The sequence below is a fragment of the Nocardia cyriacigeorgica genome (assembly GCF_010858045.1).
In the GTDB taxonomy this organism is placed as follows: Bacteria; Actinomycetota; Actinomycetes; order Mycobacteriales; family Mycobacteriaceae; genus Nocardia; species Nocardia cyriacigeorgica_E.
In genome coordinates this window covers 57,672-115,342 of the sequence record NZ_JAAGVC010000002.1, presented here as the reverse complement: position 1 = coordinate 115,342, position 57,671 = coordinate 57,672, and the positions used below count along the sequence as shown (strand labels likewise).

Sequence of the window (57,671 nt, the reverse complement as noted above, 5' to 3'; positions counted from 1 at the left end):
AGTTCGCCAAGTCCGGTGCCTGGTGTGTGGCGGCCGACTTCTCCCAGGGCATGCTGAAGGCGGGCCGGTTCCGCAATGTGCCCATGGTCGCGGGCGATGCGATGGCGCTGCCGTTCGCCGACAATTCCTTCGATGCCGTCACCATCTCCTATGGCCTGCGCAATGTGGCCGATCCGGATCTGGCGCTGCGGGAAATGCTGCGGGTGACCAAACCCGGCGGACGACTCGTGGTGTGCGAGTTCTCCACGCCGACGGTGCCCGGCTTCCGTTCGGTCTACTGGCTGTACCTGACCAAGATCATGCCGATGATCGCCAAGGCTGCCAGCAGCAACCCCGAGGCCTACGCCTACCTCTCCGAGTCCATTCCGGACTGGTCGAATCAGCGTCAGCTCGCGCTGCGGATCGCCGACGCGGGCTGGTCGGGGGTGAAATGGCGCAACCTGAGCTTGGGCGCCGTCGCGCTGCACCGGGCCTACAAGCTGGGGTGATATACCTCGCACCCCGGTGAACGCGCAGCTCACAGCGGTGCATACGCCTCGGTGAGCGGAAACGTCATCTGCCGATAACATCGGGCAAACCAGCTGAAACCGAGCGCCGCAATGATCGGTGGCATGTCCGATGCGGCGACCGACCGGCAGCCGGGCACGACCAGGACGGCGTGCTCGTACTGCGGTGTGGGCTGCGGCATCACCGTCGACACCGCCCGCGACGCGACCGGCGCCACCGTCATCGCCAAGGTCAGCGGCGACAAACTGCATCCGTCGAACGCGGGCAGGCTGTGCACCAAGGGCGCCACCCACGCCGAGCTCATGCGCACCGACGGCCGCATGCGCACCGCCTACCGCCGCGACGGCCGTGACGAGGCGCCGACGCCGATCGACGTCGACGCCGCCGTCACCGAGGCCGCCAACCGGCTGCGCGCCATCCTCGACGAACACGGCCCCGACGCCATCGCCCTGTATGTCTCCGGGCAGATGTCGCTGGAAGCGCAGTATCTCGCCACAAAACTCGCCAAGGGATATCTGCGCACGGTGCATATCGAGGCCAACTCCCGGCTGTGCATGGCCAGTGCGGGCACCGGATACAAACAATCGCTCGGCGCGGACGGGCCGCCCGGCTCCTACGACGACATCGATCACGCCGACCTGCTCTTCGTCATCGGCGCGAACATGGCCGATTGCCATCCCATCCTGTTCCTGCGGATGGCCGACCGGTTGAAGGCGGGCGCCAAGCTGATCGTGGTGGATCCGCGGCGCACCGATACCGCCGCCCGCGCCGATCTGTTCTTGCAGATCGCGCCCGGCACCGATCTGGCCCTGCTGAACGGCTTGCTGCACCTGCTGGTCGAGGCGGGCGATATCGACGCCGAATTCATCGCCGAGCACACCGAGGGCTGGGCGGCGATGCCGGAATTCCTCGCCGACTACACCCCCGACCGGGTTGCCGAGATCACCGGCCTTGCCGTCGAGGATCTGCGCACCGCGGCCCGCTGGATCGGCGAAGCCGGCGAGTGGATGAGCCTGTGGACGATGGGCCTCAACCAGTCCACGCACGGCACCTGGAACACCAACGCCCTGATCAACCTGCATCTGGCCACCGGAGCGATCTGCCGTCCGGGCAGCGGGCCGTTCTCGCTGACCGGCCAGCCCAACGCCATGGGCGGGCGGGAAATGGGATATATGGGTCCCGGGCTGCCCGGCCAGCGCAGCGTGCTCGACCCCGCCGACCGCACCTTCGTGGAGACGGTGTGGGGCCTGGAACCCGGCACCATACGCGCGGAATCCGGGCCCGGGACCATCGACATGTTCCGCGGACTGTCCGCGGGCACCATCAAGGCGGCCTGGATCATCTGCACCAATCCGGTGGCGACGGTGGCCAATCGGAAGGCCGTCATCGCGGGCCTGGAAGCGGCCGAGCTGGTGATCGCCCAGGATGCCTACCTCGACACCGCCACCAACGCCTACGCCGATCTGCTGCTGCCCGCAACGCTGTGGGCGGAGGCCGACGCGGTGATGGTGAACTCCGAACGCAACGTCACGCTGTTGCAGAGCTCGGTGCAGCCGGCGGGCGATGCGCGCCCGGATTGGCAGCTGATCGCCCAGATGGCGACCGCCATGGGTTTCGACGGCTTCGATTTCGCTTCCAGCGCGGAGGTTTTCGACGAGATTCGGCAGTTCGCGAACCCGGCGACCGGCTACGACCTGCGCGGGATGAGCTATGAGCGGTTGCGGGAAGGGCCCATGCAGTGGCCGTGCCCCGAACCCGAGCGGCGTCGCAATCCGATCCGCTACGTCAACGATGGCGTGAGCCAAACGGAGTTCGTCGACGCCGGCGGGCATCGCCCGCGGCTGGCGTTCCCCACCGCGAGCCGTCGCGCGGTGTTCTGGCCGCGCCCGCATCTGCTGCCCGAGGAGATGCCCGATGACGACTACCCGTTCCTGCTCAATACCGGCCGCCTGCAACATCAGTGGCATTCGATGACCAAGACCGGCCGCATCGACAAGCTCAACAAACTCAACGGCGAACCGTTCGTCGAAATCCACCCCGACGACGCCCGCGCCCTCGAGCTGGCCCCCGGCGATCAAGTCGAGATCACCTCGCGCCGCGGCCGGGCCGTGCTGCCCGCCCGGATCAGCGACCGGGTGCGCCAGGGCGATTGCTTCGCGCCCTTCCACTGGAATGACGAACAGGGGGAGTACCTGACCATCAACGCCGTCACCAACGATGCCGTGGACGCGGATTCGCTGCAACCGGAGTTCAAGGCCTGCGCGGTCGCGTTGCGACGCGTTGCTCCGGTGGCTCGTCCGGTCCAACAGACGCCTATCGCGCAACCGCAGACCGGAACCCATCCGCTGGCGGCGATGCTCGGCCTGGACGCGACCGCCACGCCGACGCTGAGCGAGACCGAGCGGATCTACCTCGGCGGCTATCTGGCCGCGCTGCACTCGCTGCCGGTCACCGGCCAGCCGGTGCTGCCCGCATCGGCGCCGTTGTCGCCACAGAGCAGGCTGTGGGTGGACGGACTGCTGGCGGGTATGTATTCCCGTGGGGGAGCCGATATCACGGCCGTCTCCGAGTCCGCCGACGAACAGCGCGTAGTGACCGTGCTGTGGGCATCGCAGACCGGCAATGCCGAGGAGTTCGCCGCGACGGCCGCGCAACGCCTCACCGAATCCGGGCTCAGTCCACGGCTGCTCGAGATGGATTCCTGTGAACTCGGCGCTCTCACCGGTGACGTGCTGGTGATCAGCAGCACCTTCGGCGATGGCGGCCCGCCCGATAACGGCAGCGACTTCTGGCAGCGGCTCGACGACAGCGCCACCCGGTTCACCGGCACGCGCTACGCCGTCTTCGCACTGGGCGATTCCTCCTACGATGATTTCTGCGGGCACGGCCGCACACTGGATGAGAAGTTCGCCGAACGCGGTGCGACCAGGCTGCTTCCGCGCGTCGACTGCGAACCCGATTTCGCCGAACCCGGACAGGCCTGGCTGGACGAGGTCATCGCGGTGCTCACCGGAAGCGGCGGCCAGGTTTCCGGGCCTGCCCCCGATTCGATCGGTTTCCCGCCGCCCGGCGGGTCCGCCGGCACCGCCACGGCTGTGCTCGACCGCACCATGACGGCGCCCGCCCCGCAGCCGGTGCGTCGTGCCCCGGCGCCGTTCAGCCGCAACGCCCCGCTGCGCGCGCCGCTGGTCCGCAACGAGGTGCTGTCCAGTGCCGATTCCTCGAAGGAGGTGCGCAGGTTCGGATTCGATCTGCGCGGCCTCGACGCGAGCTACGAGGTCGGGGATTCGCTCGGAGTCTGGCCGACCAACTGTCCGTCGCTGGTGCGGGAATGGCTGGACGCGACCGGGCTGGACGGGCAGCGCACCGTCGAGGTGGACGCCACCGAGATGCCGCTGGCCGAGGCGCTGCGCACCCGCTACGACATCACCAAGATCTCCCACGATCTGCTGGAATTCGTCGCCGACCGCAACCCGGATCAGCGCCTGGCCAAGCTGCTGCGCCGGGACAACCGCAACGAGTTGGCCGGCTATCTGTGGGATCGGCAAGCCGTGGATGTGCTGCGCGATTTCCCGGTGCGCGCCGACCTGGTCGAATGGCTGGGCGCGCTGAAAAAGTTGCAGCCACGTCAGTATTCGATTTCGTCGAGCCCGCTGGTGAGCCCGGATCAGGTGGAGCTGACGGTCGGCGTGGTGCGCTACGGCGATCCGGCCGCCGCGGGTTCGGCGGCCCGGCGCGGCGGGGTCTGCTCGACCTTCCTCGCCGACCGCGCCGACACCACCGAGGTGCCGATCTTCCTGCAACGCGCCCCGCATTTCCGTCCGCCGCTGGACCCGAGCGTGCCGATGATCATGGTCGGCCCCGGCACCGGTATCGCGCCGTTCCGCGGCTTCTTGCACGAGCGCCGCGCCCTCGGCGCCACCGGCCGCAACTGGCTGTTCTTCGGCGATCAGCACGCCGCGCAGAACTTCTACTACCGCACCGAACTCGAGGACATGTTCCGGTCCGGGCACCTGTCCCGCCTCGACCTCGCCTTCTCCCGTGACCAGCGGGAACGGATCTACGTGCAGCACCGCATGATCGAGCACGGCGCCGAACTGTGGTCCTGGCTGCGCGACGGTGCCCACCTCTACGTCTGCGGTGACGCCGCCCGCATGGCCAAGGACGTCGACGACACCCTGCTCACGCTCGCCCAGATCCACGGCAAGCTCGACGAAGACGGGGCGCTGGCATTCAAGAAGCAGCTCGTCGCGGAGAAGCGGTACGTGCGCGACGTGTACTGAGCGGCCGAGCAGCACGTGAGCGGGGAACTCGACGTCCACGTGCCGCTCGGTCGACGCGCTGCTTCCGGCGGCGGTGGAGACCTGTGCTGTTCACCGCCCCCCGGTTCACTGAGGTCGTCGGGCCCGCCGGGGACAGTTCGGCCGCCGGCGACGGCCGGCTGCTCAGCGCTGGTGACGCATAGTTCCATCCCGGTGTTGTCAACAACCATCCGCACCACTGCGTTATCGGCGGCCATCTGTTGCCCGCCGCTTCCGTTGCCGCTTTCGCCGTGAATGCCTCGGCGCAGGATTCGCCGGCGATCCGTCGCGGCAACCGATTTCACACCGCCGGCGGGTTGAGCCGGGTGAAGTCGGCCAGCCGGTAGTACGGGTAGTACGGGTACGGCGGGGTGACGGCACTTGCCTTGTCCAGGCGGGCGATCTGGTCGGCCGTGAGCTGCCAGCCGATGGCGCCGAGGTTCTGGCGCAGCTGCTCCTCATTGCGGGCGCCGACGATGACGGTGGATACCGTCGGGCGGGTGAGCAGCCAGTTCAACGCGATCTGCGGGACGGTTTTGCCGGTGTCGGCGGCGATCTCGTCGAGCACATCGACCACGTCGTAGAGCAGTTCGTCGTTCACCGGCGGGCCCGCTTCGGCGGTCTGATGCAACCGGCTGCCTTCCGGAAGTGGTTGCCCGCGCCGGATCTTGCCGGTCAGCCTGCCCCAGCCGAGCGGGCTCCACACCACCGCGCCGACGCCTTCCTCCCGGCCCAGCGGCATCAGCTCCCATTCGTAGTCGCGGCCGACCAGCGAGTAGTAGACCTGGTGCGCGACATAGCGGGTCAGGCCGTGCCGATCGGCGACGGCCAGCGATTTCATCAGCTGCCAGCCGGCGAAGTTCGAGGCGCCGAGGTAACGGATCTTGCCGGCGCGCACCAGATCATCGAGGGCATGCAGCACCTCCTCGATCGGGGTGTTGGCGTCGAAGGCGTGCAGCTGGAACAGGTCGATGTGGTCGACGCCGAGCCGGCGCAGCGAGGCCTCCACGGCGCCGATCAGCCGGGAGCGGCCCGAGCCGGCGTCGAAGGGGCCGGGCCCGGTGGGCAGGCTCGCCTTGGTGGACAGCAGCAGCTGATCGCGTCGTCCCCGGATGGCCGCGCCGAGGACCTCCTCGGAGGCGCCGTCGGAATAGACATCCGCCGTATCGAACATGGTGACGCCCGCCTCCAGGCTGATGTCGACCATCCGCCGCGCCTGCTCGACGTCGGTATCGCCCCACGCGCTGAACAGTTCGCCGCGTCCACCGAAGGTCCCCGCGCCGAAGCTCAATGCGGGAACGAGTAGCCCCGAGGCACCCAACCGCCGGTACTCCATGATGACTCCTAAAGGGTCTATAGTTCCGTTAACAACTCAGAACGTACACGCTCTCGGCGATAAATGAAACTGGAGTCCCGTTATGGCAGAAGAATCGCAGGTCCCGGGGTCGGTCCGGCCCGGTGGTCGCACGGCCCGGGTGCGCGCGGCCGTGCTGGATGCGGCCGGTGATCTGCTGGCCGAAAACGGCTTCGCGCGGCTCGATCTGGCCGAGGTCGCTGCCCGCGCCGAGGTCGGCAAGACCACCGTCTATCGCCGCTGGCGTACCCCCACCGGGCTCATCGCCGATCTGCTGGTCGACATGGCCGAAACGTCCGTCTCGCGTGCCGACACCGGTTCCCTGCTCGGTGATCTGACCGCCAACGCCCGCCTGGTCGCGAAGACCCTCACCGATCCTCGCCAAGGCCGGCTCTTCCAGGCCGTCATCGCCGCCGCCACCTGCGACGACACCACCGCCGCCGCCCTGCGCCGCTTCTACGACATCCGCCTCACCGAATGGGCCCCCTGCGTCACCGCCGCCATCGACCGAGGCGAAGCTCCTCCCGGCACCGACCCGCGCGCCGTCCTCGCCGCGGTATCGGGCCCCCTGTACTACCGCCTTCTCGCCAGCGGCGACCCGATCGACGATTTCGCCGCCCGCAGCGCCGCGCAATCGGCCGCCGACGCGGCCGCGCGGGGGACGTTCGTTCGTGAGTCCTCCACCGGCTAGTGCTGCGCTCATCCAGGATGAGCCCGTTCACGGCAGGGAGGACCCGCGTGGCGTCGGCGAACCGTGCTGCGCGCAGCAGCAGGCAACCATGGATCGAGCAGACTAGAACAAGCCGCGCAGGGCGAGGAAGCGCAGACCGCCGACCGCCGCCATCACCGCGAGCACCAGCGACGCCCTGGTGATCTCGTCCAGGCCGGGTGCCAGGAATTCGATGCCCGCCAGCGCGGCCGTGCTGGTGAGCAGGCCGAGCAGCGCCAGCCCGCCGCCCTGCCATTGCGCGGTGAACCAGCCGATCCGGCCGGCTGCCCGGAAAGTGAGTCTGCGGTGTAGTTCGTTGGCGATCATCGTGCTCACGATCGAACCGGCGGCATTGGCGGCCAACGGGCCGAGGCCGGCGCAACCGAGGAAAAGCAGCAGGTAGGAGATATTGCTGGCGCCGCCGACCGCGGCGAAACGGATCAGCTGCGCGAGGGGGTGCGCACCGAACAGGAACTGCCGTGCGCGGGTGGCCCATTCCGCCGGCATCGTCGAGACGAAGACGGGAGCGGTGGCGGCGAATGCGGTGGTGTTCACGGCAATGACGGTCGCCGACCCGGCTGACGGCGGGCTGACGCCGAACTGACATACCACTGGCACGACACGAGAAGGCGCTGTCAGAACACGCGTCAGGTCGCTATCAGCGCACGTATCAGGACGGTGTCAGGCCGGTATCAGCCGCACCGGCGACGGTAGTTGCCATGAACAGCACAGCAATTGCGGCCTCCGGGCTGCGGAAGTCCTACGGGGACAAAACAGTCCTCGACGGCGTCGACCTCACCGTCGACGCGGGCACGATCTTCGCCCTGCTCGGCCCCAACGGAGCCGGCAAAACCACGACCGTCAACGTTCTGACCACGCTCTTGAAAGCCGACTCCGGCACCGCCCGCGTGGCGGGCCACGATGTCGATGCCGAGACCAAGGCGGTCCGCGCGTCCATCGGCGTCACCGGCCAGTTCGCCGCGGTGGACGATCTGCTGACCGGCGAGGAGAACCTGCGGTTGATGGCCGATCTGCACCGCCTGCGCGGCAAGGACGGCAAGCGGGTGATCGCCGAGCTGCTGGAACGATTCGATCTGGACGGATCGGCGCGCAAGCCCGCAGGCAGCTACTCCGGTGGTATGCGCAGGAAGCTGGACCTGGCGATGACGCTGGTCACCAAGCCGGAGATCGTCTTCCTCGACGAGCCGACCACCGGGCTCGACCCGCGCAGCAGGCGCACCATGTGGGAGATCGTGCGTGAGCTCACCGCAGGCGGCGTGACGATCTTCCTCACCACCCAGTACCTCGAGGAAGCCGACCAGCTGGCCGACCGCATCGCGGTACTCGACCAGGGCCATATCGTGGCCGAGGGCACCGCCGAGGAACTCAAGCGCCGCGTCCCCGGCAGCCACATCCGGCTGCGCTTCACCAGCAGCACCGAACTGGCCGCGGCCGCGCGCATCCTGTCCGGCGCCACCGCCGACGAGGACGCGCTCACGCTGAGCGTGCCCGGCGACGGCAGCTCGGCCGCGCTGCGTGAGCTGCTGGACCGGCTCGCCGCCCACTCCATGGAGGCCGCGCAGGTTTCCATCCACACCCCCGATCTCGACGACGTTTTCCTTGCCCTGACCGGGCACGCCACCACGGAGGCCGAAGCACGATGAGCACCGCGACCGCAACCAGCAGCCTGTCCGCCGCCCTGTTCGATTCGTCGGTGATGTTGCGCCGCAACTTCACCCACATCACCCGCTCACCCGTCACCGTGTTCAACGCGGCGCTGATGCCCGTGGTGATGATGCTGATCTTCGTCTACGTCTTCGGCGACGCCTTCGACGTCGGCGGGGATTACATCGATTACGCCGTGCCGGGCATGCTCATGCTTGCCATCAGCTACGGGCTGTCCGGCACCGCCGTCGCGGTGAGTTCGGACATGACCAAGGGCGTGATCAACCGGTTCAAGGTCATGGATGTGTCCAGGGGCGCCGTGCTCACCGGCCATGTCGCCGCGAGCATGGTCACCAATATCGTCGCCATCGCCGCCGTCATCGGCGTCGGTTTCGCGCTCGGCTTCCGCTCCCCGGCCGATGCCGTGCAGTGGCTCGGCGCCCTCGGTGTCCTGCTGGCCACCGCGTTCGCCGCCGCCTGGCTCACCGTCGCGCTCGGCATGTCGGCGAAAACCCCTGAGGCCGCGGGCATGTCGGTGGTCCCGCTGATCATGCTGCCCTTCCTCAGCAGCGCGATCGTCCCCGCCGACAAAATGGGCCCCGGCGTGCGCCAGTTCGCCGAATACCAGCCCTTCACCCCGATCATCGAATCCGTCCGCGGCTTCCTCGCCGGCACCCCCTCCACCGCCGACACCCTCACCGCCCTCGCCTGGTGCGCAGGCTTCGCCATCATCGGCTACGTGTGGTCCCGAGCGACTTTCAGCAAGCGAGCGTGAACCCCACACGCTCTTCCCGTCCCCCTCCGCATCGCCTCGGTGAACTCGTCGCCGAGGCGATGCGCCGTTGGTGGGGTACGGCAAGCAGGCCGTAGCCGCGATCACCAGCAACGGGAGCCCACTCGCGACCCCGTACCCGGCGGCTATCCAACCGATCACTGCTGTCGTCCGATCGACCAGCGCGCGAAAGACAGACGAGGACAAACTGATTCGACGTCGGCTTCACGGCTGTCGGCCATCGTGGCTGCGGCCATCGACGGAACGCGCAGCCCATAACCGCACATAGGCTGTCGGCCCATCACACAACCTATCCGGCTCCGCCGCGCCGACAACCTATGTGATGTGTGGACATGAAGACCACTCGCGACCGCGTACCCGGCGGCTATCCAGCCGCTCACCCCTGCGCACCGATGATGGACCAGCGAGCGAAAGACAGTCGCGGATTTACCGATTCCACGTCGCCGTAGTGCATGACAGCGTTGAGCGTAATCGGATCCAGGTGGTCGGGCGCCGGAATGATCAACGCATCGGCTTCGGCCTCGCGCACCTGATCCACTAACGGAAGAACCGAACCTTCGCGAGGCCATTCGAGTAGGTAGCCGAGGCGGCGCGCGAGCTGCCGTATCCGAGCGGCATCCCATTCCGGAGCTCGGGTGAGTTCTGCGTCGATCCATCCCAGCGCGGTCGGTTGTTGCCGCATTGTGCCCCCATCTGTCGTGTCGTGGTGTGCACCCGCCGCCGGGGATTCGGGGTATGCACCCGACGGCGAGGCCAAGTGAACTATGACACATGACACTCAAAGTGTCATAGGACACTTTGAAGACGGGAGAATTTGCGATCCAGCCACGGTGAACTAGAGGACTATCGGATATTCCGCCCGGAACGCCCAACGTTCTGGTGGATACACCGCTTCGTCGAACTGGATCGGGTGACCATCGGGGTCGTAGGCCGTCAGCCAATAGGCGAGCACGGGCGTGTGCTCGGGCAGCATGAGTACCTGGCGTTCATGCAGACTCGCCTGTCGCGCGCAGACTTGGTCGCGAGCGTATGCCGATCGAATATCCAGTACGTCGGCGAGGTATCGAACAGTTCCTCCACGTAATCGCTCGGCGTCCAGCAGGCGCGGAGCTGATTCAGCCAGCGAGGCGTCGAACCACGAGGTCGACAGCTCGATCGGTCCGCTGCTGCCGTCGATCAACCGTTGCCGCTGGATCACTGGCGAACCTGAGGGAAGACCGAGTGCGTCCGCCACATGTGGAGGCGAATCGACGATCCCGACAAACGGGAACTTCACCGACTCGGAGTCCGAATACATGGTGCCCAGCGCAGCCGCCCGCTCGAATCTTTCCCGTGCCCGGGGCGCAGCTTGGGGAGACCGGACGTAGGTGCCGCTTCCGCGTCGTGATTCGACGAGTCCCTGCTGCCGTAGTGAATCGAGGGCCTTACTTGCGGTCGGCCGCGCGACCTGCCACTGGGCCGCGAGTTCACGTACTGACGGCACCTCTCCGCCGGGAGGGAGGTCACCGCGCACAATCTGATCGCGGAGATAGCCCGCGATCTGCAAGTACTTCGGCAGGACCTCTTCGATTTCGGGCATTCTTCCTCCGGGTGTCCTACGCCACCGGACAGTGTACGATCAACCGATCTATGCCCCGTAGAGCACTCGCGATCGCCGCCGGTGGAGGCGGTGATGTCGTCACCGCCTCGATAATTGCGGCGAAGCTTCGTCGTCGGTTCGATGTGGTGGCTCTCATGAGCTACTCGTGGGACCGCCTGATCGTAGATCCGGTTCCCGGGCCGCGTGGTCGTGGCGATTTCGATGGTCTGATCCGGCATCACGAACTTGTCGCCGAAGTGACCGCGTCGACACGTCTGCGCGGCGCCGGCCGGTCGACATTGCCTCCGCTGATTCCTTACTTAGCGCAGCCATTGTTGCTGATGGATCCGGCAGGTGGTGCGGTCGGCCTTGCGAATCAGCTACGCACTGCCGCACAAGTTTTCGACGCGGATGCTCTCGTTGTTGTCGATGTCGGCGGCGACATCCTCGCCGAAGGACACGAGGCCGGGTTGCGCAGCCCGTTGGCCGATTCGCTCACTTTGGCCGCAGCCGCAGCGGCGGGCGTTCAGTTGTACTTGCTTGTCGCCGGGATCGGGCTCGATGGTGAGCTGACCGTCGCCGAGTTGCGCGCACTATTGGGCCGCCATGGAAGCACCGTTGCGGGGGAACTCGGTGCAGATGACGCGTCGGCGGTGGCGGAGGTCTGGAACTGGCATCCGTCCGAGGCCAACGGACTACTGTGCGTCGCCGCCGAGGGGTGGCGCGGCACAGTGGAGACACAACGCGGTGCGTTCGTCCGCGTCGATGACGAGTCGACCGCGGTGTACGAGGTCGACGCCGCCGGAGTTGCTGCCCACTCTATGGCAGCCGAATTGACCGACACGGTCTCACTAGAGCAAGTCGAGCAGCGCGTTCGAAAACGTCTCGGCTACAGCGATATCGACATCGAACGCGATCGGCTGGCCGCCGGTTTCGGGGTGGATCCGCCGACCACGGTCACAGTTGACGAGATCGACCGCTATGCACATTCCGCGTCCCTGCGTGGTGCCGACGCGCTGACAATCCGTCGAGTCATCGAATTGACCGGGGCGGTGGGAGCCGATGGCGGATACGCGGTGCGCGAGCTACTCGGCCGGGAACGGCCTCGCAACTGGCGGCCACCCCTGTATCTGGTGTGACTCGTGGAGGGCGCTCGCGAGGGTCGGTCGGGGAATCGGTGACCGGTGGTGCCTGCGAGCCCTTTACCGTGCCAGCGCAATCGAAGCCGGGCCTCGACGAAACCCGCTCCGCGCGTCAGCTTCGTGACCTTCACGAACCAAGTGTCCGCGCGACCAACTCGCCCCGATCCACCACAGACCCCTCCTCCATCGCCACTGCAAACCCCTTCTCCCCGAGGTGGATCCGCGCCTCCTCCTCGATGGCAGCCGCGTCCGGATGAGAACGGTCGGGCAGCCCGCGGGCGGCGGTGCTTGCCGCGAGCAGGCGGGCGGCTTGCTCGAAATCTCCGGAGCGCAAGGCCAGATCTGCGATACCGACAAGGATTTGGGCGATCAGGGCGGCGTGCCCGGAGAGGGTGGCGGCTTGGTAGGCGGTGGTGTGGTGGGTGCGGGCCTCGGTGAGGTCTTCGGTGAGGTAGCCGCGCAGGGAGTGCAGGGTGGCGGAGACGTTGGGTTGGTCGGCGTCGGGGCCGAGGACGGTGCGGGCGAGGTCGATCTGCTGGTGGGCGAGGGCGGTGTCGCGGGTCCAGCGGGCGAGTTCGGCACGGGCCATGGCGACTTCGGCGAGGGAGGTCGGCCAGCCGGTCTGGTCGGCGCGGCGCTGCGCTTCGGCCAGGGCGGCCGCGCTCGCGTCGGGGTCGTCGAGCAGCCAGTACAGCTGCGCTTTCCTGGCGTGGATCGGCACCAGATCCTCGATCGCGCCGACTTCTGTGATGACGGCGGCGGCCTCGTCGTACAGTTCGCACGCCGCCCGGAATTCGCCGCGTAGGGCGGTCCGAGCGGCCAGCTCGGTCAGCGCGAACGACATGCCCCAGCGTTCGCCGATGGCGCGGAACTCGGTGAGCGCCTGTTCGAGGTATTCGTCGGCCGCGGTGCCCTCGTGTCCGAGCACGGTGCGCAGTTTGCCCAGTTGCAGCCGGGCCAGTGCCCGCACCCAGGGGTCGTCGTCGGTGAGCAGGGCCTCGAAGGCGGGCAGGAACGCGTCGGGGCCGGTGAGCATGCGGTCGAGCGCGGTGGTGAACCGCAGCGCCGGATGGCCGCCCTCGACACCACGGCCGGCCGCGCACGCCTTGCGGATCCATTCCGCGATGTGCTGTTCGTCATTGCGGCCCGCGCTGACGAAGTGCACGACGAGCCCGTAGACCATCGCCTGCGTCTCTGCATCGACGGTGCCGCCCGATTCGGCTGCCGCGACGACGTATTCGGTGCCCTCGGCCTTGTGCCCGCCCAGCCACCAGTACCAGCCGGCGGCCGCCGCGAGCCGCGTTGCTCCGTCGGCGTCGCCTGCGCCGAGTGCACCACGCATGGCCGCGGCGATGTTGTCGTGTTCGGCTTCGAGCACGGCCAGCCATTTCAGCTGTTCCGCGCGGCGCAGGTGGGGTTCGGCGGTGGCGGCGAGGTCGGTGAAGTACTTCAGGTGAGCACGTCGGGCGGTTTCGGCGTCGCCGGATTCGGCGAGCCGATCGGCGGCGTACTGCTTGATGGTTTCGAGCATCCGGAAGCGCGGATTATCGTCCGAGGTGACCAGCAGCAACGATTTCTCGGTCAGCGCGGTCAGCAGCTCGAGCACCTCCCACTGTTCGACCGTGCTGCCGTCGGCGCAAACATGTTCGGCCGCTTCCAGATTCGCGCCACCCGCGAACATCGCGAGCCTGCGCAGCACCGTCCGTTCGGCCTCGCTGAGCAGTTCCCAGCTCCAGTCGACCACCGCGCGCAGGGTCCGGTGCTGGGCGATCGCGGTGCGGCTGCCGCCGGTGAGCAGCCGGAACCGGTCGTCGAGGCGGTGCGCGAGCTGATCGAGGGACATGGTGCGCAAGCGCGCCGCCGCCAATTCGATCGCCAGCGGAATGCCGTCGAGGGCACGGCAGATCCGGGCCATGGTCGCCAGGGTCGCGGGGTCGCTGCCGAGATCCTTGCGCACCGCACCTGCCCGGTCCCGCAGCAGCGCCACGGCGGGGGATTTCGCGATGGTGTCGGGGTCCGCGTCGGCGCCCGGCAAGAGCAGGGGTTCCACCTGCCACAGCGCCTCACCGGTGATGCCGAGGGGTTCGCGGCTGGTCGCCAGAATGCGCAGCCGCCGGCACTCGCCGAGCAGGCGATGAGCAAAGCCGGCCGCGGCCTCGATCACATGCTCGCAGTTGTCCAGGATCAGCAGGGTTTCCCGGTCGCGGATCGCCGCGATGAGCCGATCCATCGGTTCGGTATCGGCCGTGCTGCCCAGCAGCGCGTCACGCAGCCCGAAGGCCGACAGCGCCGCCTGCGCCAGATCGCCGCTGCCATCGGCGCCCGCCAGTTCCACCAGCCAGGCGCCGTCGGGCAGATCACCGAGCATGGAGTGGGCGGTTTCGGAGGCCAAGCGGGTCTTGCCGGAACCACCGGGGCCGGTCAGCGTGGTGAGCCGGTGCGCGGCGATGAGTTCGCGCACCGCGGCGATATCGCTGCGCTTACCGATGTAGCTGGTGAGTTCGGCGCGCAGGTTCGTGCTGCGCTGCTGCGGACGTGCGCCCACCTCGCCGCGCAGCAGGGCGACGTGCAGCGTGGACAGCTCCGGTGACGGGTCGACGCCGAGTTCATCGGCGAGCGCCTCCCTGGTGCGCTGGAACACCGTCAGCGCTTCGGCCCCGCGCCCCGCCGCGGCGAGCGCCCGCATGAGCGCACCGGCCAGCCGTTCCCGCGCCGGATGCTGGGCGATCAGATCGGTCAGCTCGGTGACCAGCTCGGCCCCGCGACCCAACCGGATCTCCGCTTCGTACAGATCCTCCATCGCCGACAGCCGCAAGTTGTCGTATCGGGTGACGACCGCGGCGACGTCATCGCTGTCGCCCAGATCCTGCATCGCCGGCCCGCGCCACAGTTCCAGGGCCTCCCGCAGCAGCCGGGCCTGAGACGCGTCATCGCCGCCGCGCGCCTGATCGAGCAGTTGATCGAAGCGCACCGCGTCGACGGCTCCCGGCTCGATGGCCAGCCGGTACCCGCCCGCCTGCACATCGAGCGCGCCCTCGGGCAACACCCGGCGCAAACGGGAGACCAACGCCTGCAAGGCATTAGCGGCATCCGCTGGCGGCTGCTCGCCCCAGATCCAGTCGACCAGCTTGGTCTTGGCGACCGCGCGGCCGGGCTCGAGCGCCAGCGCCACCAGCAACGCGCGCAACCGTGCACCCGGTATCGCTATCAATCCACCGTCAGCTGTCCGGATCTCCAGCGGGCCGAGCATCGTGATCTGCACCGGCTCATTCTGCCCGGGCCGTCAACGGTGCGCCCGGCGTCGCCCCCCGGGGGCGGGTGGTCCGGGCGGTAGGCCATGCATGGTGCCGGCGGGTTGCCGGTTGCCGGCCGGTCGACCGGCCTGCGTGGTTGGCGCTGCGTGTGGCGCCGACGGATGGTGTCCGGTCGTCAGCCAGCTGTGCGGTCTCGCTGGTGGGCCGTGCCCGGCGCCGCGCGAGATCGTGTCCGTGCGGCCCGACGTGTGCCGGCCGGGTGGTGTGCAACGGGATCGTGGATCGTTCCGAGCGGTTCGCGCGAGGTGTTCATCCGGTCGAATGCCGTGGTCAGCGGGGTAGAACCGCGTGCTCAATGAGGCCGCCCGGCATATCAGGCGGGGCATCAGCTCGGTGTCAGGTCCGTATCAGCCGCCCCCGCGACAGTAGTCACATCAACGCAACAGCGACCGCGGCGAGCAGGCAGCGGGAGCACGATCTCGAGGAGAACCCCATGTACACCTTCCAGACCCCGCAGCCGATCGCCGTCACCGTCGACGTCCTGGCCGCCGATGTCACCGTCATCGCCGCCGAACGCACCGACAGCGTCGTGCTGGTCCGGCCGGCCGACGCCGACAAGAAGGCCGATGTGCGCGCCGCCGAGCAGACCGTCGTCGAATTCGAGGCGGGCACCCTGAGCGTGATCACCCCGAAGAACTGGCGCAGCCACACCCCGTTCGGCGGCAACCCGCGCATCGAGGTGACCATCGAGGTGCCCGTCGGCTCGGAGCTGACGGCCACCAGCGGCGTCGGCCGCGTGCTCGGCGCCGGCGAGCTCGGGCACTGCGATCTCACCGTGTCGCTCGGCGACATCATCGTGGAGCGCCCGCAGGGTTCGGTGACCGCCAAGACCGCCAAGGGCGATATCCGCATCGGCGCCGCCACCCGCGGCGATATCCGGTTGGAGACCTCGGTCGGCGAGCTGGAGATCGGCATCAACCCCACTAGCGTCGCGCAGCTGGACACGGCCGCCACCGTAGGTGCGGTGCGCAACACCATCGCGCCCGTCGTCGCCGAGCCGGTGGACACCGTGCAGGTGTTCGCGCGCACCACCCAGGGCGACATCGTCATCCGGCACGCCGTCGCCGCCTGAGCCGGGCGTGACCGTGCCGGAACTCCAGGTAGATCGCGAACGCTGCATCGGCGCGGGCATGTGCGTGCTGACCGCGCCCGCGGTGTTCGACCAGCACCCCGACGACGGCCGGGTACTGCCGCCGGCTTCCGCTCCCGACGTGGAGTGGGAGCCGGCGGTCGCCGAGGCCGCACTGCTGTGCCCCTCAGGGGCCATCACTCTCATCGACCGCGATTAGATCCGATTCTTCTCTCCGACAAGGACATCCGATGACCGACACCGTCTCCGTCCCGCACGGTCTGCCGCAGCAGCGCGACGCGGGCCCGTTCGATCCACCGAGCGCGATCACCCGGTTGCGTGCGGCCCGCCCGGTCAGCCCGCTGCTCTTCCCGGACGGCCACGAGGGCTGGCTGGTCACCGGTTACGAGGCAGTCCGCGCGCTGCTGGCCGACACCCGGTTCAGCTCCCGCCAGGACCTGGACATCATGCACATCCCGTACGAGACGCCGGGCATGCCGTTTCCCACCGAGCCGTCGCCGCAGATCCCCGGCCTGTTCATCTCCATGGATCCGCCGGACCACACTCGGTTGCGGCGCAAGCTCATCGGCGCGTTCACCGTCCGCAGGATGCGCGCGCTGGAAGAACGCATCGCCGAGATCGTCGAGGAGCGTCTCGACGCCATGGCTGCGCTCACCCCGCCGGTCGATCTGGTCGCCGAATTCGCGCTGCCGGTGCCGTCGCTGGTGATCTGCGAAATGCTCGGCGTGCCCTACGAGGACCGCGCGAACTTCCAGGCCAACTCCGCGCAGTTCCTGGTCAAGGACCAGACGGTGGAGGAGAAGATGGCGGCCTTCGGTGCGATGCACACGTACCTGGCGCAACTGGTCGCCCGCAAACGGGCCGAGCCCGGTGAGGACATCCTGTCCGACCTCGCCCGCGACGAGGATCTCGGCATTGATGAGCTCACCGGTATCGCCTTCCTGCTGCTGCTCGCCGGTCACGAGACCACCGCGAACATGCTGTCGCTCGGCACCTTCGCGCTACTGGAACACCCAGACCAACTGGCGCTGCTGCACGCCGAACCGGAGCTGATCCCCGACGCTGTCGAGGAACTGCTGCGCTATCTGTCGGTCGCCGACATCTTCTATCGCTACGCCACCGAGGACATCGAGCTGTGTGGTGAAACGATTCCGGCCGGCTCCACCGTCGTCGTCTCGCTGCTGGCCGCCAACCGCGACCCGCTGCGATTCGAGGAACCCGACCGGTTCGACATCCACCGCAAGGCGCGCGGTCACGTGAGCCTCGGGCACGGGATGCACCAGTGCCTCGGCCAGCAGCTGGCCCGGATCGAGATGGCCGCGGGCTTCGCCGGCCTGCTGCGTCGCTTCCCGACCCTGTCGCTGGCCGTGCCCGCCGACCAGGTGCCGCTCCGAACCGATATGAACATCTATGGCGTGCACGAACTTCCGGTCACCTGGGAGGTCGGGTAGCGACGTTCCATGAATCGGCTCGTCGCACCGGCATCCGGGTTCCGCGCCCGGATGCCGGTCTTCGTCGTTCTTCTCGAAGAGGTGCAGGCGGACGGCATTGGCCGCGGTGTCGAGCGATCGATCTAGGCCGAACGCGGTATCCGGTACTCGGTGCCGATCACGTCCGCGTAATGGCCCATCAACTCTTCGCAGATCGCCGGCCAGGTGCGGTGCAGCACCGATTTCCGGGCCGCACCGGCGAAGCGGGCGCGCAGCACCGGATCACGCAGGGCCGCGACGGCGCTCGGCAACAGTTCGCTGAACCGATCCACCGGCAGCAGATACCCGTTGCGGCAGTGCGCGATGAGGTCGCGCGGGCCGCCGGCATCGGGTCCGATCACCGGAACCCCCGAGGCCAGCGCCTCCTGCACTCCCTGACAGAAGGTTTCGTGTTCGCCGGCGTGCACCATCACATCCAGGCTCGCGTAGGCCTGGGCCAGTTCGGCACCGCCGAGTTCCCCGGTGAACACCGCGCCCGGCATCAACCGGGTCAGCCGGGAGCGTTCGGGGCCGTCGCCGACGATCACCAGCTGGATATCCGGATCGTGCGCGAGCGCGGCCAGCCGCTCGACATGCTTCTCCGGCGCGAGCCGTCCGACGAAGCCGACGATCAGCTTCTCCGGGCCGGCCCATGACTCTCGTAGCGCCGCTCGCCGCGCCGACGGCGTGAACCGCCCGATATCCACCCCGCGACCCCACCGATGCACCCGCGGAATGCCGTGCCGAGCCAGATCCGCCGCCGCGGCCGACGACGGCGCGAGCGTACGGGCCGCGCTCTCGTGAATCCGCCGCGTCCATGCCCATGCCGCGCGACTGGCCAGCCCGAGCCCATAACTCTTCGCGAATCCCGCGACGTCGGTCTGATACACCGCCACCGCGGGCAGATCCAGCCGCAGCGCCGCCCCGAGTCCACCGGCGCCGAGCAGGAACGGCGAGGCCAGGTGCACCACATCGGCGTCGAAATCGGCGATGGCGCGCACCATGCCCGGTTGCGGCAGGCCGACGGGCAGGGAACTGATCTTCGGCACCATCACCGCGGGCACCCGGTACACCGGGAACCGCCCGTGGAAGCGCGGCGCGGGCGGCTGCCCACGCAGCGTGTCCGGCGCGATGATCAGCGCGTCGTGCCCGTGCTGGTCCAGATGATCGAGAACCCGGAGCACGGAGTTGACGACACCGTTCATATTCGGCAGGAAAGACTCCGACACGATGGCTACGCGCACGTCTCCAGTGTGATCGGTGGCGCCGTCAGCCCAGTCACGCCGACATGACACCCACGCGAAGTTCCGGCGAACACCTCTCAGACCTTCGCGGTCGCCACCTCGACCGGCCTGCGTTCGGTTCGCCGCAGAATCCACAGCGTGGGCAGCGCGAGCGCCCACGTCACCGCGATCACCGACAGCGCGGGCGGTATCGCGACCCGTACGTCGCGTCCGGCGACCCGCACCAGGTCGGGATCGGCCCGGTTGTATTCGACGTTGATGTGCTCGCCCTTGGTGAGGTTGGTGGGGTAGAGCACCCCGACCTTCGGATTGTGCGTCACACCATCGGGCGTCACATACTTCACCGCCGAGCGCAGCCGGCCAGCCGAGATCACTTCACCGGTGGTGCGGCCCATATCCGAACTGATCAGATAGTCGTTGCGCCAGGCCGCCAGCACCAGCAGACCTATCAGCACACTGACCACGATGGCGGCGGTGAGCACCGCGATCCGCGCCCGCCGCAGGCGTACCGGGCGCCCCTCCGGCTGACTGGTTTCCGACACCGCCACAGGTTACTGGCCCGCCGAACCGCGTGCCCGTCCGCCATGTGCGGCCGATGCCGGGCCGGGCGAGCCGGGGTCGGCTACCGTGACGCCATGTCCCGAAAATTCAGCTTCACGGTGCCCTACACCGTTCCGGTGGAGGACCTGCACCGGGCACTCACCGGCGACGAGCTGTGGCAGGCCCGCTTCGCCGGCGCCGAGACCGCCACCCTCGATCTGGCCCACCCCGGCGGCGAGGGCACCATCCGGCTCGCGATGAGCGAGAAGATCCGTCCCGACAAGATTCCCGGCATCGTGCGCAAGGTGCTCAAGAGCGATCTGGTGGTCTCCCGCACCGACACCTGGCAGCCGCTGACCGGCGAGATCGCCAAGGGCAGCTTCGAAGGCACGTCCAAGGGCGTCAACTCGGAGATGTCGGGCACCTATGAGCTGCGGCCCACCGCCGAGGGCAGCGAAATCGAGGTCGTCGGCACCGTGAAGGTGAAGGTTCCGCTGGTCGGCGGAGCCATCGAGCCGCTGGCCGAACAACTGCATCACCGCGTGCTCGACAGCGAGCGCAAGTTCATCGAGAAGTGGTTCGCCGGGCAGGCCTCTGCCTGATCCGCGAGGTGGATGCACACCGTGCTGGCGTGCATCCACGTCACGCGCCTACGGCGCGAAATCGCTCGGGTCGTAATCCTTCTTCTGCACCAGCACCAGCCAGTTGCCGGAGTTGTCGCGCATCACCGCTTCCACGCCGTAGGGGCGGTCCGAGGGCGGCTGCACGAACTCCACGCCCTTGGCCGACAGTTCCTCGTAGGCCTTCTGGCAGTCGTCGGTGGCCAGGCCGAGCGCGCCGTGCGTGCCGTTGGCGAGCGCGCGCCGGGTGGCTTCGGCGAGGTTCTCGTCCAGCGGCGGGCCCGGCACCATCAGCGTCACTTCCAGTTCGCGATGCTCGGGGTGGGCGATGGTGAGCCAGCGGAAACCACTGTCGCCCATCGTCACATCGGCGGTCTCCACGAAGCCGAGCTTGTCGAGGTACCACTGCTTGGCCGCGTCCATATCGGTCACATACACCGTGACCAGCGAAACGTGCGTAATCGGAGTCATGAGCTCAGGCTATGTGCGCGCACACCGCGGCGGCTTCTCCGAAATTGCGGCGTCACCGTTCCTTGTCCGGCCGGGGGGCCCGATCGGACAAGCCGTGCATGAACACGTAGCAACCCGGAATCCGTGGCGCGCCGTCGGCGGCGAACTTCGCCTGATACGCCGACGGCGACATCCCGACCAACTCGGTGAACTTCCGGGAGAACGATCCGAGGCTGGTGTAGCCGACGAGCATGCACGCCTCGGTCACCGTGACATTCGTGGCGCGCAGCAGATCCTGGGCCCGCTCGACGCGTCGCTCGGCCAGATACACCGCGGGCGTCTTGCCGTAGGTCGCGGCGAAACAGCGCAGGAAGTGATACTTCGACACACCCGCGGCGGCGGCAAGGCCGTCCAGATCCAGCGGCTGGGCGTATTCACGGTCGGCGAGATCCCGTGCCCGCCGCAGATGCGGGAGCAGATCCTCGGGCACCGGTCGCGGCGTCACCGTTCCACTGTAGGTCGGCGCGGGTCCGCACGCGGCCCCCGGCCCGCTCGATGCGGCGATCAGCAGAACGGTGGCCGCTCGTCGAAACGCCGCGACACCCGCCCGGCCATCCGCCAGGCCCGCGCGACCAGATCCACGTCCTCGTCGGTGACCAGATTGCCCATCACCCGAACCGCGGTGCGCTGCAAGAACTTCGACCGCATCACCGGCGGCCCGCCCATCGGCACCATGCGCGGATGGGTGGCCAGGCCCGCGATCCGGCGCGCCACCGAATACGTGCGGCCGTAGCGGGCCCGCAGCAACTCCGGCCACACCGTGCTCAGATCCGGTTCGTCGAGCAGATCGGCGAGCATGTGCCCGCCTTCGAGCCCGTAATCGATGCCTTCGCCGTTGAGCGGATTCACACAGCCCGCGGCGTCACCGACCAGCACCCAGTTGCGGCCGGCGATATTCGACACCGCGCCGCCCATCGGCAGCAGCGCCGAGGCCACCGCCCGCAGCGACCCGCTGAACTCCCATTCCTCGTGCCGCAACGCTGTGTAGTGCTCCAGCAGCGGCTTCAACGCGATATGCGAGGGACGCTTCTCGGTCGCCAGCGAACCGACCCCGATATTGACCTCACCGTTGGCCAGCGGGAACACCCAGCCATACCCGGGCACCAGCGAACCGTTCGCGTCCCGCAATTCCAGATGCGAGGTGATCCACTGATCGGCCGAACGTCCGGAGCTGATGTAGGCGCGGGCCGCCACGCCGTAGGCGTACTGCCGATGCCATTCGCGGCCGAGCATCTTGCCGACCGGCGAACGCACACCGTCGGCGACGACGAGGGTCCGGCAGCTGATCGACCGCGTGCCCGCCCCGGTACGCACCGTCACGCCGGTGACACGCTCACCGTCGCGGGTGACGTCGACGACCTTGGCGCCCTCCAGCATCCCCGCCCCCGATTTCACCGCGGTCTCGCGCAGCTTGTCGTCGAGTTCGGTGCGCGGAACGGCACTTCCGTAGGTGGGGAACGATCCACCCGGCCATGGCAGCAGTTCCTCGCGGCCGAAGCCGGTCATCCGCAAACCGTGGTTGACGGTATGCGCGCGCACCCAGTCGCCGAGCCCGAGATGCTCCAATTCGGCGGTGGCGCGCGGGGTCAGGCCGTCGCCGCAGGTCTTGTCGCGCGGGAACACCGCCGAATCGACCAGCAGCACATCGCGGCCGGCTCGTGCGGCCCAGGTCGCCGCCGCCGATCCGGCCGGTCCCGCCCCGACCACGACGACATCGGCGTGCGCGGGGACCGCGCCGTGTGTCTGCTCGTCACCGCCCGCTGGTGTGACATCCGGTGCACCCATGGACCCATACTCGCAGCGCGGCCGCACCGGTGTCGACGCCGGTGCCGTGTGACATGCGGCGGGGTGGCGGACTCGGCCGCCGACGCACCGCCGGGCTCACCGTCCGTCGCCCGGTCCGGTATGCGAAGGTGTGCGGTGCGCCCCAGCGGATATTGCCGGGAGTGACGGTGTTCATGGGGTTATCTACCGTGGACACGCTAGGTTCTTTGACCGTGGGTCGGACGCATCGCTGGGAGAAGAAATGAGCACATCTGCTGTGAGCGACGAGAGCACGGTAGTGGCAGGGGTGGATCTCGGCGATTCCGAACTCGCCGCCACGGTGCGTAACGGCCTGGCCGACGTCGAAAAGCTACTGATCGAGGAGCTGTCCGACGGTGCGTCCTTCCTCCAGGAGGCCGCCCTGCACCTGGCCAAGGCCGGAGGTAAGCGGTTCCGTCCGCTGTTCACCATCCTCACCGGCCAGCTCGGCCCGCGCCCGACCGACCCGGACCTGATCACCGCGGGCACCGTCGTCGAACTTGTGCATCTGGCCACCCTCTACCACGACGACGTGATGGACGAGGCCACCATGCGCCGCGGTGCGCCGAGCGTGAATTCGCGCTGGGGCAACAGCATCGCGATCCTCGCCGGTGACTATCTGTTCGCGCATGCCTCCCGGCTGGTGTCGACCCTCGGCCCGGACGCGGTGCGGATCATCGCCGAAACCTTCGCCGAACTGGTCACCGGCCAGATGCGCGAGACGATGGGCGCCGCCGAGGCCAAGGATCCGGTCGCCCATTACCTGCGCGTGGTGTGGGAGAAGACCGGTTCGCTGATCGCGGCCGCCGGCCGATTCGGCGGCACCTTCTCCGGCGCCGACACCGAACACGTCGAGCGGCTGGCCCGCCTCGGCGACGCCGTCGGCACCGCCTTCCAGATCTCCGACGACATCATCGACATCTCCTCCGAATCGGCGCAATCCGGCAAGACGCCCGGCACCGACCTGCGCGAAGGCGTGCACACCCTGCCCGTTCTCTACGCCCTGCGCGAGGAGGGCCCCGACGGTGACCGGCTGCGTGCCCTGCTGGCCCGCCCGCTGGAGACCGACGCCGAAGTCGATGAGGCGCTGGAACTGCTGGGCCGTTCGCCCGGCATGACCCAGGCCAAGCAGAAGCTGCAGGAGTACGCCGACCTCGCCTACGCCGAACTCTCGGCGCTGCCGCCGGGCCCCGCCAACGACGCGCTGGTGCGGCTGGTCCGCTACACCATCGAACGAGTGGGCTAGGCCCTCGCCGCGGCGCACCCGGAACTCCGGCAGCGCCGCGATCGTTGCCATTCTGTAGCACTCGAACTGCTGGATTACGTGAAGATCAGTGGCAGTCGAGCAGCGTTGTGCGCCGCCGGGCGGCGCGGAAATCCATACAGGACGGGGGAGCGGCGAGGAGACGTATGCACGGGCATGGGTATGCGAACGGGATCAAGACCTTTGGGTTGATGGTCGGCCTTTCCGCGCTGATCGTGTTCGCCGGGGCGATGTTCCGCAGCCCGACGATCCTGGTCATCGCGATCCTGCTGGCCGTCGGCATGAACGCCTACGCCTACTTCAACAGCGACAAGCTGGCGTTGAAGGCCATGCACGCCCAGCCGATCAGCGAGCTGGAGGCGCCGGTCATCTACCGGATCGTGCGTGAGCTCGCCACCGCCGCCCGTCAGCCCATGCCGCGGCTCTACATCAGCCCGACCAACGCCCCCAACGCCTTCGCTACCGGCCGCAGTCCCCGCCACGCGGCGGTGTGCTGTACCAGCGGCATCCTGCAGATCCTGGACGAGCGCGAGCTGCGCGCGGTGCTCGGACATGAGCTCTCGCACGTCTACAACCGCGACATCCTCATCTCCTCGGTCGCGGGCGCATTGGCCGCCGTTATCTCCGGTCTGGCCAATCTGGCCTTCTTCGCCACCGCCTTCGGCGGCAACCGCGAGGGTGGGCCCAACATCATCGGCGTGATCTTGGTCTCGCTGCTCGGCCCGATCGCGGCCACCCTGATCAAGCTGGCCGTCTCGCGCTCACGCGAATACCAGGCCGATCAATCCGGGGCCGAACTCACCGGCGATCCACTCGCTCTGGCCTCGGCCCTGCGCAAGCTGGAACGCGGCGTCCAAGCCGCCCCACTGCCACCGGAACCGCAGCTCACCGCCCAGTCCCATCTGATGATCGCCAACCCGTTCCGCCCGGGCGAGCGCGCCGCCCGCTGGTTCTCCACCCACCCGCCGATGGCCGACCGCATCGCCCGCCTCGAAGAGCTGGCCGGCCGTCCGCGCGGCTGACCTCGCCGGCGCGCAATTCCCGCTGGGCCTGCTCGGCCCCGAGGCTGGGCGTGACGAAGGACTCGCCCCGGCGCCCGGGGCGGTGACCTCGGCTAGCGGTAGTTGACGAACTGCAGGGCGATGCCGAAGTCCTCGCTCTTGAGCAGCGAGATGACGGCCTGCAGGTCGTCGCGCTTCTTGCTGCTCACGCGCAGCTCGTCGCCCTGGATCTGGGCCTTGACGCCCTTGGGGCCCTCATCGCGGATCTTCTTGGAGATCTTCTTCGCGTGCTCGGCGTCGATGCCCTGCACCAGCGAACCGGTGATCTTGTAGGTCTTGCCGGAGACCACCGGCTCGCCGGCGTCGAACGCCTTGAGCGAGATATCGCGGCGGATCAGCTTCTCCTTGAACACCTCGAGTGCGGCCTTGACCCGCTCCTCGGCCTCGGCGCTGATCACGATCTTGTCCTCACCGGACCATTCGATCGCCGCACCGGTGCCGCGGAAGTCGTAGCGGGTGTTCAGCTCCTTCTCCGCCTGATGCAAGGCGTTGTCGACCTCCTGGCGATCGACCTTGCTGACGACATCGAAAGACGAATCGGCCACACTGCGCTCCTGTCCTGACGGTCCGGCGTTCGAGGTCGCGCCGGATGGTTCGCCGCACCCACCTAGTTCTACCCGGCCGAACGAGATTAGTCCCCGGACGCGGTCTGTGTCGCCGCAGGCAGGGGCGAGCCGGTCGAACCATGCCGCTGTACAGCCGGTTTGCATTCCGGGTGTGGGTTCGTTGTATTCTGCTCTGCGCGCCGAGAAGCGCGACGGCAGGTTGCCCGAGCGGCCAATGGGAGCAGACTGTAAATCTGTCGGTGAAAGCCTACGTAGGTTCGAATCCTACACCTGCCACCGAGAACCCCCGTGGATCGAAAACGATCCGCGGGGGTTCTTCCGTTTCCGGGCCTGCCGGTGCTGCGCGCGAGGCCACGGCCGGGCCCGCGAGATCGGAAATACCCGCTCTGACCAGCCGGTTTGGTGCATAGACGGGTGAGTGTGTAACCTCGTTCAAGACTTCGAAGCGCCGGGGTCACGGAAAGTCGGGTCACGGTGCGTAAGAGGTCATGCCCCCTTAGCTCAGTCGGCAGAGCGTTTCCATGGTAAGGAAAAGGTCAACGGTTCGATTCCGTTAGGGGGCTCGCCGGATTGCCGGTGGTGACCGACTCGGCATCGCTCCCCGCTCGGAGGGGCTGGGCACGGCACCGTAAGGCAATGCGACCCGTGGCGGTGTAGCTCAGTCGGTAGAGCAAACGACTCATAATCGTTGTGTCGCCGGTTCAAGTCCGGCCATCGCTACCACAACCGATCAAGCCCAGTTCCGGAAAGAAGGCATATCGTGGCCGCGAAGTCCACCGATGTCCGGCCAAAGATCACCTTGGCCTGCGAGCAGTGCAAGCACCGCAACTACATCACCAAGAAGAACCGGCGTAACGACCCGGACCGCTTGGAGCTGAAGAAGTTCTGCCCGAACTGCGGCACGCATCGGGCGCACCGCGAGTCCCGCTGAGCCAACCACGCGTGTAGCTACCGCGTGCATCGGCGCCGGGACCTCGATTCCGGCACCAGCCGGAACACAACCGCCGTGACACAAGCATCGGGCCGGACCTCGCGTCCGGCCCGACTGCGTTTGCACGGTGCATCTGGCCAGCGGTGGTCTACGCTCCACCGACTCCGCAGACGGGGTCAGATAGGTACAGTCCTCCCGTGACAATGAACACCGGTACAGACGAAGCGGTCGCGACGGGCGAGAGTTTCGACCCCGCCGAACACGCGGCGGCCATGGTCGGTCACCACTACCGCGTCGACGACTACTACGAGGTCGGCCGCGAAAAGGTCCGCGAATACGCCCGCGCCGTGCAGGACTACCACCCGGTGCACTGGGAGGAAGACGTCGCGCAGGAGTACGGCTACGACGGCCTGCTCGCGCCGCTGACCTTCATCTCCCTGGTCGGGATCCTGGCCCAGCGCAAGCTGTTCGAAGAGGTCGTCACCGGCTACGACCTGAGCCAGATCATGCAGACCGACCAGATCCTGGAATTCCACCGGCCGATCAAGGTCGGCGACCAGCTGACCTGCGACGTCTACCTGCACTCGTTCCGGCAGGCCTTCGGCGGCGACATCATCGTCACCAAGAACATCGTCACCGATCAGCGCGACGAGCTGGTGCTCACCACCTACACCACGCTGATCGGCCGCAGCGGCGGCGATATCGACCCGAACCTGGCCGGCGCGGTCCGCAACGTGCTCATGCACGGCCTCGGCGAGGAGACCCCGCAGCATCACCCGCGCACCGTGCCCACCTCGGCGCCCGCGCCGGTGCCGACCGCTCCCGACGTCGCGCCGAGCAAGCACGCCATCGCCTTCGATTCGATCAGCGCCGGCGACGAGCTGCCCCCGCGCACCGTCCGGCTGACCCGGGGCGACCTGGTCAACTACGCCGGTGTGTCCGGCGACGCCAATCCCATCCACTGGAGTGACGAGGTCGTCAAGCTCGTCGGCCTGGACAACGTCGTCGCTCACGGCATGCTGACCATGGGCCTCGGCGGCGGATTCGTCACCTCGTGGCTCGGCGATCCCGGTGCGGTCAAGGAGTACAACGTCCGCTTCACCAGCCCGGTCTACGTGGGTGTGGACGAACCGGCCGAGGTGGAGTTCACCGGCAAGGTGAAATCGGTCGATCCCGAGACCAAGACCGCGGTCGTCGCCATCGTCGCGAAGTCGGCGGGCCGCAAGATCTTCGGGCGCGCGACCGCCACCGTGCAGCTGTCCTGACCTGGTTCGTGGGGGCCGGATTGGCTAATGCCACCGGTCTTCACGTACACTCGGGTTTCTGGGGTCACCAGCCGATGCGCGCTGCTCTGCAAGGCTGGTTCCAGGCGGCCCGGAGCCCAGCTCCGGAACTTCCGCTGACGGGGCCGGCAACTGCCGGAGCGGCGCGCGTGTTGTGTGGCACCAGGACAACTGAATACAGCACATGTGGCTGGGCATCAGCACCACCGTCCAGCCGAAGGGGCGTAGCTCAATTGGCAGAGCAGCGGTCTCCAAAACCGCAGGTTGCAGGTTCAAGTCCTGTCGCCCCTGCCCTGGATGCCAGCGATGAGAGAGGGTTCTGACGTGAGCGACGAGCGGGACACTCGCGACGACGGCGATGGCACCGCCGCGGCGAGTCGGCCGAGCGGCAAGCGGTCCGCCCGGCGGGCCCGCACCGGTTCGTCGTCCTCGTCGGCCGATAACGGCGCGGTCGCCACGATCGACCGCCCGCGCAAGGCAGCCAAGACCTCCGATCGGGCCGAACGCAAGAAGCCGGGCAATCCGTTCAAGCGTTTGATCAAGTTCCTGCGTGAGGTGATCGCGGAACTGCGCAAGGTGATCTGGCCCAACCGGAAGCAGATGGTCACCTATACGAGCGTTGTTCTGGTGTTCGTGGTCTTCATGGTCGCGTTCATCGCGGGATTGGATGTGGCGTTCGTCAAAGGTGTCGACTGGCTGTTCGGTTAACGAACGCCGCCGGAAGCCGACCCCGGGACGGGACGGACGGACCATTTTCACCGTGTCCGGCCCCGGCACGCAGAGGATTTACGTGACGACACAGGAAGCGAGTGCCCCAGTGAGCACCCCGGAGAACGACACAAACGACGAGTTCCCGGTCGACGACGCGGTGGCCGAGTCGGCCGCCGGCTCCGTCGAGGAATCCGCCGACGAGTCCGTGGCCGTCGACGAATCCGCGCCCGCTGACGAGGCCGCCGCTGCCGAGGAAGCCCCCATCGACGAGGCCCCGGCCGATCCGGTGGAGGAGATGAAGGCCGCGCTGCGTCGCGCGCCCGGCGAGTGGTACGTCATCCACTCCTACGCGGGCTACGAGAACAAGGTCAAGGCCAATCTCGAGACCCGTGTGCAGAACCTCGACCTCGAGGACTACATCTTCCAGGTGGAAGTGCCCACCGAAGAGGTCACCGAGATCAAGAACGGCCAGCGCAAGAACGTCAACCGCAAGGTGCTGCCCGGCTACATCCTGGTCCGCATGGAACTGAACGACGAGTCCTGGGGCGCGGTGCGCAACACCCCCGGCGTCACCGGCTTCGTCGGCGCGACCTCCCGGCCTTCGCCGCTGACCATCAACGACGTGGTGAAGTTCCTGGTGCCCGCCTCGCAGCAGAAGAAGGCGCCGGCCGCCGCGGCCGCTGCCGCCTCCGCCACTCAGGAAGCCGCCACCGAGGCCGTCGCCAAGCCGGTCATCGAGGTCGATTTCGAGGTCGGCGAGTCGGTCACCGTCATGGACGGCCCGTTCGCGACGCTGCCCGCCAGCATCTCCGAGGTCAACGCCGAACAGCAGAAGCTCAAGGTGCTGGTGTCGATCTTCGGACGGGAAACCCCGGTCGAGCTGGCGTTCACCCAGGTCGCGAAGATCTGATCAAGGGGCCGTGCACCGGCCCCACATGATCGCGCGCGCGGCGATCCCGGTAAGGTGTCAGGGTTCGCGCGCGAGCCGGTGCAGTACTACCGGATTCGTCGCGCGGTGCCGGGCGTGCCCGGCTGCGGGTTCGCGCCCGCGACAGGCTTACGGCAACCGTAAGGAACCGAAACCAAGGAAGAAAGATGCCCCCCAAGAAGAAGAAGCTCGCCGGGATCATCAAGCTGCAGATCCAGGCCGGCCAGGCGAACCCGGCCCCTCCGGTCGGCCCCGCGCTCGGTCAGCACGGCGTCAACATCATGGAGTTCTGCAAGGCGTACAACGCCGCGACCGAGTCGCAGCGTGGCAACGTCATTCCGGTCGAGATCTCGGTGTACGAGGACCGGACCTTCGACTTCAAGCTGAAGACCCCGCCCGCCGCCAAGCTGCTGCTCAAGGCCGCAGGCGTGCAGAAGGGCTCGGCCGAGCCGCACCGCAACAAGGTCGCCACCGTGACCATGGACCAGGTGCGCGAGATCGCCAAGACCAAGCAGGAAGACCTGAACGCCAACGACATCGAGCAGGCCGCGAAGATCATCGCGGGCACCGCTCGTTCGATGGGCATCACGGTCGAGGGCTGAGCGTCAGCTCCCTGCAACTGGTGGGAGGGCCGGCCAGGCCCGATAACCACTTCTGAACCACAGCTAAGGACAGAGAAAACATGGCAAAACGAAGCAAGGCGTACCTCGCCGCGGCCGAGAAGGTCGATCGCACCAAGCTCTACTCCCCGCTGGCCGCCGCGCGGCTGGCCAAGGAGACCGCCACCACCAAGACCGACGCGACCGTCGAGGTCGCCGTTCGTCTCGGTGTGGATCCCCGTAAGGCCGACCAGATGGTCCGCGGCACCGTCAACCTGCCGCACGGCACCGGTAAGACCGCCCGCGTCATCGTGTTCGCGGCCGGCGAGAAGGCCGCCGAGGCCGAGGCCGCCGGTGCGGACGCCGTCGGCGCCGAGGATCTGATCGAGCGGATTCAGGGCGGCTGGCTGGACTTCGACGCCGCGATCGCCACCCCGGACCAGATGGCCAAGGTCGGCCGCATCGCGCGTGTCCTCGGCCCGCGCGGTCTGATGCCGAACCCGAAGACGGGCACGGTCACCACCGACGTGACCAAGGCCGTCAACGACATCAAGGGCGGCAAGATCAACTTCCGCGTCGACAAGCAGGCCAACCTGCACTTCGTCATCGGCAAGGCGTCCTTCGACGATGCCAAGCTGGTGGAGAACTACGGCGCCGCGCTGGACGAGATCCTGCGTGTGAAGCCGTCGACCGCCAAGGGCCGCTACGTCAAGAAGGTGACGGTCTCGACGAACACCGGACCGGGCATCCCGGTGGACCCGAACCGCACCCGCAACCTCCTCGACGAGGACGCGTAAGCAGCACCTGAGCACCACCGAAACGGCGGGAACGCGATCTGCGTTCCCGCCTTTTCGGCGTTCTCCGGCCCTACGCCCCGGCCGCCGAGCCGGGCCGCGGCGACCGATTCTGCGGTCGCGCGGATGCTGAGAGAGAATAGGGGTGTGAGCGACGGACTCAGCACAAGGATCAGACATCGGCCCGGTGCGCCGGCCGATGTCGCGGCACCAGGCGGCTGCTAGCTCGATGTCGGATCAGGAAGTACCGGACCAGCGGTCCTCGAAGGTCGTTCCACTCCCGCGGCGCCCGCGGCGGGTGGCAGAGGCCGCTCCACCGAAAACGTGGCGTCCGGAATTCGGCGCGTCGTACGACCCGGCGCCGACCAGGCCGGTCCTGCGGTCGGAGTTGCAGGGCGAAACCGGAGCGTGGCCGGTCGGCTCGTGGTCGGCGAGCCCGACCGACTCACCCGGCACCGGTCGGGCTGGCAGCGTCGTCGATCTCGACGAGCTGCGTCGGAAGCGGTCCGGCGATGACGCCGGAGCCACCGGACACCGGCGCCTGCCCAAACCCCGCCGAATCGGCGAACGATCCAGCGACGACAGTGCGAATGACAGTCACCGCGGCGATGACTCCGGTTCTGCCGGCACCCGTGCCGGGCGGCACCGCAAGTAACCAGACTCCGGTGACGGAGGCCGGGCGGGAGCACCCACCGGCCACCCACACCTGCCGACCGGTCCGCTCAGTCCGACTCCGCCTTCCCGCGCCAGCCGAGCAGCACCGAATCGCCCTCCGGCACACCCCAGGGCAGAAAGATCGCGACGATCACCGCGCAGACCACCACCGCGCCCGTGGCCACCAGCGAGGCGGCATGTGAGCCTTCCAAGCAGGCGGTCTTCATCGCGGTGATGATGTTCTCGCGCTGCGAGTCGAAGAACGGCGTCAATTCCCGTTTGCGCATCTCCAGCACGCTCAACGGGGTCGACTTCGCGAAGTCCTTCTCGTTGTCCGACATCAGCGTTCCTGGCACACGGTCGATCAGCGGCGCCACCTTCGTCGTGTAGTACGAGGCGACGATCGAGCCGAGCACGGCCACGCCGAGCGTGCCGCCGAATTCGCGGGTGGTGTCGTTGACCGCGGAGCCGGCGCCCGCCTCGTTCAACGGCAGCGACGACATGATCGATTCGGTGGCGGGCCCCTGCACGATGGCCAGGCCGAGTGCCATCGACACCATCGACGGCAGCACATCGGTGAGATAGCCGCTGTCGACGGTCACCTGACCGCCGAGATAGAGCCCGAGCCCGGTGAGCAGCAAGCCGAACACGATGACCGGGGTGGTGCCGAGGCGTTGCGCGAGCAGGGTGGCGACGGGCGCGCCGATCGCGACCGAGAACGCGAAAGGCAAGGAGGCGATACCGAATTCGAGCGGCGTGTATTCGCGAACCCCCTGGAAATACTGGGTGATCAGGAACAGGAAGCCGAACATCGAGAAATAGCCGACCGCGATGGCAAGGGCGGGCAGCGAGAATCGTCGGTTGCGGAACAGGCGCATATCGAGAATCGGTGCGCCGGTGCGCAATTCCCAGCCGATGAACGCGGCGAGCAGCGCGAGGCCACCGGCCGCCGCGGTGAGCGTCGTCGCCGAGAGCCAGCCATAGCGCGGGGCTTCGATGATGGCCCACACCAGCAGGGTGATACCGGCGATGGACAACGCGATGCCCGCCAGGTCGAGCCTGCCGACCTCCGCCGACCGCGATTCCGGCACCCACAACACGGTGGCGATCAAGGCCACGAGGGCCACCGGCACGTTGATCCAGAAGACGGAGTGCCAGGAGAAATGCTCTAGCAGCCAGCCGCCGGAGATGGGTCCGATCGCGATGGCGAAGCCGGCCATGGCGGTCCAGGCCGCGATGGCGAGGGCGCGTTCCCTTCGGTCGGTGAAGATATTGATGATCAGCGCCAATGTCGCCGGGAACACCGCGGCGGCGAACACCCCCATGGCCGCACGGGCGGCGATGACACCGTCGAGCGAACTCGACAGCGCACCGACCACCGACATCGCACCGACGCCGACCAGGCCGATCATCATCACCCGGCGGCGCCCGTAGCGGTCGCCGAGATTGCCGAACGCCAGCAGCAGGCCGGCGAAGGTGAGGGTGTAGGCGTCGACCACCCATTGCAGGCCGCTGACGCCGGTGGACAGTTCGACACCGATCGACGGCAGGGCCACGTTGACGATGGTGTTGTCGAGTACGACGAGCAGTTCGGCGAGGCAGATCACCGCGAGCGCGAGGAATCGGTGCGCGCGTCGTTCCAGCAGCACCGGTGGATCGACTAGTGGGGTTGTCATGGCGAGCAGCGTATGTAGTAACAGTTACTTCAAGTAACACTTATAGTCTGCGATCCTGCTCACCTTGCGGGTTGAATGTGATGCACGACACTGAAATTGACCTGATTCGCGGGCTCGGTGGACCCCGTTTTGCCAGATGGGAGACCTACCGGTACTCTGAAGCGAAGTTATCGACGTGTTCGATCGCTACCCAATCCGTTCTACCGAAGACCGTTGGTCGCCGTTCCCGCATGGGTTCGGTCGAAGGTCCGGCATCAGCCGGCGGCCCACGCAGGGAGAGCCGAGGCTGGGAGTCGACCACGGGCCCCGGCCCGGATCGGTTCATCCTATTGCGCCCCGGAACGCTCTGCGTCCGGGGCGTTTGTTGTTTCGCCACCTCAGGTCGGTAGTTCGGGTCCGAACCGACATCAGAGAGGAGGCGAAGTATGGCAAAACCCGAGAAGGTCACCGCGGTCGCGGAGATCGCTGAGCAGTTCAAGAGCTCGACGGCCACCGTCGTCACGGAATACCGTGGCCTGTCCGTCGGTGCCCTCACCGAACTGCGCCGCGCGCTCGGTGCCGACGCCACGTACTCCGTCGCCAAGAACACCCTGGTCAAGCGGGCTGCCGCCGAGGCCGGTGTCGAGGGCCTGGACGACTTGTTCGTCGGACCGACCGCTATCGCCTTCATCCAGGGCGAGCCGGTCAACGCGGCGAAGGCGCTCAAGACCTTCGCCAAGGATCACAAGGCGCTGGTCATCAAGGGCGGCTACATGGACGGCAACGCGCTGTCCGTGTCCGAGGTCGAGAAGATCGCCGACCTGGAAACCCGCGAGGTGCTGCTGGCCAAGCTGGCCGGTGCGCTGAAGGGCAACCTGGCCAAGGCCGCAGGCCTGTTCAACGCTCCCGCGTCGCAGGTGGCCCGCCTGGCCGCCGCGCTCGAGGACAAGAAGCGGGCCGAAGGCGCCGAATAAGCGCCACCAACCCCCGCGGCGTGAGCTCAGGGGCCGGAGGCGGAAGCGGAGCGTAACCACGCAGGCCCCGTGAACGCCGCAAATCAAACGGGCGCGATCCGCGTCCGACCCAGACATCATCCACCGAAAGGAAACAACAATGGCCAACGTTGACGAACTGCTCGAGACCTTCGGCAACATGACCCTGCTCGAGCTGTCGGACTTCGTCAAGAAGTTCGAGGAGAAGTTCGAGGTCACCGCTGCTGCTCCGGTCGCCGTCGCCGCCGTCGGTGGCGCCGCTGCCGGTGGTGCCGCCGAGGCCGAGTCCGAGCAGGACGAGTTCGACGTCATCCTCGAGGGTGCCGGCGACAAGAAGATCCAGGTCATCAAGGTGGTCCGCGAGATCGTCTCCGGCCTGGGCCTGAAGGAAGCCAAGGACCTGGTCGAGGGTGCCCCGAAGCCGATCCTGGAGAAGGTCGCCAAGGACGCTGCCGACGCCGCCAAGGAGAAGCTGGAAGCGGCCGGCGCCTCGGTCTCGGTCAAGTAATTTCCGAGCGAAACGCCGTAACGGGCGGTCCCATTTCCTGGGGCCGCCCGTTCGTGTTCTCCGGCCACATGCCGGGGTCGGCCGAATAACCGGACCGTTCGGGGGTTACTCTTCGGTCAGGTTGGGGTGTGCGACGACATGCCCATGCGATAGAGTGACCGAACCCACTGTGACGTGACACACCGCGAGGTCGAGCCCGCGGTTCGCCGGTGGGGCGGCTCGCTGAGAAATGTGGAGGTTGGCGTGGGCGTCGAGGTCAGGACCGAAGGCATTACCAAGTCCTTTGGTTCCCAGCGGATTTGGCAGGACGTTTCGATCACCCTGCCCGCCGGGGAGGTCAGTGCGCTGCTCGGCCCCTCCGGTACCGGTAAGTCCGTCTTTCTGAAATCGCTGATCGGTCTGCTGCGCCCCGAGCGCGGCTCGATCTACATCGACGGAACCGATATCACCACCTGCTCCAACAAGGAGCTCTACGAGATCCGCAAGCTGTTCGGCGTCCTGTTCCAGGACGGCGCACTGTTCGGCTCCATGCATCTGTTCGACAACGTCGCCTTCCCGTTGCGTGAGCACACGAAGAAGTCGGAGTCGGAGATCAAGAAGATCGTCATGGAGAAGATGGAGATGGTCGGTCTCCTCGGCGCGGAGTACAAGCTCCCCGGCGAAATCTCCGGCGGTATGCGCAAACGTGCCGGCCTGGCCCGCGCGCTGGTGCTCGACCCGCAGATCATCCTGGTCGACGAGCCCGACTCCGGTCTGGACCCGGTCCGCACCACCTACCTGAGCCAGCTGCTCATCGACATCAACGCCCAGATCGACGCCACGATCCTCATCGTGACCCACAACATCAACCTGGCCCGCACCGTGCCCGACAACATCGGCATGCTGTTCCGCCGCCAGTTGGTGATGTTCGGCCCCCGCGAGGTGCTGCTCACCTCCGACGAGCCGGTGGTCAAGCAGTTCCTCAACGGCCGCATGATCGGCCCGATCGGTATGTCGGAGGAAAAGGACGAAGCGCAGATGGCCCGCGAGCAGGCCATGGTCGACGCCGGTCACCATCACGGCGGCGCCGAGGAGATCGAGGGCATCATCCCGCAGATGAAGGCCCAGCCCGGTATGCCGGTGCGCCAGGCGGTGCACCGCCGCAAGCAGCGGGTGCGCGAGATCATGCACACCCTGCCGCACGCCGCGCAGGTCGCCATCCAGCAGTCGCTGGAGGAGAACGATGACACCCAGGTGATGTCCTACGACACCGCCCAGCTCTCGCAGGGTGGCCCGTACGACGCCACCGTGCCGCATCACCAGACTCCGAACAGGTAGACCACACCCCCTCGAATACCGCGCCGGATCACCGGCGCGGTATTCGTCTTTTCGGCGCCTGGTCGCCGATAAACCCCGCGACACGGCGGTTATGCGGGACTGTCGCGAGGTGTAACGCAGGTAACATCGGCCATCGTGAACCCAACGCTCGCGCGTTTACGGACTCCGGTCGAGTCCGGGTTCGCTCAGGCCGGGAAGATCTTCGCGCTGTTTCTCGATGTGGCGCGCAAGGTATTTCGCCGGCCCTTCCAATGGCGCGAATTCATCGAGCAATCCTGGTTCATCGCCAGCGTGTCGATTCTGCCCAGCGCGTTGGTGGCGATTCCGTTCGGCGCGGTCGTGGCGTTGCAGACCGGCTCACTGATCAAACAGCTCGGCGCCGAATCGTTCACTGGCGCGACCAGCGTGCTCGCGACCGTGCAGCAGGCGGCGCCGGTGGTGACGGCCCTGATCATCGCGGGCGCGGCCGGCTCCGCGGTGGCCGCCGACCTGGGCTCGCGCACCATCCGCGAGGAGATCGACGCGCTGGAGGTGCTCGGCGTCGATCCGGTGCAGAAGCTGGTCGTACCCCGCGTGCTCGGCATGATGCTGGTGGCGCTGCTGCTCAACGGGCTGGTGTCGGTGGTCGGCATCGCCGGCGGCTATTTCTTCAATGTCTTGTTGCAGGGCGGTACACCGGGCGCCTATCTCGCGTCGTTCTCGGCGCTGGCCCAGCTGCCCGATCTGTGGATCGGTGAGATCAAAGCCGCCGTTTTCGGGCTGATCGCGGGCGTGATCGCCGCGTACAAGGGGCTGCATCCCAGCGGGGGACCGAAAGGAGTCGGCGACGCGGTGAATCAATCAGTGGTGATCACGTTCCTGGTGCTCTTCTTCGTGAACCTGGTGCTGACCTTGATCTATTTGCAGATTGTTCCCGCAAAGGGCTCCTGACCGGTGGCTGTCCGCTACCGCAATCCAGCCCTCGCGAAAACGGCCCGCCGGGCCGGGGAGGCCGCACGCGCGCCGCTGAACGTCATCGACCGCGCGGGCGAGCAGATGTCGTTCTATTCCCGTGCGATCGCCTGGATTCCGCGCACCGCGGTGCATTACCGCAAGGAGGTCATGCGGCTGCTGGCCGAGGTCACGTTCGGCAGCGGTGCGCTCGCGGTGATCGGCGGAACGATCGGCGTCATCGTGTTCATGTCCGGTTCGGTCGGCGTGGTGGTCGGACTCCAGGGTTTCAAGGCGCTCGATTCGCTCGGAAGTTCGGTGCTCACCGGATTCCTCACCGCCTATATCAACACCAGGGAAATCGCGCCGCTGGTGGCCGCGCTCGCATTGTCGGCGACGGTGGGCTGTGGCTTCACCGCGCAATTGGGCGCCATGCGCATCTCCGAGGAGATCGACGCGCTGGAAGTGATGGCGGTGCCCGGGGTGCCCTTCCTGGTGACGACCAGGGTGATCGCCGGATTTCTCGCGGTGATCCCGCTCTACGTCGTCGGTCTGCTCGGGACCTTTCTGGCCTCGCGGATGATCAGCATTTGGTTCAACGGCCAATCCAGCGGGTCCTATGACCACTATTTCGGGCTGTTCCTGCCGCCAGAGGACGTGCTGTATTCGTTCCTCAAAGTGCTGGTATTCGCCTTCGTGATCATCATGGTGCACTGCTATTACGGCTTCCACGCCACCGGAGGGCCCGCCGGTGTCGGGGTGGCGGTGGGGCGGGCGGTGCGAGCGGCGATCGTACTGGTCAATGTGCTGGACTTCTTTCTGAGCCTGGCGATCTGGGGCACCACGACGACGGTGCGGGTGGCCGGATGAGCAGCCGGGTGCAGTGGTGGCGGTCGACGGCCAAGGTGCGCAATCGGCTGCTCGGCATCGCCTTTTTCGTGGTGGTCGCGTTGTTTCTGTGGACGACGGTGGCCATCTACAACAAGACGTTCGTGAACTCGGTCGATGTCCGGCTGATCACCGACAGCGTCGGCAATGCGCTGACCAAGAACGCCGATGTGAAGGCGCGTGGCGTCACCGTCGGCGAGGTGCGTTCCAGCCGCGCCGAGGGCGGCCAGGTGACCCTCGAGCTCGCGATCGATCCGGCGCGCGCGGAGCAGATTCCGGTGAACTCGACCGCGCGGCTGCTGCCGAAGACGTTGTTCGGCGAACGGTATGTCGATCTGTTGATTCCCGAGGATCCGAGCCCGCAGCATCTGACGTCGGGGGTGACGCTGCATCAGGACGCCGGCGGCAATGCCGTCGAGGTGAGCAAACTGCTCGACGATCTGCTGCCGCTGTTGCAGGCGATCCCGCCGCAGGATCTGGCGGCGACCCTCGGCGCGCTGTCGCAGGCGCTGGCCGGGCAGGGGGAGGAGCTGGGTACGACGCTGGACCGGCTCGACGTCATCCTCACCGACGTCAACGCGGTGCTGCCCGAATTGCGTGCGGGTTTGCGCAGTCTCGCCGAGACCGCGATCACCTACGCCGACGCCGCACCGCAGCTCATCGACGCGCTGGACAAACTGCGCACCACCAACGCGACCATCGTGCAGCGCCGCACCGATATCGACGTCCTGCTGGCCACGCTGACGCCCACCTCCGCGGCGACCGCCGATTTCCTGATCGCCAACCACGACAACGTCATCGATGTCGCCGCGGACGCTCGTCCGGCGCTGGAATTGCTGGCCACCTATTCACCGACCTATGCCTGTGCGCTGGCCAATTTCGCCAAGATGCGTCCGCGGATCGACGAGATCATGGGCATGGGCACCGACCGCCCCGGCTCCCGGGTGACGATCGAGCTGGTCAACACCCGCGGCCGGTATCTGCCCAACCAGGACGAACCGCGCTGGCTCGATACCCGCGGCCCGGCCTGCTTCCCCGAGTTCCCGCTGGGTGTGGATGCGGGGCAGTATCCGGGCGGGCCCAACAACGACGGCTCCTATCAGCCACCGAGCCGCAACCCGGGCGATCAGCAGATCGGTGCCATGCAGCCACCGCAGTTCGGGGTGTTCCCGGCCGGGAACACGCCGACCATCGCGGGCTCGCCCGGCGAGCGGCACGCGCTCGGCGCGATCTACGGTGCCGCACAGGGTGTTTCGCCGGACCAGGTGCCGGGCTGGGTGACCAGGATCGCCGCACCGGCCTTTCGCGGGAGCGAGGTGAGTGTGCGATGAGGGCGCAGCTGCGTGGTCTGGGCGGGCCGCTCACCAAACTCGCGATCTTCGTGGTGGTGACGCTGTTCGCGACGGTGATGCTCGGGCTGTCGATCGCGAACTACACCGGCGGCGGCACCATGTTCAAGGCCCGCTTCACCGACGTCACCTCGCTCAATCCGGGTGATGAGATCCGCATCGCCGGCGTCCGCGTCGGCAAGGTGACCGGGATTTCGATCGTGGACCGCCGGGTGGCGGAGGTGAAGTTCGAACTCACCGACCGCGAGTGGCTGCCCGCCTCGGTGATGGCCACCATCCGCTTCCGCAATCTGGTCGGGCAGCGCTATATCGAATTGGAGCGCGGTCCCGGTGAGCAGGGCCGCAAGATCAACGAGGGTGCGACGATTCCGCTGGAACGCACCCGGCCCGCGCTGAATCTGACCACCCTGTTCGACGGATTCCGGCCGCTGTTTCGGACCTTGCAGCCCGAGGACGTCAACAAGCTGTCCTACGAGATCATCCAGGTCTTCCAAGGTGAGCAGGGCACCGTCGCGGACCTGGTGGCCAGCACCGCGAATCTCACCAACAAGATCGCCGACAAGGACGCGGTGATCGGCGAGCTGGTGCGCGATCTGACCGAGGTGCTCGACACCATCAACGCCCGCGAGGACCAGTTCGATCAGCTCGTGGTCAATACCGCGGCGCTGGTGGACGGGCTGGCCGCGCAACGCGACACGATCGGCCGCGCGGTCACCTCCCTCGGTGACGTCGCCACCGCCACCTCCGAGCTGCTGGTGCCGACCCGGCCGTCGCTGCAGGGCACCATCGCCGGCATCAACCAGCTCACCGGGGTGATCAACGAACGCAGCGACGAGGTGGATCAGGCGCTGGCGACGCTGCCGATCAAGATGGAGAAGCTCGGCCGCGTCGGCAGTTACGGCTCCTGGTTCCAGTTCTATCTGTGCGGCATCGACATCGTTGCCGGCCCGGGCGCCCCGGACGCGCCTCAGCTGAATCTGCCCGCCGGCCTGCCGACGATCAATCAGCCGCTCTACACCAATGCCGCGCCGCGTTGCCATGGGGAAGGGGGCCGCTGATGGACGATCGGGTGCTACTCGGCAAGCGCAGTCCCGCCTTCATCGGCGTGCTCGGGCTGGTGATGGTGCTGCTGGTGACGATGTCGGCGTTCTTCCTCGACCGGCTGCCCATCATCGGTGCGGGCATCTCGTATTCGGCCGAATTCTCCGAGGCGGCCGGGCTCGATCGCGGTGACGAGGTGCGGGTCGCCGGAGTCAAGGTCGGGTCGGTGTCGGGGGTGCGCCTCGACGGCGACCGGGTGGTGGTCGATTTCCGCACCAGGGATACCTGGATCGGTGACGAGACCACGGCGTCCATCCAGATCAAGACCCTGCTCGGGCAGAAGTATCTGGCGCTGGACCCGCAGGGTTCGCGGGTGGCCGACCCGAGTGAGCGGATCCCGTTGTCGCGCACCGTCTCCCCGTACGACGTGATCGACGCCTTCAGCGACGCCGCCCGCACCCTCGACGAGATCGACACCACCCAGCTGGCCACTTCCATGCGGGTGCTCTCGGACGCCTTCGCCGCCACGCCGCCGCATATCCGCAGCGCGATCGACGGGGTGACCCGGTTGTCGACCACGGTGGCCAAACGCGATGACGAACTGCGCAAATTGTTCGCCGCGACGAAGAAAACCACCCAGGTGCTGGCTGACCGCAATGCCGAATTCGAGCGTCTGCTGACCTCGGGCGGGCAGCTGTTCGCCGAACTCAATATCCGTCAGCAGGCCATCTCGCAGCTGCTGGCGGGCGCCCAGACCGTGTCCACCGAGCTGAGTGCGCTGGTGGCCGACAACGAAAAACAGATCGGCCCGGCGCTGACCAATTTGCAGGCCGCGATCGACCTGCTCAACGCCAACCAGGCCAATATCAGCAAAACCCTGGAGCTGGCGGCGCCGTTCTACGGGCTGTACGCGAATGTGCTCGGCACCGGGCGCTGGTTCGACGCGGTGATCGTCAACATCACCCCGCCCGGCCTTCCGGAGATCCCCGGCTACCGGCCGCCGGTGCGCACGCTGGGAGGCAACTGATGGCGTTGCGGCGGGGCGGCAAGATCGCGATCGCATTGATCGCGGTCATCGCGCTGGTGCTGGCCGCGGCGCTGTGGTGGGTGTTCGACCGGCTCAACACCACCACGATCACCGCCTATTTCGATCGGTCGGTCGGCATCTACGAGGGCTCGGATGTGCGGATCCTCGGGGTGCCGGTGGGCTCGGTGGAATCGGTCGAACCGCTGGGCGATCAGGTGAAGATCGTGATGAGCGTCGACCGCTCCTACGACATCCCCGCCGACGCCAGAGCCGCCCAGATCACGCCGTCGATCGTCTCGGATCGCTTCATCCAGCTCACGCCTGTCTATCGCGGCGGCCCGAAAATGGAGCGCACCGCGACGATTCCGCGTGAGCGCACCGCCACCCCGGTCGAGGTCGATCGGCTCTACCGCAGCATCACCGAACTGTCCGAAGCGCTCGGCCCGGACGGCGCCAATGCCGACGGCGCGCTGGACCAGCTGGTGCGGACCACTGCGCGCAACCTCACCGGCAACGGCGCCGCGATCGCCGACGGCATCAGCGAACTGTCGGCGGCCGCGCGCACGCTGTCGGATTCGCGCGGCGACATCTTCGACACCGTGAAGAACCTGCAGGCGTTCATCACCATGCTGGCCCGCAACGACCAGCAGGTGCGCCAATTCAACATCCAGCTCGCCGACCTGTCGTCGTTCCTGGCCGGGGAACGGCAGAATCTCGGCAACGCGCTGGAATTGCTGTCCATCGCCCTCGGTGACGTCGCCCGGTTCATCGACGCCAATCGGCAACTGATCCAGGGCAATGCCGATTCGCTCATCACCCTCACCCAGACCCTCGCCGACCGGCGCGACGCACTGGCCGAGGCCCTGCCGGTGCTGCCGGTGGCGTTGAGCAATCTCATCAATATCCACAATGGCGAATCCGGCACGCTGGATATGCGTGCCAACTTCACCGATCTACAAGACCCGTTCGGCGCCATGTGCCGGATGCTCGACCTGAGCAAGCTCATGCCCGGCGACCCGAAGTTCGAGGCGCTCGGCAAGCAGATGCGACCGCTGCTCGAACGCTGCAAGCACATCACCGACCAGATCACGGCAGCCGTGCAGACGCCGACGCTGATCCTGCCGTTCGGCATCCTCAGCGCGGAGAACCAGCAGCGCGCGCCGGTGCCGGGGACGGTGCCGGGCACGCCGTCGAACCGGCTGCCGCCCTCGCAGGGAGGTCCGAAATGATGCGGCGGACGGCGCTCGCGGCGGCCGCGGTGGTCTCCGGGCTGTTGATGAGTTCGTGCTCGTCGGACGGCATCTACAGCATTCCGCTGCCCGGCGGCGCGGACGTCGGATCAGACCCTATGCACATCGATATCCGGTTCGACGATGTGCTGGATCTGGTGCCGCAATCGGCGGTGAAAGTCGAAGGCGTACCGGTCGGGCGGGTGGAGGACATCAGCCTCGCCGAGGACGGCTGGACCGCGAATGTCTCCACCGTGGTGAACTCTTCGGTCGATCTGCCGGCGAACGCGCTGGCCGAAGTGCGCCAATCGAATCTGCTCGGTGAGAAGTTCATCGAACTGTCCGCACCCGACGGCGATGATGCGGGGCCGAGACTCGGCGACGGCGCGGTGATCCCGGTGACCAACACCAGGCACGCCACCGAGGTGGAGCAGGTGCTCGGCGCGCTGTCGCTGCTGCTCAACGGCGGTGGGGTGGCGCAATTGCAGCCGATCGTCAGCGAGTTGAACAAGGCGATCGGCGGCCGCGAAGACCGGGTGCGGGCGGTGCTGGAGCAGGCGAACACCCTCATCGGCGGACTCGACGAACAGGTCGATGACATCACAAGAGCACTCGACGGACTGGAGACGCTGAGCAACCGGGTCGCGGCGCAGACCCGCCAACTCGATCAGATCCTCGACGAACTGCCCGAAGGCATCCGGATTCTGGAACAACAGCGGCCGCAGCTGATCGCGCTGCTGGCCCAGCTCGATCGGGTGGGGCGGGCCGGGTTCGACGTCATCGATACCGCCAAAGACGATCTCATCCGCGATCTGCGCGCGCTGCGGCCCGCACTACAAGAGCTCGGGCGTGCCGCGCCGGACCTGGTCACCGCGCTGCCGCTCGTGCCGACCTATCCGTTCCCGGATTCGACGCTGGAGGGCACCTTCGGCGGGCAGGTCAATACCTGGCTGTCGGTGGATCAGCAGATCGGCGTCACCCTGAGCAATCTCGGCGTCGGCAAACCCGATCCGGTGTACATCCCGCCGACCGGACCGCCGGTCAACGTCGACCCGTCCAATCCGTACTACGGCGGCAACGGGCCGCGGCCCGGCTGGCCGACGGTGTCGCTGTTCCCGCTGCCGCCGACCATGGCCGTCCTTCCTGTGCCGGGTCAACCGGGCGTACCGGGGTTGCCGCCGCAGCTCGGGCCCCTGCTGGAACCGTTCGGAGGTGGACCGCGATGACGCGCATGGTGCGGATCCAGCTGATCGCGTTCGCCGTCATCGCGGTGCTCGGTGTCGTCTACGTGGGCGCCCGCTATATCCGGCTCGACCACATGCTCGGATTCGGGCAGTACGAGGTGCTGCTGCGCGCAGAGCACACCGGCGGCGCCTACGCGGGCGCCGAGGTCACCTATCGCGGAGTTCCGGTGGGCCGGGTCGGTGGCGTTGACCTCACCGACGACGGCGTGCTGATCAAGCTGACGATCGATTCGAGTTCGCCGCCGATCCCGGCGTCGGCGCGGGCGGTGGTGGCCAACCGATCGGCGATCGGCGAGCAGTATGTGGATCTGCAACCGGACACGGTGGGCGAACCGTATCTGCGCGAGGGATCGATCATCGACTCGGTGACCACGCCGGTGCCGGTGGAGGAGTTGATCGGCAGCGTCGACACCCTCGCGAGCACCGTCGACCTGACCGCGCTGAGCACCACCGTCACCGAACTGGGTCGCGCACTCGACGGCAAGGGCGGCGACCTGCGCGGGCTGCTCGAATCGCTGAACACCTTCACCGAGAGCTTCCGGGAGGCGCTGCCGCAGACGGTGCAGCTCATCCGCGACGGCCGCGTCGCGCTCGGCACCCAGGCCGCGCAATCGGATGCGATCCGCGAATTCAGCGCCGGTCTCGACCAGCTCGCAGCCCAATTGCGGACCAGCGATCCGGCGGTGCGCAGGCTGATCGGCACCGGCACCGACGCCGGTCAGCAAATCGGCGTGCTGCTCGACGAGAGCGGCGCCGCCCTGACCACCGACCTGGCCAACCTGCGCATGCTGCTGCTGGCCATCTCGCCGAAGTTCTACGCGCTCAAACCGCTGCTGCAAATGCTGCCGCAATTGTCCATCGGTGCCTCGGCCACCGCCCCCGGTGACGGCACCAGCCATTTCGGGCTGGTGCTCGAGACCAACAATCCGCCCGCCTGCACCGTCGGCTACGAGGGCACCAAGGCCATCCTCGACCGGATGAAGGCGCAAAACCCGGACTTCGACGACACCCGCGACGAGTTCCCCTTCAATACCGAGGCCCACTGCGCGGTGCCCTTCGGCAATCCGACCGCCGTCCGCGGCGGCGAACGCGCCGACCTCGCCGACCCGCTCATCGTCCAGCCCTGGGACGACAACCCCAAGGTCGATCCCGACAAGCTCAACCTCACCCCCATCGCCGTCCAGATCTCCACCCTGCTGGGAGTGACCCCGAAACGCTGAACCCGAACGACACGAGGTGTGCAGTGAATCTCGACTCACCCGACCCCGGGGACACCAGGAAACCGTCCCGCGACCCCGACTCCGCCGACAACCCACCGGCCGACCGCGCCGCACCGGATCTCGCCGCGGCCGACGGCCACGAGACCAAGGGCCGGTCCGAATCTGCGCAGGCGGTGGACAGTAGTACGCCTTCCGCCCACGCGGCTGCCGGTAGTGAGCCCGGCGCCGGATCCGAGTCTGCGGTGCGTGGTCCTGGCGAAGTGCCGGCTGCCGAGGCTGGAGTGCGGGGCGGTCGGCTGCGCCGCAGGACCCGCTCGGCGGCCGCCGGGTCCGTCGAGGCGGCTGCTGATCCGGGCGATGCGACGGCTGATTCGGGCGAGGTGACTGCGGTCCGGGGCGAGGTGGCTGCTGATTCGGGCGAGGCGGCTGCGGTTCGGGGCGAAGCGGCTGCCGATTCGGACGTGACAGTGGACGGTCCGGTCGCCGGCGTGACCCGCAAGCGCGGTGCGGGCGGTGAGAGCTCCGGTCCGCCGCGGTTCGTGACGGTGGCGGCGGTGGCGGCGCTGGTGCTCGCATCGGTTGCGGCGGCCTGGTTCGGGGCCGGGTGGGTGCGGGCGGCGTACTTCACCGATGGCCCGCGGGCGGCGGCGCGCGATGCGGCGCTGGACGCCGCCCAGCAGGCCGCGATCAATATGACCTCGATGAACATCGATGACGTGGCGGGGTCGCTGGCGATCGCGCGCTCGTCGATGACGGGGCCGATCCTGGCCTCGGCCACCGAACATCAGCAGCAGGCCGAGGCAATGGCGACGCAGGCAGGGGTGCGGATGGAGTCGAGTGTGCTCGGCGCCGCCGTGACCTCGTTGAACTCCGAGCTCGACCGGGCGTCGGCGCTGGTGGTGCTCCGGGTCACCGAGGCCAGGCCGGGCGAACAGCCGTCCGGGTATCGGTACACCTGGAGCCTCGATATGGCGAAGGACGGCGATACCTGGAAGGCCGAGCAGGTGTCCTCGCTCGGGCAGCCGGTGCCATTGAACGATGCGGGGACCAGCCCCGCCGATCCGGCGGCACCCGGGGCCGCCCCGCCCGGCGACCCGGCGCACGGACCCGACCCGAGTGGGGGCGAGGGCGCCGCTCCGGACGAGTCTCGCGACGCGCCTGCCCCGGGCGGTGCACCCCCGGCAGGTGAGATCCCGTGAGGCTCCGCACCGGGCATCTACGCAACCGCCTCGGCGGACCGACCCGCCCCGCGCCACGGCGGCCCGCCCACGGCGCGGTCATGCCCACGGCTCCCGGCGGGGTGCCTGCGACCAGCATGTTCATGGCGCAGGGCCGCACCTCGCCGCGCCTCACCGCACGAACCGAGCTGCCGACCGGTGCCAGGAGGAACAGCGATGGCTGAACGCCGACCCGTCAACAAGATCTCCTCGCGCCGCCCGGTCGAACGCACGCCGCGTCCGGTCCGCCGCACCGGCACGCCGTCGACGGGATCGCGTGGTATCGCCGCCTCCGGTGCCCGCGCGGCCGGTCCGCGCGCCGGCTCCCGCGGTGCGGACAGTCGTGGGCCTGCCGCGATGACCGGCGCGAACACCTCCCGCGCGCCCCGCACCAAGACCACCCGCGCGGCCCGGTTGTCGCGCCCGGTGGCGAGCGGACGGGACCGGCGCCGTTTCCTGCCGCGCCGACGACCGCAGGCGGGCCGCGCCCGCTCCTGGACCCTCCCGCTGGCCTGCGGCCTCGCCGCGCTCGCGCTGGCCGCGTTCGCCGTCGTCGCCGCGCTGCGGCCGGGCGTTCCCGACGACAACGCCGCGTTCGTCGACAATGCCGCCACCGAGGAGGTGCGCGCGGCCGCCGAGCACGCACTGCGCACCGTGTACGGGTATCAGCTGAAGGACATCGACGGCTATCAGGCAGCCGTCTCCCAGGTGCTCACCGGCAAGATGCGCGCCGAGCTCGACAGCTACGCCGCCACCACCATCTCGGCCATCAAACAGGCCGGGACCAGCACCGAAGCGCATGTCGACCCGGTCGGTGTGACCAAACTGACCGGCGATCGCGCCGAGGTTCTGGTCAACCTCGTGGTGAGCGCCGAGAAGGACGGTATCGCGCAGCAGAGCGTGGCCGGGCCGGTGGTGCTGCAGATGCGCAAGGTGGACGGCCGATGGCTGGCCGAGGACATCGTCGACCGTTGACCAGCGCCTGATCAGGGCGGCCGGGAAGCCGGGATAAGCGCAGCGGGGCAGTCGATCTCGCCGACTGTCCACCCGGTGCTGCCACTTGACGAGTCTCGCCGGACCCGTCACGCTATTCACAGCAGCGGCAGCTGTCACCGTGGCGGTAATCCGTCACAGTCGACACTCGGCTCACCGTGGTTCTCGACGCAGCCAGCGGAATCGGACCCGGCCGGAGCAGGGTGGCCGGACACGGCGCGTCGGCCTCGCGAAAATTCGCATGGCTGGTACTTTGACACCTCCGTGTCAGTAGGTGTAAGTTTGGACGTTGCGCTGGCTGCCTCCTGTCCATACCTCGATTTGCACACGTAAGTTCCACCTTCCGGTGTTACTTCCGTTGGTGCCTGTTCGAGTTTCGTTCGGGTTGTAACCAGCGGAATTCGTAGCAGACAAGCGACGGTCGCGGACCACCACGCGACGCGCGTGAGGTGCTGGAAGGACGCATCTTGGCAGTCTCCACCCAGACAAGCGCCAATTCGAAGCTGGGAGTTGCGGGGTCTATCCCCGGGGCCCCGTTGCGGGTGTCTTTCGCGAAGCTCAGGGAGCCGCTTGCGGTGCCCGGGCTTCTCGATCTACAAACGGAATCTTTCGCCTGGCTGATCGGGTCGCCCGAATGGCGTGAGCGGGCAGCCGCCCGCGGCGACGTCGGCCTGGTCGGTGGGCTCGAGGAGGTGCTCGAGGAGCTCTCGCCCATCGAGGATTTCTCCGGGTCGATGTCTCTGTCCTTCTCCGATCCGCGCTTCGAAGAGGTCAAGGCCTCCATCGATGAGTGCAAAGACAAGGACATGACCTACGCGGCTCCGCTGTTCGTCACCGCGGAGTTCATCAACAACAACACCGGTGAGATCAAGAGCCAGACGGTCTTCATGGGTGATTTCCCGATGATGACCGACAAGGGCACCTTCATCATCAACGGCACCGAGCGTGTCGTCGTCTCGCAGCTGGTGCGCTCGCCCGGTGTCTACTTCGACCACACCGTCGACAAGAGCACCGAGAAGGATCTGCACAGCGTGCGGGTCATCCCGAGCCGTGGCGCCTGGCTGGAGTTCGACGTCGACAAGCGCGACACCGTCGGTGTCCGCATCGACCGCAAGCGTCGCCAGCCGGTCACCGTGCTGCTCAAGGCGCTCGGTCTGACCACCGAGGAGATCGTCGAGCGTTTCGGCTTCTCCGAGATCATGATGTCCACCCTCGAGAAGGACAACACCGCCGGTCAGGACGAGGCGCTGCTGGACATCTACCGCAAGCTGCGTCCGGGCGAGCCGCCAACCAAGGAGTCCGCGCAGACCCTGCTGGAGAACCTGTTCTTCAAGGAGAAGCGCTACGACCTGGCCCGCGTCGGTCGCTACAAGATCAACAAGAAGCTGGGCGTCCACCTGGGCGAGCCGGTCACCAGCTCGGTGCTGACGAAGGAAGACATCGTCAACATCATCGAGTACCTGGTGCGCCTGCACGCCGGTGACCGCGCGATGACCGCGCCCGGCGGCGCCGAGGTGCCGGTCGAGGTCGACGACATCGACCACTTCGGCAACCGCCGTATCCGCACCGTTGGCGAGCTGATCCAGAACCAGATCCGGGTCGGCCTGTCCCGCATGGAGCGCGTGGTCCGCGAGCGGATGACCACCCAGGACGTCGAGGCCATCACGCCGCAGACCCTGATCAACATCCGCCCGGTCGTCGCCGCGATCAAGGAGTTCTTCGGAACCTCCCAGCTGTCGCAGTTCATGGACCAGAACAACCCGCTGTCGGGTCTGACCCACAAGCGCCGCCTGAACGCGCTGGGCCCCGGTGGCCTGTCCCGTGAGCGCGCGGGCCTGGAAGTCCGTGACGTGCACCCCTCGCACTACGGCCGCATGTGCCCGATCGAGACCCCGGAAGGCCCGAACATCGGCCTGATCGGTTCGCTGTCGGTGTACGCGCGGGTCAACCCGTTCGGCTTCATCGAGACGCCGTACCGCAAGGTCGTCGACGGCCGGGTCACCGACGAGGTCAAGTACCTCACCGCCGACGAGGAGGACCGCGAGGTCCGCGCCCAGGCGAACTCGCCGATCGACGCCGACGGCAACTTCCTCGAAGACCGGGTCCTCGCCCGCAAGGGCAACGAGGAGATGGAGTACGTCTCCCCGACCGAGGTCACCTACATGGACGTCTCGCCGCGCCAGATGGTGTCGGTGGCGACCGCCATGATCCCGTTCCTCGAGCACGACGACGCCAACCGTGCCCTCATGGGTGCGAACATGCAGCGTCAGGCCGTGCCGCTGATCCGTTCCGAGGCCCCCGTGGTGGGTACCGGTATGGAGCTGCGCGCCGCGGTCGACGCCGGCGACGTGGTGGTGAACGAGAAGGCCGGTGTGGTCGAGGAGGTCTCCGCCGACTACGTCACCGTGATGGCCGACGACGGCACCCGCAAGTCCTACCGGATGCGCAAGTTCGCCCGCTCCAACCAGGGCACCTGCGCCAACCAGCGTCCGATCGTGGACGAGGGCCAGCGGGTCGAGACCGGCCAGGTCCTCGCCGACGGTCCCTGCACCGAGAACGGTGAGATGGCGCTGGGCAAGAACTTGCTCGTGGCGATCATGCCGTGGGAGGGCCACAACTACGAGGACGCGATCATCCTGTCGCAGCGCCTCGTGGAGGACGACGTCCTCACCTCCATCCACATCGAAGAGCACGAGATCGACGCCCGCGACACCAAGCTGGGCGCCGAGGAGATCACCCGGGACATCCCGAACGTCTCCGACGAGGTGCTGGCCGATCTGGACGAGCGCGGCATCGTGCGCATCGGTGCCGAGGTCCGCGACGGCGACATCCTGGTCGGCAAGGTCACCCCGAAGGGTGAGACCGAGCTGACCCCGGAGGAGCGGCTGCTGCGCGCCATCTTCGGTGAGAAGGCCCGCGAGGTCCGCGACACCTCGCTGAAGGTGCCGCACGGTGAGTCCGGCAAGGTCATCGGCATCCGCGTCTTCTCGCGCGATGACGACGACGATCTGCCTCCCGGCGTGAACGAGCTGGTCCGGGTGTACGTGGCGCAGAAGCGCAAGATCCAGGACGGCGACAAGCTGGCCGGCCGCCACGGCAACAAGGGCGTCATCGGCAAGATCCTCCCCACCGAGGACATGCCGTTCCTGCCCGACGGCACCCCGGTCGACATCATCCTGAACACCCACGGTGTGCCGCGTCGTATGAACATCGGCCAGATCTTGGAGACCCACCTCGGGTGGATCGGCAAGGCGGGCTGGAATGTCGACGTGGCTGGCGACGGCACCCGTCCGGATTGGGCGAAGGCCCTGCCGGAGGAGATGCTGGCCGCGCCGGCCGACTCGAACATCGCCACCCCGGTGTTCGACGGTGCCCGCGAGGAGGAGCTCACCGGTCTGCTCGCCTCGACCCTGCCCAACCGTGACGGTGACCGCATGGTCGACGAGAACGGCAAGGCGACCCTGTTCGACGGCCGCTCCGGCGAGCCGTTCCCGTACCCGGTCGCGGTCGGCTACATGTACATCCTGAAGCTGCACCACCTGGTCGACGACAAGATCCACGCCCGTTCGACCGGCCCGTACTCGATGATCACCCAGCAGCCGCTCGGTGGTAAGGCGCAGTTCGGTGGTCAGCGCTTCGGTGAGATGGAGTGCTGGGCCATGCAGGCCTACGGCGCCGCCTACACCCTGCAGGAGCTGCTGACCATCAAGTCCGACGACGTGGTGGGCCGCGTGAAGGTCTACGAGGCGATCGTCAAGGGCGAGAACATTCCGGAGCCGGGCATTCCGGAATCGTTCAAGGTGCTGCTCAAGGAACTCCAGTCGCTGTGCCTCAACGTCGAGGTGCTGTCTTCCGACGGCGCCGCGATCGAGATGCGCGACGGCGACGACGAGGATCTGGAGCGGGCGGCGGCCAACCTGGGCATCAACCTGTCCAGGAACGAAGCGGCCACCGTCGACGATTTGGCGAACTAGGCGGTCGGCCGGATGCCCTCCTCGGGCATCCGGCCCTCCGCGCTCGACTCACTAGTGAACTTTTGCTCGAATTCGACCCGCACAGGGGAAAGGAAGTTACGTGCTAGACGTCAACTTCTTCGATGAACTCCGGATCGGCCTTGCCACCGCCGAAGACATCCGCCGGTGGTCCTACGGTGAGGTGAAGAAGCCGGAGACCATCAACTACCGCACGCTCAAGCCGGAGAAGGATGGCTTGTTCTGCGAGAAGATCTTCGGTCCCACCCGGGACTGGGAGTGCTACTGCGGTAAGTACAAGCGTGTCCGCTTCAAGGGCATCATCTGTGAGCGCTGTGGCGTCGAGGTCACCCGCGCCAAGGTGCGTCGTGAGCGGATGGGCCACATCGAGCTGGCCGCGCCGGTCACCCACATCTGGTACTTCAAGGGTGTGCCCTCGCGGCTCGGTTACCTGCTGGACCTGGCGCCGAAGGATCTGGAAAAGATCATCTACTTCGCCGCCTACGTCATCACCAGCGTCGACGAGGAGCTGCGGCACAACGAGCTGTCGACCCTCGAGGCCGAGATGGAGGTCGAGAAGAAGGCCGTCGCCGATCAGCGCGACGCCGATCTCGAGGCCCGCGCGCAGAAGCTCGAGGCCGATATCGCCGAGCTCGAGGCCGAGGGCGCCAAGTCCGACGTCCGCCGCAAGGTCAAGGACGGCGGCGAGCGGGAAATGAAGCAGATCCGCGACCGTGCCCAGCGAGAGCTGGACCGGCTCGACGAGATCTGGACCACCTTCACCAAGCTGGCCCCCAAGCAGCTGATCGTGGACGAGGTGCTCTACCGCGAGCTCACCGACCGCTACGGCGAGTACTTCACCGGCGCGATGGGCGCGGAGTCCATCCAGAAGCTGATGGAGAACTTCGACATCGAGGCCGAGGCCGAATCGCTGCGCGAGACGATCCGCAGCGGTAAGGGCCAGAAGAAGCTGCGTGCGCTCAAGCGGCTCAAGGTCGTCGCCGCGTTCCAGTCCAACGGCAACTCGCCCATGGGCATGGTGCTCGACGCCGTTCCGGTGATCCCGCCGGAGCTGCGTCCGATGGTTCAGCTCGACGGTGGCCGCTTCGCCACCTCCGACCTGAACGACCTGTACCGCCGCGTGATCAACCGCAACAACCGCCTCAAGCGACTGATCGACCTCGGTGCCCCCGAGATCATCGTCAACAACGAGAAGCGGATGCTGCAGGAGTCCGTGGACGCGCTGTTCGACAACGGCCGCCGCGGCCGCCCGGTCACCGGTCCCGGTAACCGCCCGCTGAAGTCGCTGAGCGATCTGCTCAAGGGCAAGCAGGGTCGTTTCCGGCAGAACCTGCTCGGTAAGCGTGTCGACTACTCGGGCCGTTCGGTCATCGTCGTCGGCCCGCAGCTCAAGCTGCACCAGTGCGGTCTGCCGAAGCTGATGGCGCTCGAGCTGTTCAAGCCGTTCGTGATGAAGCGTCTGGTCGATCTGAACCACGCGCAGAACATCAAGTCCGCCAAGCGGATGGTCGAGCGGCAGCGTCCGCAGGTGTGGGATGTCCTCGAAGAGGTCATCGCCGAGCACCCGGTGCTGCTCAACCGCGCGCCCACCCTGCACCGTCTCGGTATCCAGGCCTTCGAGCCGCAGCTGGTGGAAGGTAAGGCCATCCAGCTGCACCCGCTGGTCTGTGAGGCGTTCAACGCCGACTTCGACGGTGACCAGATGGCCGTGCACCTGCCGCTGTCGGCGGAGGCGCAGGCCGAGGCGCGCATCCTGATGCTGTCGTCGAACAACATCCTGTCGCCGGCCTCGGGTCGTCCGCTGGCCATGCCGCGTCTGGACATGGTGACCGGTCTGTACTACCTGACCCGCCTGCAGGAAGGCGCCAAGGGCGAGTACCGGCCCGCCACCAAGGATGCTCCGGAGCAGGGCGTGTACTCCTCGCCCGCCGAGGCGCAGATGGCCGTCGACCGCGGTGAGCTCACCGTGCGTTCGCTGATCAAGGTGCGGCTGACCGACCAGCGTCCGCCCAAGGACGTCGAGGCCGAGCTGTTCCCCGACGGCTGGCGGCGCGGCGATGCGTGGACCACCAAGACCACGCTGGGCCGGGTGCTGTTCAACGAGCTGCTGCCCGCGGACTACGCGTTCATCAACGAGCAGATGCCGAAGAAGCGGCAGGCGACGATCATCAACGATCTCGCCGAGCGCTACCCGATGATCGTGGTGGCGCAGACCGTCGACAAGCTCAAGGACGCCGGCTTCTACTGGGCCACGCGTTCGGGTGTCACCGTCTCCATGTCGGACGTTCTGGTTCCGCCGGAGAAGGCCGAGATCATGGAGCGCTACGAGGCGCAGTCGGATCAGATCGAGAAGAAGTACCAGCGTGGTGCGCTCGATCACCAGGAGCGCAACAACGCCCTGGTCAAGATCTGGCAGGAGGCCACCGAAGAGGTCGGTAAGGCGCTGCGCGCGCACTACCCGGCCGACAACCCGATCATCACGATCGTCGATTCGGGTGCAACGGGTAACTTCACCCAGACTCGTACCCTCGCCGGTATGAAGGGTCTGGTGACGAACCCGAAGGGTGAGTTCATCCCGCGGCCGATCAAGTCCTCCTTCCGTGAGGGCCTGACCGTTCTCGAGTACTTCATCAACACCCACGGTGCCCGTAAGGGTCTGGCCGACACCGCGCTGCGTACCGCCGACTCGGGTTACCTGACCCGTCGTCTGGTGGACGTCTCGCAGGACGTCATCGTGCGCGAGCACGACTGTGGCACCGAGCGCGGCATCGTGGTGCCGATCGCGGAGAAGCAGCCCGACGGCACGCTGATCCGCGATGCGCACGTCGAAACCTCCACCTACGCCCGCACGTTGGCGCAGGATGCGATCGACGCCGACGGCAACGTCATCATCACGAAGGGTCACGACCTGGGCGACCCGGCCATCGAGGCGCTGCTCGAGGCCGGCATCACCGAGGTGAAGGTCCGCTCCGTGCTGACCTGCACCACCGGCACCGGCGTGTGCGCGACCTGCTACGGCCGCTCCATGGCGACCGGCAAGCTGGTCGACATCGGTGAGGCCGTCGGTATCGTCGCCGCGCAGTCCATCGGTGAGCCCGGTACCCAGCTGACCATGCGTACCTTCCACCAGGGTGGTGTCGCCGGTGACGACATCACCGGTGGTCTGCCGCGTGTTCAGGAGCTGTTCGAGGCGCGCGTGCCGAAGGGCAAGGCGCCCATCGCCGAGGTCTCGGGTCGCGTGCGGCTCGAGGACGACGACCGCTTCTACAAGATCACCATCATCCCGGATGACGGTGGCGAAGAGGTTGTCTACGACAAGCTCTCGAAGCGTCAGCGGCTGCGGGTGTTCAAGCACGACGACGGCACCGAGCGTCTGCTCTCCGACGGTGACCACGTCGAGGTCGGCCAGCAGCTGCTGGAAGGCGCGGCGGATCCGCACGAGGTGCTGCGCGTGATGGGCCCCCGTCAGGTGCAGATCCACCTGGTCCACGAGGTGCAGGAGGTCTACCGCTCGCAGGGTGTGTCGATCCACGACAAGCACATCGAGGTCATCGTGCGCCAGATGCTGCGTCGGGTGACGATCATCGATTCCGGTGCCACCGAGTTCCTGCCCGGTTCGCTCACCGAGCGCGCCGAGTTCGAGGCGGCCAACCGTCGCGTCGTGTCCGAGGGTGGCGAGCCCGCGGCCGGTCGCCCGGTGCTGATGGGTATCACCAAGGCATCGCTGGCCACCGATTCGTGGCTGTCGGCGGCGTCGTTCCAGGAGACCACCCGAGTTCTGACGGATGCGGCCATCAACTGCCGCTCCGACAAGCTCATCGGTCTCAAGGAGAACGTGATCATCGGTAAGCTGATCCCCGCCGGTACCGGTATCAACCGTTACCGCAACATCCAGGTTCAGCCCACCGAAGAGGCCCGTGCCGCGGCGTACGCGGTGCCGTCCTACGACGACACCTACTACAGCCCCGAGGGCTTCGGCACCACCACCGGTGCCGCGGTCCCGCTGGACGATTACGGTTTCAGCGACTACCGGTAACCGGTAGGTAGGCGACAACTTTTCGGCCCCCGCACCAGCACGGTGCGGGGGCCGAACTGTTCGTGCCGAGTGCTCCCGGGGGCGATACGGTGGCGACCGGTCGGGCAGGCATGGCCGGGCAGGCTGTTCCGGATCGGAAATGCCTAGCCGATCGCGTCGATCAGCAACCTCGCCGCCACCATCGCGCCATCGGTGCGGATCGTCGCGGCCACCGCGCTCGCGCGCTCGCGAGTGGCAGGCATCAGTGCCGTGCCGAGGGCGCGGGCCAGCGAGGCGGGATCGGGATCGGTGTCGTCGCAGGCCGCGCCGATCCCGAGGGCGGCAACCCGCTCCGCCCAATACGGTTGGTCCATCATCTGGGGTACGACCACCTGGGGCACGCCGGCGCGGGCGGCGGCCGTCGTCGTACCGGCACCACCGTGGTGCACGACGGCGGCGACGCGAGGGAAGAGAGCCTGATGGTTGATCTCGCCGATGGTGATGCAGTCGGGCAGGTCGTCACTCGATGCCAGCTCCGCCCAGCCGCGTGACAGAACGGCACGGCAGTTGTGCGCGCGGACTGCCGCGATCGCAGTGCGGGCGAGGTTGTTTCGCAGGCGCATGCTGCCGAAGCCGATGTACACCGGTGGTGTACCCGCGTCCAGGAAGGCCTCCACATCGGCGGGGAGGGGGCGGTGGTCCGGCACGAACCAGGCGCCGGTCTGGACGACGGTGCGATCAGGCGATTGCGGCCAGGGCGCCAGGCCCGGATCCGCCGCCAGCCATGGACGGTCGGTGATGACGTGCTCACGTACATCGTCCACCGCCGGTAGCCCGAGCGCGGCCCGATGGGCCGCCAGCGCCTTGCCGTACTGTGCGTTCCAGCCGAGAGCGTCGACCTCCCATTGCCATTGGTTGCCGATCGCCGCCGGCGCGGGCCGATCGCCGGGCATTCGTGGCATCGGCGGATGATGCGGCGACGGTAAACTCGTCGGTTGATAACTCGCGTACTGGTAGTGGATTCCCAGTTTCTCGGCGGCCGACCTGGCGGCGATCACACTGATGCCTGTCGCTATCACCGCATCGCAGTCGACGGCCGCCTCGGGTACTGTGCCGAATTGCGCCGCGGGCCACTGCTCGGCGTAGCCCAGCAGTTCTGCAACGGTCGCTCGCACGCCTTGTGAACCGGGCACCGGCGGCCCCACCGGCACCAACGGCACATCCAGTTCGGCGCAGCGGGTGTCGAAATTCGGCGGCGCACACAGGCACACCTCCGCGCCGAGTGCCCGCAACCCGAGCGCGAGCCCGAGGGCGGGTTCGATATCCCCGCGTGTTCCGCTCGCCGACAACAACACCCGCACGCAGCCGCTCCCTAGTCGCCTGTTTCGCGGAACCCTAATCCGGGCGGGAGCGCTCCCGCGATGGCGTTGTCCCCACACATGATGGTGGCGGCACCCCGCCGGCGGCGGGGTGGGGAACAGGCAATGCCGTGCTCGTAGGTTTCGGCCCGCGAACTCAGGGGGCGCGGTTCAGGTAGGCGACCGCGGCGTCGATGGCGGGCTGGCCGCCCGAGTGGGCGAGCCCGGCGAACGCGCCGATGGCCGCGCCGACCACGGTGCCGACGGGGACGGTGATGAAATCGAGGACGAACAAGCCGAGCGGCAGGCCCAGGACGAAGCCGATGGCCCCGCCGATGATCGCGCCGGTGATGATGGCCGGTTTGTGGCGTTCGACCTCGGCGAAGAAACGTTCCTCGGCGTTGATGTCGCGCAGCGGCGTCGGCGCGGTTTCCGAGGTGGCCGGTGCGAGGGTGAGGCTGGTGCCGTCGTTCTCGATCAGCGGGGTCAGCTCGACCTGCTTGTCGCCGAGGTGGACGGCCATGGGGAAGGCGGCGACGACGTGTCCGGTGCGGTCGGTGAGGGCGACGACGCGACCGTCTTCGACGAGTTCGAAACGTCCACCTTCGATCGTGGTCACGGCAGTGCGCCGGTCCTCGTCGGCGGTGACGCGGTAATCGATCTGCTGGACCGTTCCGGACAGATCGAGAGCTGCCCGGTCGGGCCCGGGGGTGGCCGGTGCCAGACCGGCGGTGATGCCGGTGGCCGCCAGCGTGAGCAGTGCCGTCGCGGTGATCCTGGTGAGCCTCATCGTGTCCTAGGGTGCTGGCGCCATCGGCGAAATGTCCGGTTCGAGTTGCGAAGACCATACCGGGACCGCGCGGTGAACAGGAACCGAACGCGACGCTGCGGCCCGCTTTCGTGGCGCCGCACAAACCGGGCCCGCATCGGGACTTCGCGCTCGGGTATTGACACCGGCGGAATCGATCAGCAACACTGAACTAGATGGTTCAGTATGACTTCCTAGACGCCTCCTTCGGAGCGCTCGCGGACCCCACCCGACGGGGCATCCTCGAGCACCTCGGACGTGGCCCCGCCACCGTCAGCGAGCTGGCGGAGCGCTTCGCGATGACCCTCACCGGCATCAAGAAGCACATCCACCTGCTCGAACAGGCGGGGATGGTGGTCACGGAGAAGCGTGGCCGGGTGCGGTACTGCCGGCTCGGCGAGAACGTCTTCGACCGTGAGGTGGCCTGGATGCAGGGCTATCGGCGGATGGTGGAGGC

The 57,671-nt window shown here is 67.5% G+C and carries 49 protein-coding genes and 4 tRNA genes (2 of these 53 cut by a window edge); 39 read left to right on the top strand and 14 right to left on the bottom strand.

Translation table 11 applies throughout. From position 1 onward, the window contains the following. Both GV790_RS02775 and GV790_RS02770 read left to right on the top strand, forming a co-directional pair. A protein-coding gene (locus GV790_RS02775; RefSeq protein WP_163810132.1) for a demethylmenaquinone methyltransferase crosses the window boundary here: on the top strand, positions 1–488 show its 3' portion. Its footprint begins 217 nt before the window's first position; the window shows 488 of its 705 coding nt (coding positions 218–705); its start codon lies beyond the left edge, outside the window; the stop codon is at positions 486–488. 123 nt (positions 489–611) lie between these two features. Then, on the top strand, positions 612–4,790 hold the full coding sequence (locus GV790_RS02770; protein ID WP_375139363.1) for a molybdopterin-dependent oxidoreductase: 4,179 nt from the start codon (positions 612–614) through the stop codon (positions 4,788–4,790). A gap of 319 nt (positions 4,791–5,109) precedes the next feature. Here GV790_RS02770 and GV790_RS02765 read toward each other — a convergent pair whose 3' ends face one another. Further along, the gene (locus GV790_RS02765) at positions 5,110–6,144 is read right to left on the bottom strand and encodes an aldo/keto reductase (RefSeq protein WP_163810127.1); all 1,035 of its coding nucleotides are present in this window, start codon (positions 6,142–6,144) and stop codon (positions 5,110–5,112) included. Positions 6,145–6,226: 82 nt separating this feature from the next. Here GV790_RS02765 and GV790_RS02760 point away from each other — a divergent pair, with 82 nt between their 5' ends. Beyond that, positions 6,227–6,853, top strand: a complete 627-nt coding sequence (locus tag GV790_RS02760) for a TetR/AcrR family transcriptional regulator (RefSeq protein WP_163810125.1) — start codon at positions 6,227–6,229, stop codon at positions 6,851–6,853. Positions 6,854–6,955: 102 nt separating this feature from the next. On the opposite strand, the gene GV790_RS02755 is transcribed toward GV790_RS02760, so the two are convergent. Then, a complete protein-coding gene (locus GV790_RS02755) occupies positions 6,956–7,426 on the bottom strand; it encodes a GtrA family protein (protein WP_375139362.1) in 471 nt (156 codons plus the stop codon). 164 nt (positions 7,427–7,590) lie between these two features. Here GV790_RS02755 and GV790_RS02750 point away from each other — a divergent pair, with 164 nt between their 5' ends. After that, the gene (locus tag GV790_RS02750) at positions 7,591–8,535 is read left to right on the top strand and encodes an ATP-binding cassette domain-containing protein (RefSeq protein WP_163810123.1); all 945 of its coding nucleotides are present in this window, start codon (positions 7,591–7,593) and stop codon (positions 8,533–8,535) included. Beyond that, positions 8,532–9,311 carry an ABC transporter permease gene (locus GV790_RS02745; RefSeq protein ID WP_163810120.1) on the top strand — a complete coding sequence of 260 codons (780 nt, stop codon included), beginning with the start codon at positions 8,532–8,534 and terminating at the stop codon, positions 9,309–9,311. Before GV790_RS02750 ends, GV790_RS02745 begins: the two co-directional genes overlap by 4 nt. A gap of 394 nt (positions 9,312–9,705) precedes the next feature. Here the strand turns inward: GV790_RS02745 and GV790_RS30915 are convergent, their stop codons facing one another. Together GV790_RS30915 and GV790_RS02735 are read right to left on the bottom strand one after the other, a co-directional pair. Further along, positions 9,706–9,867, bottom strand: coding sequence for a hypothetical protein (locus tag GV790_RS30915; protein WP_256672975.1), 162 nt, complete (start codon positions 9,865–9,867; stop codon positions 9,706–9,708). A gap of 297 nt (positions 9,868–10,164) precedes the next feature. Continuing rightward, positions 10,165–10,908, bottom strand: a complete 744-nt coding sequence (locus GV790_RS02735; protein WP_163810116.1) for a GntR family transcriptional regulator — start codon at positions 10,906–10,908, stop codon at positions 10,165–10,167. A gap of 11 nt (positions 10,909–10,919) precedes the next feature. Between GV790_RS02735 and GV790_RS02730 the strand changes: the two genes are divergently transcribed. Next, positions 10,920–12,047 carry a DUF1152 domain-containing protein gene (locus tag GV790_RS02730; RefSeq protein WP_218586366.1) on the top strand — a complete coding sequence of 376 codons (1,128 nt, stop codon included), beginning with the start codon at positions 10,920–10,922 and terminating at the stop codon, positions 12,045–12,047. Between the two features lie 130 nt (positions 12,048–12,177). On the opposite strand, the gene GV790_RS02725 is transcribed toward GV790_RS02730, so the two are convergent. After that, a complete protein-coding gene (locus tag GV790_RS02725) occupies positions 12,178–15,312 on the bottom strand; it encodes a BTAD domain-containing putative transcriptional regulator (RefSeq protein WP_163810112.1) in 3,135 nt (1,044 codons plus the stop codon). Between the two features lie 485 nt (positions 15,313–15,797). On the opposite strand from GV790_RS02725, the gene GV790_RS02720 reads away from it, so the two are divergent. From GV790_RS02720 to GV790_RS02710, 3 genes are read left to right on the top strand one after another with little or no spacing between them, the layout of a single operon-like run. Then, entirely contained in the window at positions 15,798–16,436 is a 639-nt protein-coding gene (locus GV790_RS02720; protein ID WP_163810110.1) for a GIN domain-containing protein, read from the top strand. 7 nt (positions 16,437–16,443) lie between these two features. Next, positions 16,444–16,653, top strand: coding sequence for a ferredoxin (locus GV790_RS02715; protein WP_309138973.1), 210 nt, complete (start codon positions 16,444–16,446; stop codon positions 16,651–16,653). A 31-nt stretch (positions 16,654–16,684) separates the two neighbouring features. Then, the gene (locus tag GV790_RS02710; RefSeq protein ID WP_163810108.1) at positions 16,685–17,905 is read left to right on the top strand and encodes a cytochrome P450; all 1,221 of its coding nucleotides are present in this window, start codon (positions 16,685–16,687) and stop codon (positions 17,903–17,905) included. A gap of 122 nt (positions 17,906–18,027) precedes the next feature. Here GV790_RS02710 and GV790_RS02705 read toward each other — a convergent pair whose 3' ends face one another. Together GV790_RS02705 and GV790_RS02700 are read right to left on the bottom strand one after the other, a co-directional pair. Next, complete coding sequence (locus GV790_RS02705) at positions 18,028–19,167, bottom strand: glycosyltransferase family 4 protein (RefSeq protein WP_163810106.1); 1,140 nt, start codon at positions 19,165–19,167, stop codon at positions 18,028–18,030. Positions 19,168–19,244: 77 nt separating this feature from the next. Beyond that, positions 19,245–19,709: a DUF3592 domain-containing protein gene (locus GV790_RS02700; protein ID WP_163810104.1), complete on the bottom strand. Its 465-nt coding sequence runs from the start codon at positions 19,707–19,709 to the stop codon at positions 19,245–19,247. Positions 19,710–19,802: 93 nt separating this feature from the next. Between GV790_RS02700 and GV790_RS02695 the strand changes: the two genes are divergently transcribed. Beyond that, the gene (locus GV790_RS02695; RefSeq protein ID WP_130917954.1) at positions 19,803–20,309 is read left to right on the top strand and encodes a DUF2505 domain-containing protein; all 507 of its coding nucleotides are present in this window, start codon (positions 19,803–19,805) and stop codon (positions 20,307–20,309) included. A gap of 48 nt (positions 20,310–20,357) precedes the next feature. Here GV790_RS02695 and GV790_RS02690 read toward each other — a convergent pair whose 3' ends face one another. From GV790_RS02690 to GV790_RS02680, 3 genes are all read right to left on the bottom strand, one after another. Next, positions 20,358–20,798, bottom strand: coding sequence for a VOC family protein (locus GV790_RS02690; RefSeq protein WP_163810102.1), 441 nt, complete (start codon positions 20,796–20,798; stop codon positions 20,358–20,360). A 52-nt stretch (positions 20,799–20,850) separates the two neighbouring features. Then, positions 20,851–21,267, bottom strand: coding sequence for a helix-turn-helix transcriptional regulator (locus GV790_RS02685; protein ID WP_163810525.1), 417 nt, complete (start codon positions 21,265–21,267; stop codon positions 20,851–20,853). A 74-nt stretch (positions 21,268–21,341) separates the two neighbouring features. Continuing rightward, on the bottom strand, positions 21,342–22,622 hold the full coding sequence (locus GV790_RS02680) for a geranylgeranyl reductase family protein (protein ID WP_175585786.1): 1,281 nt from the start codon (positions 22,620–22,622) through the stop codon (positions 21,342–21,344). Between the two features lie 241 nt (positions 22,623–22,863). Here GV790_RS02680 and GV790_RS02675 point away from each other — a divergent pair, with 241 nt between their 5' ends. Beyond that, positions 22,864–23,886 carry a polyprenyl synthetase family protein gene (locus tag GV790_RS02675; RefSeq protein WP_163810100.1) on the top strand — a complete coding sequence of 341 codons (1,023 nt, stop codon included), beginning with the start codon at positions 22,864–22,866 and terminating at the stop codon, positions 23,884–23,886. Between the two features lie 164 nt (positions 23,887–24,050). After that, entirely contained in the window at positions 24,051–24,926 is an 876-nt protein-coding gene (gene htpX / locus GV790_RS02670; protein ID WP_163810098.1) for a zinc metalloprotease HtpX, read from the top strand. 92 nt (positions 24,927–25,018) lie between these two features. Here the strand turns inward: htpX and GV790_RS02665 are convergent, their stop codons facing one another. Beyond that, complete coding sequence (locus GV790_RS02665; RefSeq protein WP_163810095.1) at positions 25,019–25,510, bottom strand: YajQ family cyclic di-GMP-binding protein; 492 nt, start codon at positions 25,508–25,510, stop codon at positions 25,019–25,021. A gap of 214 nt (positions 25,511–25,724) precedes the next feature. Between GV790_RS02665 and GV790_RS02660 the strand changes: the two genes are divergently transcribed. The 10 genes from GV790_RS02660 to rplA all read left to right on the top strand — a co-directional run bounded on the left by GV790_RS02660 (position 25,725) and on the right by rplA (position 30,780). Further along, a tRNA-Tyr gene (locus GV790_RS02660) sits at positions 25,725–25,807 on the top strand. A gap of 214 nt (positions 25,808–26,021) precedes the next feature. Then, a tRNA-Thr gene (locus GV790_RS02655) sits at positions 26,022–26,094 on the top strand. A gap of 84 nt (positions 26,095–26,178) precedes the next feature. After that, positions 26,179–26,254 (top strand) — tRNA-Met (locus GV790_RS02650). A 37-nt stretch (positions 26,255–26,291) separates the two neighbouring features. After that, a complete protein-coding gene (rpmG, locus tag GV790_RS02645) occupies positions 26,292–26,462 on the top strand; it encodes a 50S ribosomal protein L33 (RefSeq protein ID WP_011211653.1) in 171 nt (56 codons plus the stop codon). Positions 26,463–26,665: 203 nt separating this feature from the next. Further along, positions 26,666–27,727 carry a fused (3R)-hydroxyacyl-ACP dehydratase subunits HadA/HadB gene (locus tag GV790_RS02640; RefSeq protein ID WP_163810521.1) on the top strand — a complete coding sequence of 354 codons (1,062 nt, stop codon included), beginning with the start codon at positions 26,666–26,668 and terminating at the stop codon, positions 27,725–27,727. A gap of 236 nt (positions 27,728–27,963) precedes the next feature. Then, a tRNA-Trp gene (locus GV790_RS02635) sits at positions 27,964–28,036 on the top strand. A 33-nt stretch (positions 28,037–28,069) separates the two neighbouring features. Beyond that, positions 28,070–28,453 carry a preprotein translocase subunit SecE gene (gene secE / locus GV790_RS02630; RefSeq protein ID WP_163810093.1) on the top strand — a complete coding sequence of 128 codons (384 nt, stop codon included), beginning with the start codon at positions 28,070–28,072 and terminating at the stop codon, positions 28,451–28,453. A gap of 109 nt (positions 28,454–28,562) precedes the next feature. Continuing rightward, on the top strand, positions 28,563–29,366 hold the full coding sequence (gene nusG, locus GV790_RS02625; protein ID WP_163810519.1) for a transcription termination/antitermination protein NusG: 804 nt from the start codon (positions 28,563–28,565) through the stop codon (positions 29,364–29,366). A 185-nt stretch (positions 29,367–29,551) separates the two neighbouring features. After that, the gene (gene rplK, locus GV790_RS02620) at positions 29,552–29,986 is read left to right on the top strand and encodes a 50S ribosomal protein L11 (RefSeq protein ID WP_014353103.1); all 435 of its coding nucleotides are present in this window, start codon (positions 29,552–29,554) and stop codon (positions 29,984–29,986) included. A gap of 80 nt (positions 29,987–30,066) precedes the next feature. Continuing rightward, complete coding sequence (gene rplA, locus GV790_RS02615; protein ID WP_036540481.1) at positions 30,067–30,780, top strand: 50S ribosomal protein L1; 714 nt, start codon at positions 30,067–30,069, stop codon at positions 30,778–30,780. A 719-nt stretch (positions 30,781–31,499) separates the two neighbouring features. Here rplA and GV790_RS02610 read toward each other — a convergent pair. Beyond that, the gene (locus tag GV790_RS02610; RefSeq protein WP_163810091.1) at positions 31,500–33,107 is read right to left on the bottom strand and encodes an MFS transporter; all 1,608 of its coding nucleotides are present in this window, start codon (positions 33,105–33,107) and stop codon (positions 31,500–31,502) included. A 425-nt stretch (positions 33,108–33,532) separates the two neighbouring features. Between GV790_RS02610 and rplJ the strand changes: the two genes are divergently transcribed. The 16 genes from rplJ to GV790_RS02530 all read left to right on the top strand — a co-directional run bounded on the left by rplJ (position 33,533) and on the right by GV790_RS02530 (position 55,069). Beyond that, positions 33,533–34,060 carry a 50S ribosomal protein L10 gene (rplJ, locus tag GV790_RS02605; protein WP_014353098.1) on the top strand — a complete coding sequence of 176 codons (528 nt, stop codon included), beginning with the start codon at positions 33,533–33,535 and terminating at the stop codon, positions 34,058–34,060. Between the two features lie 139 nt (positions 34,061–34,199). Then, the gene (gene rplL / locus GV790_RS02600) at positions 34,200–34,586 is read left to right on the top strand and encodes a 50S ribosomal protein L7/L12 (RefSeq protein ID WP_014353097.1); all 387 of its coding nucleotides are present in this window, start codon (positions 34,200–34,202) and stop codon (positions 34,584–34,586) included. Positions 34,587–34,829: 243 nt separating this feature from the next. Then, a complete protein-coding gene (locus GV790_RS02595) occupies positions 34,830–35,903 on the top strand; it encodes an ABC transporter ATP-binding protein (protein WP_280211884.1) in 1,074 nt (357 codons plus the stop codon). A gap of 135 nt (positions 35,904–36,038) precedes the next feature. Then, on the top strand, positions 36,039–36,833 hold the full coding sequence (locus tag GV790_RS02590; RefSeq protein WP_036540477.1) for an MlaE family ABC transporter permease: 795 nt from the start codon (positions 36,039–36,041) through the stop codon (positions 36,831–36,833). A 3-nt stretch (positions 36,834–36,836) separates the two neighbouring features. Next, a complete protein-coding gene (locus tag GV790_RS02585) occupies positions 36,837–37,703 on the top strand; it encodes an MlaE family ABC transporter permease (RefSeq protein WP_163810089.1) in 867 nt (288 codons plus the stop codon). Continuing rightward, positions 37,700–39,052, top strand: a complete 1,353-nt coding sequence (locus GV790_RS02580; RefSeq protein WP_163810087.1) for an MCE family protein — start codon at positions 37,700–37,702, stop codon at positions 39,050–39,052. The genes GV790_RS02585 and GV790_RS02580 overlap by 4 nt, the downstream gene beginning before the upstream one ends. After that, complete coding sequence (locus GV790_RS02575; protein ID WP_175585785.1) at positions 39,049–40,128, top strand: MCE family protein; 1,080 nt, start codon at positions 39,049–39,051, stop codon at positions 40,126–40,128. The genes GV790_RS02580 and GV790_RS02575 overlap by 4 nt, the downstream gene beginning before the upstream one ends. Continuing rightward, positions 40,128–41,138 carry an MCE family protein gene (locus tag GV790_RS02570; RefSeq protein ID WP_163810085.1) on the top strand — a complete coding sequence of 337 codons (1,011 nt, stop codon included), beginning with the start codon at positions 40,128–40,130 and terminating at the stop codon, positions 41,136–41,138. The genes GV790_RS02575 and GV790_RS02570 overlap by 1 nt, the downstream gene beginning before the upstream one ends. Continuing rightward, positions 41,138–42,367 (top strand): MCE family protein, encoded by a 1,230-nt coding sequence (locus tag GV790_RS02565; RefSeq protein WP_163810083.1) that lies wholly within the window; start codon positions 41,138–41,140, stop codon positions 42,365–42,367. Before GV790_RS02570 ends, GV790_RS02565 begins: the two co-directional genes overlap by 1 nt. Further along, positions 42,364–43,593: an MCE family protein gene (locus GV790_RS02560; RefSeq protein WP_163810081.1), complete on the top strand. Its 1,230-nt coding sequence runs from the start codon at positions 42,364–42,366 to the stop codon at positions 43,591–43,593. The genes GV790_RS02565 and GV790_RS02560 overlap by 4 nt, the downstream gene beginning before the upstream one ends. Next, positions 43,590–44,831, top strand: a complete 1,242-nt coding sequence (locus tag GV790_RS02555; protein ID WP_163810079.1) for an MCE family protein — start codon at positions 43,590–43,592, stop codon at positions 44,829–44,831. The genes GV790_RS02560 and GV790_RS02555 overlap by 4 nt, the downstream gene beginning before the upstream one ends. A 461-nt stretch (positions 44,832–45,292) precedes the next feature. Then, the gene (locus GV790_RS02550) at positions 45,293–46,030 is read left to right on the top strand and encodes a hypothetical protein (protein WP_175585784.1); all 738 of its coding nucleotides are present in this window, start codon (positions 45,293–45,295) and stop codon (positions 46,028–46,030) included. Next, the gene (locus tag GV790_RS02545) at positions 46,027–46,233 is read left to right on the top strand and encodes a hypothetical protein (protein WP_163810077.1); all 207 of its coding nucleotides are present in this window, start codon (positions 46,027–46,029) and stop codon (positions 46,231–46,233) included. The genes GV790_RS02550 and GV790_RS02545 overlap by 4 nt, the downstream gene beginning before the upstream one ends. Next, complete coding sequence (locus GV790_RS02540) at positions 46,226–47,023, top strand: hypothetical protein (RefSeq protein WP_256672974.1); 798 nt, start codon at positions 46,226–46,228, stop codon at positions 47,021–47,023. The genes GV790_RS02545 and GV790_RS02540 overlap by 8 nt, the downstream gene beginning before the upstream one ends. Positions 47,024–47,490: 467 nt before the next feature. Further along, on the top strand, positions 47,491–51,015 hold the full coding sequence (rpoB, locus tag GV790_RS02535) for a DNA-directed RNA polymerase subunit beta (RefSeq protein WP_375139361.1): 3,525 nt from the start codon (positions 47,491–47,493) through the stop codon (positions 51,013–51,015). Between the two features lie 100 nt (positions 51,016–51,115). Beyond that, entirely contained in the window at positions 51,116–55,069 is a 3,954-nt protein-coding gene (locus tag GV790_RS02530) for a DNA-directed RNA polymerase subunit beta' (RefSeq protein WP_163810072.1), read from the top strand. 143 nt (positions 55,070–55,212) lie between these two features. On the opposite strand, the gene GV790_RS02525 is transcribed toward GV790_RS02530, so the two are convergent. After that, positions 55,213–56,409 carry a glycosyltransferase gene (locus tag GV790_RS02525; protein ID WP_163810071.1) on the bottom strand — a complete coding sequence of 399 codons (1,197 nt, stop codon included), beginning with the start codon at positions 56,407–56,409 and terminating at the stop codon, positions 55,213–55,215. Between the two features lie 154 nt (positions 56,410–56,563). Continuing rightward, positions 56,564–57,196 carry a DUF418 domain-containing protein gene (locus tag GV790_RS02520; protein WP_163810068.1) on the bottom strand — a complete coding sequence of 211 codons (633 nt, stop codon included), beginning with the start codon at positions 57,194–57,196 and terminating at the stop codon, positions 56,564–56,566. A gap of 194 nt (positions 57,197–57,390) precedes the next feature. Here GV790_RS02520 and GV790_RS02515 point away from each other — a divergent pair, with 194 nt between their 5' ends. After that, positions 57,391–57,671 carry the 5' portion of an ArsR/SmtB family transcription factor gene (locus GV790_RS02515; RefSeq protein WP_163810066.1) on the top strand. The gene runs 73 nt beyond the window's last position, so only the first 281 of its 354 coding nucleotides appear in the window; it begins with the start codon at positions 57,391–57,393; its stop codon lies beyond the right edge, outside the window.

Coding starts and splice junctions, on each gene's coding strand:
- GV790_RS02770 (WP_375139363.1), top strand. CDS start 612: ATGTCCGATGCGGCGACCGACCGGCAGCCGGGCACGACCAGGACGGCG.
- GV790_RS02765 (WP_163810127.1), bottom strand. CDS start 6,144: ATGGAGTACCGGCGGTTGGGTGCCTCGGGGCTACTCGTTCCCGCATTG.
- GV790_RS02760 (WP_163810125.1), top strand. CDS start 6,227: ATGGCAGAAGAATCGCAGGTCCCGGGGTCGGTCCGGCCCGGTGGTCGC.
- GV790_RS02750 (WP_163810123.1), top strand. CDS start 7,591: ATGAACAGCACAGCAATTGCGGCCTCCGGGCTGCGGAAGTCCTACGGG.
- GV790_RS02745 (WP_163810120.1), top strand. CDS start 8,532: ATGAGCACCGCGACCGCAACCAGCAGCCTGTCCGCCGCCCTGTTCGAT.
- GV790_RS02735 (WP_163810116.1), bottom strand. CDS start 10,908: ATGCCCGAAATCGAAGAGGTCCTGCCGAAGTACTTGCAGATCGCGGGC.
- GV790_RS02720 (WP_163810110.1), top strand. CDS start 15,798: ATGTACACCTTCCAGACCCCGCAGCCGATCGCCGTCACCGTCGACGTC.
- GV790_RS02710 (WP_163810108.1), top strand. CDS start 16,685: ATGACCGACACCGTCTCCGTCCCGCACGGTCTGCCGCAGCAGCGCGAC.
- GV790_RS02695 (WP_130917954.1), top strand. CDS start 19,803: ATGTCCCGAAAATTCAGCTTCACGGTGCCCTACACCGTTCCGGTGGAG.
- GV790_RS02690 (WP_163810102.1), bottom strand. CDS start 20,798: ATGACTCCGATTACGCACGTTTCGCTGGTCACGGTGTATGTGACCGAT.
- GV790_RS02680 (WP_175585786.1), bottom strand. CDS start 22,622: ATGGGTGCACCGGATGTCACACCAGCGGGCGGTGACGAGCAGACACAC.
- GV790_RS02675 (WP_163810100.1), top strand. CDS start 22,864: ATGAGCACATCTGCTGTGAGCGACGAGAGCACGGTAGTGGCAGGGGTG.
- htpX (WP_163810098.1), top strand. CDS start 24,051: ATGCACGGGCATGGGTATGCGAACGGGATCAAGACCTTTGGGTTGATG.
- GV790_RS02640 (WP_163810521.1), top strand. CDS start 26,666: ATGAACACCGGTACAGACGAAGCGGTCGCGACGGGCGAGAGTTTCGAC.
- rplK (WP_014353103.1), top strand. CDS start 29,552: ATGCCCCCCAAGAAGAAGAAGCTCGCCGGGATCATCAAGCTGCAGATC.
- rplA (WP_036540481.1), top strand. CDS start 30,067: ATGGCAAAACGAAGCAAGGCGTACCTCGCCGCGGCCGAGAAGGTCGAT.
- GV790_RS02610 (WP_163810091.1), bottom strand. CDS start 33,107: ATGACAACCCCACTAGTCGATCCACCGGTGCTGCTGGAACGACGCGCG.
- rplJ (WP_014353098.1), top strand. CDS start 33,533: ATGGCAAAACCCGAGAAGGTCACCGCGGTCGCGGAGATCGCTGAGCAG.
- rplL (WP_014353097.1), top strand. CDS start 34,200: ATGGCCAACGTTGACGAACTGCTCGAGACCTTCGGCAACATGACCCTG.
- GV790_RS02580 (WP_163810087.1), top strand. CDS start 37,700: ATGAGCAGCCGGGTGCAGTGGTGGCGGTCGACGGCCAAGGTGCGCAAT.
- GV790_RS02575 (WP_175585785.1), top strand. CDS start 39,049: ATGAGGGCGCAGCTGCGTGGTCTGGGCGGGCCGCTCACCAAACTCGCG.
- GV790_RS02570 (WP_163810085.1), top strand. CDS start 40,128: ATGGACGATCGGGTGCTACTCGGCAAGCGCAGTCCCGCCTTCATCGGC.
- GV790_RS02565 (WP_163810083.1), top strand. CDS start 41,138: ATGGCGTTGCGGCGGGGCGGCAAGATCGCGATCGCATTGATCGCGGTC.
- GV790_RS02560 (WP_163810081.1), top strand. CDS start 42,364: ATGATGCGGCGGACGGCGCTCGCGGCGGCCGCGGTGGTCTCCGGGCTG.
- GV790_RS02555 (WP_163810079.1), top strand. CDS start 43,590: ATGACGCGCATGGTGCGGATCCAGCTGATCGCGTTCGCCGTCATCGCG.
- GV790_RS02540 (WP_256672974.1), top strand. CDS start 46,226: ATGGCTGAACGCCGACCCGTCAACAAGATCTCCTCGCGCCGCCCGGTC.
- GV790_RS02520 (WP_163810068.1), bottom strand. CDS start 57,196: ATGAGGCTCACCAGGATCACCGCGACGGCACTGCTCACGCTGGCGGCC.